Source organism: Bacillus cereus group sp. N24, assembly GCF_016483345.1.
GTDB classification, from domain to species: Bacteria; Bacillota; Bacilli; order Bacillales; family Bacillaceae_G; genus Bacillus_A; species Bacillus_A toyonensis.
Window position 1 is genome coordinate 1 of sequence record NZ_JAEHCA010000012.1, and the last position, 57,671, is coordinate 57,671.

The following is a 57,671-nucleotide window of genomic DNA, read 5'->3' on the forward strand; positions in this document are numbered from 1 at the left end:
GAAACAAAAGTAGAAGGAACGAAAACATGGAAAGACGATAACGCGAAAGATCGTCCGGAAATGATTAAAGTAGACCTTCTACAAAATGGTACAGTGATTGCCACGCAAGAAGTAAGCAAAGCAACAGGCTGGAAATACGAATTCAAAGATTTAGCAGCATACGATGCAAATGGAGTAGCGTACAAGTATGAAGTGAAAGAACAACCAGTAGCCGGATACCAATCTGACGTACATGGTTATGACATCACAAATACAAAAATCAAGGAAGAACCAAATGTAGATCCAAAAGATCCAAGCACAAATCCGAAAGATCCAAGCGCAAATCCAAAAGATCCAAGCACAGATCCGAAAGATCCAAACACAAATGCAGACGAAAATAGCGATTCAAAAGTTCCACCTACTACAGAAAATGATAAGCCAACATTACTTCCCAACACAGGAGGAACATCAGCAGAAATGAGTTCAATTCTTGGAGGTATGGTATTGTTCCTTTTAGGTGGAATCCTACTCGCTCGTCAGCGAATAAAATAATAAAAAAGCTTTAGATTATTGATTACACTGTAATCTGAGTAGCTGACAAATTAAAAAATTACTATTGATATTGCTCCCTTTGGGGTAAGTATTCAAAAACACTTCACGATAAAGTGAAGGGAAGAATGCAGCCTGAAGGGTTTTTTTTATAGAAAAAAGAGAGCAATTTCAAGGTGGACTCAATCAGCGGCCCTAAAGTAATAACAAAACCGTCTTTAAAAAGCCTATTATCCACTGGGCCATAAGCTTAGAGTGTGGTATCGCATGTAATGTAAGGTCAATGCTATACAATAAACGTGTTTTTATTTATATATTACGATTTTAATTATACACGATAATACCATGTAATAAATATGCTTTTATGCATATTTGTTTTTTTTTCTTTTTCAATAAATAGCCACCGATTAATCGGTGGCTTGAAATAGTATTAAGCGGCTTTTTGTTCTGTTTTCAGGGTAGATTGAAGGCTATTATAGACGCCTGTACCAATGACCTCTAATGCCATTTTCATACGTTCTAGCGAAATATTTTCTAATACGTTATCTTGGGGTGTGTGATATACCTTTTCAATATGATAGATTAATGGATTCCAACTATCGACGCCCATCCAAATAAATAGTGCAGAAGGAATACCGACTTCAGCAAACGGTACATGATCACTAGAGCCAAATTTCCCTTGTTGTACGAGATCATTATTTAACTGTTTACCTGCTTGCAAGGCTGCGTCTGTTACAAGGTTTGGAGAACCGTTAGGCGTCATAGCATATAAATTTTTTGCCTTATCGTAATTTGTTGCAACCATGTCTGCGTTAAAGACACCTAAAATTCGATCACGTTCTTTTTGGGATAGACTATTAACGTAATAATCGGAGCCGAGTAAGCCAGTCTCTTCAGAACCAAAAGCAATAAAACGAATTTCTTTATCAGTTTCTACATTTTGAAAAGCACGAGCTAACTCTAATACTAATCCTGTACCAGAAGCATTATCGTTTGCTCCAGGTGCTCCAATGACACTATCATAGTGCGAACTTACAACGACAGCTTTTTCATTACCTGTACTGTTTTTTGGTTTCTTTTTAGCGATGACGTTTAAGGATTTTAAATTAGATTCATGTCTCGCTTTTAGGGAAAGAATTGTTGACCCTTTTTTAGCGATTTCTTCTTTAAATGCATTTCCTTGCGCATAAGCAAGACCGAAGACAGGGACAGACTGCTTTTTCGTTAGGCGAGGATTGAAAGTTTGTCCGTAGTTTCCACGACCGCCAATTAAACTGTATAAAAGAACACCTTTTGCTCCTTTACTAACAGCGTTTTCAACTTGTTTATTGTAGTCTGCAACTGTTGTTCCTCTTTCAAATAGAACAATCTTTCCATTTACTTCATTTGGAATATCCTCTAATTTTGTCCCACCTTGAACAAAGATAAGAGGAGCTGTAACAGTTTCTGTAGAAATTAGTGCGTTAGGAGCAGCGCCAGCTTGCCAATTACGCTTTGTGGATAATGGGGATTCAATAAAGCCAACGTATTGATCCGGCACTTGAAATGGCTGATATTCTACTTCATAACCCATTGATTTAAGTTGCATACCAACGTAGCGAGAACCCCATTCTTCTGATTTTGTTCCACCAGGGCGAGGACCAATTGTTTCGGATAAGAAACGGATGTGTTCGATGGCGCGACTTGCATCAACTTGTTTTGTGATAGGTGAAGTCTGTGTGATTTCTGACGTGGAATCAGCTTTGACTTGTCCAATTGGAGCCAAGCTAACAGCGAGTGATACAGCAAGCAAAGAGCTTACTATTTTTTGTTTTAAAGATTTTTTCATTTTTTCCTCTCCTATTCTTCTATTCTCTCTGACTGACAAAAGAAGACGGATAACGACTTTATTTTACCTTTATATTTTTTATTTTTCAATATTCTGACATTGATAAATAAAAAATACTATATGCATATTTGCATATTTTTGATGGAGATATGTATGCTATCATTTTAAATGAAGGTTCGCTTTCTGCTTGGAAAGCTCCTACATTGCATGAATCTAGTGTACCCAAACTTTAGATTATGTAGAGAAAAGAATCCACTGTAGGGTTTCTTTTCTCATGTTTGAATCATGTGATGATAAATATGTTTCCGCATTTCATAATTATCATCAGTGATATATGTAAGGCATCCATATGAAAATACGAGGCTGTTCAAAGGTTTTCCGTACTTTTGGGCAGCCTCACCCCGTTAAAAAGGTGATGCTTTGATGCATCACCTTTTATTTATATAAATTTTTGCATACCTAAAAGTAATAAAAAATAGCCGTTTGGTAGGTTTCTGCTACCAAACGGCTATTTTTTATATTTCTGTTAAAATTATCGGCTCACCACGTGTTACGACAACTGTATGTTCACATTGTGCAACAAGGCTTTTGTCAGGAGTAACGAATGTCCAACCGTCATCACCGCGTTCGATAATATGATCAGCTTTCATAGAGATAAATGGCTCTACAGCGATAACAAGACCGTCTTTTAGAAGCGCACTATCCATTGGATCATAATAGCTTAAAATGTGGTTTGGTGCTTCATGTAAACTAAGACCGATACCATGACCAGTTAAGTTTTGAATAACATTGTATCCACTTTTATGTGCGAAGTTTGAAACCGCACGACCAATTTGATTTTGTTTTGAACCAGCTTTAACTTTTTTCATTGCTGCCCAAAATGCGTCAACAGCTGCTTGGCAAAGTTTTTCTTTTTCTTCGTCTTTCCCAAGTACAAATGAGATACCCGTATCTGCATAATAACCATCAAGTGCGGCAGATACGTCGACGTTTACTAAGTCGCCTTCTTTTAATACACGATCTCCTGGAATGCCGTGAGCAACTTCTTCATTTACACTAATGCAAGTTACACCAGGGAAATCATATTCTTTTTCAGGTGCAGAAATAGCACCATGCTCATCTAATACTTTTTTACCGATCAAATCAAGCTCTCTCGTTGTCATACCTGGCTTCGCTTCTTTTTTCATTTCTTCACGTGCAAGCGCAACGATGCGGCCGATTTTTCGTAAGCTTTCTAAATCCTGTTCATTACGAATAATCATGAAAACCACTGTCCTTCCTCGAATATATATCTTACCCGATTGTATCATGTTTATTTTCGTCCTGCTACTCGCTTGCGGTATGCGGGTTGATTCCTCACACAAAGAATACATGACAATTGTCATATCGATGTCATGACGCATCATACTGTTTCCTAACTTTTCCAAGGAATACAATGTAAATATAAGAAACAGCGGGGGTGGAGAGATGGAAAAGGTTATTGAGATAAATGGTGTTTCTAAAACATTTAAACATAAAAACGCAGTAAGTAACGTTTCATTTCACGTGGATAAAGGGGAAATAGTAGCATTACTTGGACCAAATGGTGCGGGGAAGACGACGATGATTTCGATGATGCTTGGATTAAAAGATCCTACAGAAGGGACAGTTTCTATATTTGGAAAGAGTCCAAAGCATAGAGGCGTTCGTAATAGCCTTGGGGCAATGTTACAAGAAGTAAGTGTGATTGATAGCATTACAGTGGAAGAGGCAATTGAGCTATTCCGCAGTTATTATACAAACCCGGTAGCGAAAGAAACATTACTACAGTTATCAAATTTGGAATCAGAGCGAAAGCAAAGATGTGAAAAGTTATCAGGTGGGCAAAAAAGAAGATTAAATTTTGCACTCGCACTTGCGGGAAATCCAGATTTGTTATTTTTAGATGAGCCGACAGTTGGAATGGATATTACGTCTCGAAGAACGTTTTGGGAAACGATTAAAAAGTTAGCAAGTGAAGGGAAAACGATTATTTTAACAACACATTATTTAGAGGAAGCAGATGCGTTGGCGAATCGTATTTTATTGTTTGCGAACGGAAAGATTATCGCAGATGGCACACCGGATGAGATGAAAGCGACGATTTCTCGAAAAACGATCTCGTTTTATTCTAAAGAAAAAATCCCTAAGAGTTTACTAAAGGAATTACCGTATGTAACAGAAGTACAGTCAAATGAAGGGCGCTTCACTTTAACGACGGAAGATACAGATGCCACTCTACAAGCAATTTATCAGAAGAATCTACCTGTAACAAATGTTTCAGTTGAACGTGGAAGTCTCGATGAAGCATTTGAACAGTTTGTCGCAAATCAAAAGGGGGAAATTGCATGAAAGCTTTATGGATGCAATGCAAAATAGAAATTTTACGTACGTTCCGTAATAAATTATTTATCTTTTTCTCATTATTAATGCCAGTTATGTTTTACTACATTTTCACAAATGTTGTGCAAGTGCCACAAAACGGAGATGCGTGGAAAGCACATTATTTAATTTCTATGGCGACTTTTAGTATTGTAGGGACTGCACTTTTTAGTTTTGGTGTGAGACTTTCTCAGGAAAGAGGGCAAGGTTGGACACATCTTCTAAAAATTACACCGCTTCCTGAAGGGGCGTATTTAACAGCAAAAATTATCGCTCAAACAGTAGTAAATGCTTTTTCAATCTTAGTTATTTTTATGGCAGGGATATTAATTAATCATGTTGAGTTAACGGTAGGACAATGGATTGGTGCTGGATTATGGTTATTGTTAGGTGTGACACCATTTTTAGCACTCGGAACAGTAATAGGTTCCATTAAGAAGGCAGATGCAGCTGCTGGCCTAGCAAATATTTTAAATATGAGTTTAGCTGTAATTGGCGGGTTATGGATGCCGATTGAAGTATTCCCGAAAATATTAAGAACGATTGGTGAATGGACACCGACATACCATTTCGGAAGTGGTGCGTGGGATATTGTAGCTGGAAAATCAATTGGATGGGAAAATATCGCGGTATTAGGAGGTTATTTCCTTATGTTTGTTGTAGTATCAATATATATAAGAAAAAGACAGGAAGCGGTATAAATGATAGAGAAGAAGAGGATGGAGATTTTTCCGAAACATATGGGTTTTTTTCCGTATATGTGGCTCGTATATTTGTTATTTCCAATTTATAATTTAACACAAGTATCAGGATGGAAGCTTGTAATGGGGATCGGTATGTTGATAGTCTTCATTATCACATACCGTCAACTTTATTTTGTTCAGAAGACGTTCGTTTTGTGGGCGTTTATTCAAATGATATTAACCTTTTTATTTGCCATATTTTATAATCCTTTCATGATATTCTTTGGCTTTTTCACGGCAAGTGCGATGGGATTTGCGCCAAGTAAGAAAGTATTTCGAGTGCTACTATGTCTGTTAGTTGTAATGCTCGGAGCATTTGTATTTGTAAATATGAATCAACTAACACCGGCAAATTTAGTAAATATCGTTCCGATGTTTATTTTAATGCTTCTTACGCCATTTGGTATGCGTAATTTTAATCAGAAAAAGATGTTAAAGAACCAATTAAACGAAGCGAATGAGCAAATTAAAGATTTAGTAAAACGTGAAGAACGGCAGCGAATTGCACGGGATCTTCATGACACGTTAGGTCATACGCTATCTCTTATTACGTTAAAAAGCCAGCTTGTTGAGAAGTTAATCGTAAAAAATCCAGAGCGTGCAAGTGTGGAAGCAAAGGAAATTACACAAACATCTCGTACCGCTTTAAAACAGCTGAGGGAATTAATTTCTGATATGCGCATGATTACAGTAGAAGAAGAGCTTGAGCAAATAAAAGCGATCTTACAAGCTGCTAATATTGAATTAGAAATAGAACAAGAAGCGAGTGCAAGTTCGTTATCACCGATTGAACAAAATATTTTAGGAATGTGTTTACGTGAGGCTGTGACGAATGTTGTAAAACATAGTAAGGCGACGCAGTGTACAGTTTCTGTATTAGAATCACAAGGTGAACTGATTTTGAAAGTAGAAGATAACGGAATTGGTTTAGAGGATAAAAACAATGATGGAAATGGTATTCGCGGTATGAAAGAACGAATTGCTCTTATTGATGGATTTGTTGAACTAAATACGATACATCCAGGGACGCTATTAACAGTAAAAGTACCAGTTGTCATTAGAACAGGAAAAGATGAGGTGAGGGTATGATTCGAATTATTATTGCGGAAGATCAACGGATGCTTCGTGGTGCATTAGGGGCCCTACTTGATTTAGAAGATGATATGGAAGTGATTGGGCAAGCCGCGAACGGGGAAGAGGCATTAAAATTAATTGAATCGTTAAAGCCAGATGTAAGTATTATGGATATTGAAATGCCGATTCAAAGTGGATTGGATGTCGCTGAGACTTTAAAGAAAGAAAAATCATCATGCAAAGTAATGATTTTAACAACATTTGCAAGACCTGGTTATTTTGAACGAGCAATGAAAGCTGGTGTGCACGGATATTTGTTAAAAGATAGCCCAAGTGAAGATTTAGCCGCAGCGATTCGTAATGTAATGAAGGGAAAACGAGAGGTTTCTCAAGATTTAATGTTTGGTTTATGGCAGGAGCAAAATCCGTTGTCAGATCGTGAAAAAGAAGTATTGTTACTTGCTAAAGAAGGAAAGACTGCAAATGAAATTGCGAAAACACTTTATCTTTCACCGGGCACAGTACGTAATTATATTTCTGAAGTGTTAACGAAGCTTGACGCAAAAAATAGAATTGAGGCAATTACAATTGCGGAAGAAAAGGGATGGATATAAAAAGAAGTTTACCTACGAACGGTAAACTTCTTTTTTATTATTATACTTCTATTACTCTATTTATTTTTTGTAATGGTTTATAACCATGTGCTTCAAATGCTTTTGCAAATTCATTTGATACGGCATTTCCGTATAAATCTTTTGCAGCTTGTACGATGTGGGATTGGAGTGATTCAAAATCTTCAGCTGAAGTTGCGTAATTTTGCAATGTGCGCATAACAACTTTACTTACTTTTTCGTTGCCTTGTTTTTGAACAGCAACATTGTTATATGTTTTACCTTCAGCTAATTGATATAATACGTGGCTGATGATACCAGAATTTACGTGAGACTCTTGATTATTTCCATCGTTATAAAAATCTTGTAAGTTTGTATATAATTTATGACCACCGTCACCAATTTCTCCCGGGATGTCACGGATTGTTAGGCCACCTAGTGTATCGCCCATAATCCAGTTTCCCTTATCTTTCTTTACATAATATTCGATTTGCGTGCCCCAAAAATCTGCTAATCCCTCGTTTAACGCAGATGTTTCAGCGCTTGGATATCTCACAATTTTATTCTTTGTCGTACCGCTGAATACAGCATGTCCAAATTCATGGGCTGTTACATCAAGGGCTGAAGTGAGCTTTCCGTTTAAACCATCACCAAATACCATTTGATTCCAAGCAGGGTGCCAAAATGCATTTACATAATCTTCTTTTACACCATCACTAACTTCAGTAGAATCAAAACCGTGTACACTAGCAACAACTTTTGAATCTTTATTATCGTAACTTTTTAGATTATGTTCTTTTTTGAAGTAGTCATAAATATCACTCATATTCTTCATAGCACCCGCTGCTTCTTTATCTGCAAAGTTAGGAGTGCTACTTGAAACTATTGTCCCTGGATAACCAGCTTGACTATATCCGCCGAGAGAGTCCGCATAGTTTGCATTATAAATATATATGCCAGTTCCGCGTGATAGATCAGCTAAATAAAATTTTCCGTCAGTCCCTTTGGCGATATTGAAAGAGATGTTTTCTTGAAGTGCATTTTTCCCAGTTCCTTGCTCATTTGCGAGGGATAGTCTAGGTGATGTTACTTGATTTATAGTTTTATTCTCTTTATTTTTAATGAATTTTTCTTGGAAAAGTACCTCGCCAGTTTTTAAATCAAGGATTGCATTACCGTTTATAATTTGTTCATTGTTTTCGTAAGTAAAGGTAATAACAGTTGCAAATGTGTAATATCCATCTTTTTTCTTATAAACAACGGTTTCGTTGGTGAATTCTGTCTCAGTCGCATCGCTTGGAATTTGAAGTATATCGCGTAATTTAGATTTTACTTCATTTTTCGACAAAAAATTTGTTATAGTAAGATTAGGTTGTTGGTCTAAATTTTGGACAACTTTACCACTAACAGTTGTAATTACTCCATTTTTATCTACGTTTACAATAAGATCTTGACCATATACTTTATAGTTTTTGTAAGTTTGTGCAAGGCGAACTTCGGTTTGATTTTCTTTTGTTTCTTTATTTGTAGGTTGAAAATCAACATTTTTTTCAGTTGTAACTTGCTCTTGTTGAGCTTTAGCCCCGTTTACCTCACCTTTTAAATATTTTTTAGCAATATTCTCTTTCGTATCATTTTGAGGTTCTGTTAATTTTCCGATTGTTAAACCAGGCTGAGCAATTTCAACTTTCACTTCATTTTTGTTTAATTCTTGGGCATGAATAGCTTCTGTGGATAAAGGACAAAGGAGACCGAATGTAACGAATGCACTAGCAAGTTTTCTATAATTCATCTATAACACTCCTAATCTATTGTATGTGAGATGAATTGTATGAAACATTTGCCAGATTTTATATATATTATGCATTATTTCATATCAAAAATTGTCGAATTCACATTATTGTAGTGGTATGACAACTCAAAAAATTAGATTGTTATAATGGGATGGTGAGTAAGTATGCACGCAGAAAAATTAGGAATTGAAATTAAGAAAATTAGGGTGATGAGAGGATTAACACAAAAACAGTTATCCGAGAACATATGTCATCAATCAGAAGTGAGTAGAATTGAATCGGGTGCGGTATACCCAAGTATGGATATATTGCAAGGTATAGCAGCAAAATTACAAGTTCCCATTATTCATTTTTATGAGGTACTCATTTATTCTGATATTGAGAGGAATAAGCAGTTAAAAGATCGAATTATTATGCTTTGTAAGCAAAAAAAATATAAAGAAATTTATAATAGGGTATGGAATGAACTGAAAAAGGAAGAATATCATCCCGAGCTTCAGCAATTTCTTCAATGGCAATACCATGTAGCAGCTTACGTATTGAAAAAAATTGATTACGAATATTGTATTTTAGAATTAAAGAAATTGCTCAATCAACAATTGGCAGGAATAGATGTATATCAGAATCTTTATATTGAAAACGCAATTGCAAACATTTATGCTGAAAATGGCTATTTGAAGAAGGCTATTGAGTTATTTGAAAATATATTAAAACAGTTAGAGACATTGCATGATAATAAAGAATTTGATGTAAAGGTGAGACATAATCATGCAAAAGCATTATACTCAGATAATCAATACGAAGAAGCGCTTTGCCACGCAAATAAAGCTATTGAACTATCGTGTCAAATTAATAGTATGACATTGATTGGACAGCTATACTTTCGAAAAGGTGAATGCCTAGCAAAGCTAGGGTCTGATAGAGCAGAAATTGAAGATGCTTACGAAAAAGCATGCTTCTTTTTTGATATGTTAGGAAACCACGCATTAAAAGAATCACTTATGAAAAAAATGAAAAAATAAAAAAGACCTAAAAAACAAATATGCATAATTGCATAAAATGTGGATAAATTTTCATGGTATATTTAAAGAAAAAATGCAGGTGATGGAATATGAAGAAACTGCTTATTGGTAGTCTATTAACGTTAGCGATGGCATGGGGTATTTCATTAGGAGATATAGCATTAGAGAAAAGCCAAATAATTTCTCATAATGATCAAGAGGTACAATTAGCTCAAGAGGTACCTTATGAGTACTAAAAAACAACCGTCTTACTTAGGCGGTTGTTTTTTTATGGAGTAACATCCAAACGTCTTTACTAGAAACAGGTTTGCTAATAAAGAATCCTTGAATGTGGTCACAGTTTTGTTCATAAAGAAATTTCCATTGTTCTTCTGTTTCTACACCTTCTGCAATAACTTCTAAATTTAATTCTTTTGATAGTGTAATAATGGAAGAGATAATTGCTTCCTCTAAAGGACTTGTTGTAATTCCACAAATAAATTCTCGAGCAATTTTTAATGTGTTGATTGGGTATTTTGTTAAATAAGCTAAAGAACTATAACCAGTTCCAAAGTCATCTATTGAAATTTGAATACCGAGATTTTGAAGCTGCTCTAGCTTTGCAACTACAGATTGATTTTGGTTAATAGCGATACTTTCTGTAATTTCAATATCTAGTGCTTCCGGTTTTAGTTCTGTTTCTTTCAACACCTTTGAAATAGTTGGGATTAAATCTGTATGGTTAAATTGAACAACAGATAAATTCACACCAACTTTTAAGTGAGAAAAACCTTGATTATGCCATCTTTTTGCTTCTGAGCAGGCAGTACGTAAAATCCAATTTCCAAGTTCAATAATAAATCCTGTTTCCTCTGCTAGAGGAATAAATTGGGCAGGAGATACGATACCGAGTTTTGGATGTTTCCAACGAATTAACGCTTCAAAACCGATAATTTGTTTTGTTTTTGTGCTTACTTGTGGTTGGTATTCAAGGAAAAATTCATTTTGTTGTAATGCTTTTGAAAGTTCGCCTTCTAAGAATTGAATCTCATTTTGCGCAATACTTATTTCTTTTGAGAAGAAAACAAATCGATTTTTCCCATTTGCTTTCGCGCGATACATAGCCATATCAGCATTTTTCATTAATTCGGTTACATCATTTCCATAATCAGGATACATTGCGATGCCGATGCTCGGTGTAACAGATAGTTCTTCATCTTTAATGAAGAATGGTTTGTTTAAAATAGTTAAAATCTGTTCAGCTATAAAAGCCGCACTTTTTTCTGAGTACATATCTGGTAATAGAATTGTAAACTCATCTCCGCCTTGGCGGGCAACGATATCTTTTGAACGCAAACATCCGCGTAACCTTTTTGCTACTTCAATTAGTAATAAGTCTCCGACATCATGACCGAGTCGATCGTTAATTTTTTTAAATCGATCTAAATCAAGAAACATGACGGCAACATCATTTGCGCTAGTTTGAGCTGTATTTAAAATAGTCTTTAAATCTTTTTCGAATTTGCGGCGATTTGGTAATCCAGTAAGTGCATCATGAAATGCCAAATGTTCTACTTGTTTTTGTTTTTCATATAAAGTTGTAATATCACGCGCTATCCCAAACATCCCAACAACTTCTTTATTTATAAAAGTAGGTATGAGTGTAATGTGAAGGTAATAGTAATAGCCTTCTTGTTCTTTCGTACGAACCTCTAAAGTTTGTGGTCTACCTTCTTTTGTTATTTGTAATGCTCTTTTTAGTAAGTCATGATCTTTTGGATCAATAAAGTGCAGAAGGGAATGGCTTGCTACTTCACAATAGTAAGCTGTAAATAAGCTTTCACAAGCTGTGTTAGATTGCTGAAAAATACCATGCATATTTAAAGAGAAAACGGCATCAGGATGATCTTCAAATAAAGATTTATAACGTTGTTCACTTTTTGATAACGCAGAAGCACCTTCTTCAACTTCATCTTCTAGTTGTGTAGTCAGCTGTTCATATGTATCAATTAAGACTTTATTATCTTTCCACATGTAAAGTTGTCGCAAGAATAATAAAATAAGTGATAATACAAGACCAATTAACATGAATTTATCATCCCAAGGCTGAATGATAATAAAGGAAAAAGTCATGATTATACTAAAATAAGGCAATATAAAGCGTACATAATCAAATCGATAATATTTCGTTTTTGTTTCGTGTTGCATTGGCTTATCTAAAATGTATAGTATGGACGATAAACCAATTAATAAAATCGAAGCAGTATGTATTAAATAAGAGAATTCAGCAGAAGTTTTTATTCCTGTGTTTAACTGGAATAGCTGTATATATCCGTATACAAGAATGATAGTAAAGCCAATAATTAATGAAATTCTACTAGAAGAATATTGTTCTCTTCTATATAGGCTAATAACGGCGTAAATGACTAATGATTGTGCAATAAAATATCCAATTAAAACCCACGTATCCTTTGTTAACGTATGAAAGCTTGAAAGATCTAAAATAAAGGTTAAGGTAAAATAAATATTCATAATAACGATAAAGATACTATCGAATGAAAATTGAGCAAGGCCTCTAATAGAGTAATGTTTTATGAACTTTATAGAAAATCCAGAAAAGAGTAAAATATATTGTATGATGAAAAAAGGTAGTGCCTCATAAGAGAATAGGACTTGATCGCATATAGAAAGTGAATGAAGGAATAAAGTTATCTCCATAGCCAATCCACATAGGCAAGTACATAATAATAACACCCAAAATAATTTATCACCACGCTTCATTTTTTTAATTGCTTTATAGGAACAATAACAAGAAACGATTGCGGCAAAACAAAATAAGAAAAGGATTCCAATTTCTTTTATGTTCCACTCATTTGGAATAAGGAATATCCAAAGAGAAAATACAATTATATACATCATGACAAATTGTACATATTTTTTTTGATTAATCATATGATGACTCCGTTTCAATAAAGTTGAATCGCAGGATGAAAATGCTAATTTAAATAATATCATATAAAATAGGAACTTTTTTACTATAAGAATTACTTTTTGAAAAAAACAACGCAACATGACAATTTACCATTGTAATGTTGCGCCATTTATTCTTTTGATTCCTTTTATAGAAGAAAGCTCACTTATTAATTGTAACATTGCTAAATCTTTCTGTTTACTTTCAATCATAATATCAAAATTATAATTAATTTTTTTTGCAATGTGTAAAAAGGGCTTAATAAATTCTAAATTAATATAATCTGCATGAGCCCTAAATTCTTTTTCTGATTTAGGAGAGGAAATATGAACTTTAGGTGGGATATTTGTATGTGACCAAGTTTCAAAAATTGCAGGAAGTAACTCTTCTAGTGATTCTTCGCAAAGGTTAGCCATGTAATGATGATAATCAAATACGAAAGGGATCTTTTCTTTTTGGCAAATTGATAAAGTTTCAGCAGTTGTATATGTTTTATCATCATTTTCTAGAGTCATTTGTTTTTTTATATGTGCAGGAAGTTTTTTTATGTTTTCATGGAAGCGTCCAACTGCTGCTTCTTTATTTCCGTAGGCACCACCTACATGAATGTTAATGTAAGAAGAATCTGCAATTCCTATCGCATGTAATACTTTATAATGATAGGTCATATCCGTAACTGCATTAGTTGTAATATGCGGCTTGTCGCTTGTGAATAATGTAAATTGATTTGGGTGGAAACTTACTCGTAAATTGTGCTCTTGAATTAACGACCCTATTTTACGCCAAAGCGGCATGAATGCTCCAATATAATCAAATTCAACTTCAGGGTGTGTTGCAAGTGGAACGATGGAAGAAGAAAGACGATATAATGGGATTTCATGTGCGATATTGTAATGAAGGATACGTATTGTATGTTCTAAATTTTTCCTTGTAACATCGTACAGTTTATCCTCTCGCTCTTGTTTATTGAGTTTTTTAAAAGTTGTAAATGTCATCGTTTTAGCAGGAGAACAGTCCCACAATGCCATTGCATGTGAGACGTATCCAAACCGCATAATCATATGGGATACACCTCGTTTATTCCTCAACTTTCTTATAAGAAGAAAGCAAGTATCGTTCCTATCCATTCCTTTCCTCTATCTATAAGGGAAAGCGGGCTAACATCTTCATAGGAAAGTAATGACGCATTTTTTAAATCTTCATGGAATTTATTTTTTACCACCTGTATGAAGTGCCTATCATATAAGAGGCAGTTGATTTCATGGTTAATATATAAACTTCTCATATCAAAGTTTGCAGTTCCAACATCGCAAATATCATCGTCCACTATAATAACTTTAGCGTGAAAAAAACCTTGTTGAAATGCGTAAATATTGCAACCAGCCCGTATTAACTTTCGGCAGTACGGGAATTTCGCTTCTCGAACGAGGGCATGATCAGCCCTTTCTGGAACGAGAATTGTTATTTGGACCCCTCTTTCTCGTGCTTTTAATAAAGCGTTCATAATTTTTTTGCCAGGAATGAAATATGGTGTACCGATAAAAAGTTCCTTTTTCGCACTTTTAATTAAATGTAAAAAGGTATGTTGTAAATAGGCACCATCGGTCGGAATGAATTGATGTAGGATGGTACCAGGTTCCTGTTTCGGAAAATAAAGAGGAGCATCCAATAAATTTTGGTTCGTATCATCCAACCAGTCATGTAAAAATTGCTTTTGTAAATCTTGAACACCTTCTCCTGTAAGACGTAAATGATAGTCTCGCCATAATCCTAATCGCTCATTATGTCCCAAATATTCCTCGCCGATATTAAATCCCCCGATATAACTAATTTTCCCGTCAATCACTGTAATTTTTCTATGGTTGCGTTGATTGGCAGAAAAGAAAGGGAAAGGGAATCTGACTTTATGACAAAAAGAAAAAGAGACACCATGTTTTTGTAGGGAACGAATTGCTTCATTTGATAAATAATGGCTACCAAATCGATCAAGTAACAGTCTTACTTCAATGCCTTCTTTTGCCTTATCAATAAGTAACTTTAAAAATTCACGACTGATCTTATCATTTTTTACAATGAAGAATAAAACGTGAATGTGGTGCTGGGCTTGTTTTATATCAGTAAATAAAGCATCGTATAAATCTTTCCCATATGTATAAAGGTGAAAATCACTTTGACGTAAAGGGAAAGTACGGGAACGCACACGTTTTAAATGAAGAAGTCTCCCATATGAAAGGTCAATTGTGATCCAAAGAGTAACGCATATGAATAAGAGAGAGAAGTAGAACATGAGTGAAGTCCCTCCTTTGCATTCTTTTCACCTTCAGTGTGTTACAAATGATACGGGGAGTAAGAATGCTACCAAAAATTTAACTAGAAGATAGCCCGGTTTGTTCATTAAAGTTTCACTTTATCCCGCTTTAACGGGCAGTAAGACAATCGCCTTAAAATCCGCTGAATACGAGGAAGCTAGGTTGAAATCAACTGCCCGTAAAAGCCCGATTGGTTTAACTAATAATTAGTGGGGGATGGACAGTCCCCACTGATTAAAGTTTCACTTTATAGTTTCACCCAAATAAACAGGTTTATTAAAAAATATGTTGTTGTATAACAAAAAACTGTTGACTGAATGCTCACTCATTATATAATGAAGGTAGGGGATAAAATTCAGAAAATTATATGTTTTTGAAGATTCTAAAAAAGAAAGAAGGCTTACAAAGAGAGGGGTAGCATAAAAATGAATAGCTTACTTATCATGAATTGGCTGGCTGCCATTGCTGTTATTGCTTATGCGGGATATTTGTTTGTATATCTTATACGAACGAGAATGGCCTACATACAATTAGGAAAAAAGATTGAATTTGACCGTCGCTTCAAAGAACGTTGGGATCTTCTTAAGGTCAATGTTTTCGGTCAGAAAAAGCTGCTGAAAGATAAAAAGAGCGGCATTATTCACGTTATGTTTTTTTACGGATTTATTCTTGTCCAATTTGGAGCAATTGACTTCGTTTGGAAAGGACTCGCACCAGGATCGCATCTTCCACTTGGACCACTATACCCTGCATTTACATTCTTCCAGGAAATTGTCACACTCGTTATATTAATCGCAGTCTTTTGGGCTTTTCATAGACGTTATGTTGAGAAGCTAGTTCGTTTGAAACGTAATTTTAAATCAGGTCTTGTTCTTATCTTTATCGGTGGTTTAATGATTTCTGTACTACTTGGTAATGGGATGGGAATTATATGGCACGGCGAGGAACTTTCATGGAGTGAACCGATCGCTTCTGCAATCGCTTACGTTTTCTCGGGAATAAATGAAACCGTAGCCATTTCAGTGTTCTATTTTTCTTGGTGGGTGCATCTACTAATTTTGTTAACATTTTTAGTCTATGTTCCACAATCAAAACATGCACATTTAATTGCTGGACCAGCTAACGTTTTCTTCGGTCGTCTCTCAAATCCAGGGAAGCTTGAAAAGATTGATTTTGAAGATGAAACGCAAGAAACATTTGGTGTTGGTAAAATTGAAGACTTTAGACAAAATCAGCTTATTGATTTATACGCTTGCGTAGAGTGTGGGCGCTGTACAAATATGTGTCCGGCAACAGGAACAGGAAAAATGTTATCACCGATGGATTTAATTTTAAAACTTCGGGATCATTTAACTGATAAAGGAGCGGCGGTAACATCAAAAGCACCTTGGGTTCCAGTAGTTGCTTTTAATAATACACAAGGAAATCAATTAGCGATGATGGCAGCTGGAAAAGGGCAGCAAGAATCAGCAGCTACAGCGCTAGCTTACGATCCGAGTTTAATCGGAGATGTTATTACAGAAGAAGAAATTTGGGCTTGTACAACGTGCCGTAACTGTGAAGATCAGTGTCCGGTTATGAATGAGCATGTTGACAAAATTATTGATTTACGCCGCTATCTTGTTTTAACAGAAGGAAAGATGGATGCGGAAGCGCAGCGTGCGATGACGAATATCGAGCGTCAAGGGAATCCATGGGGTCTGAACCGTAAAGAGCGTGAAACATGGCGCCAAGGTGATGATGAAGTAACAGTTTCGACTGTAAAAGAAAAATCAAAAGCTGGCGAGGAGTTCGAATATTTATTCTGGGTAGGTTCGATGGGATCATACGACAATCGTAGTCAGAAGATTGCGATATCGTTTGCGAAGTTAATGAACGAAGCAGGCGTCTCATTCGCGATTCTTGGTAATAAAGAAAAGAACTCTGGAGATACACCGCGCCGCCTTGGAAATGAGTTCGTATTCCAAGAGATGGCAACAAAGAATATCGAAGAATTTGAAAAAGCAGGAGTGAAGAAAATCGTTACGATTGATCCTCATGCTTATAACACATTCAAAAATGAGTATCCAGACTTTGGCTTACAAGCAGAAGTCTATCATCATACAGAATTGTTAGCTCAGTGGGTGAAAGAAGGACTCTTAAAACCTGTTCACGCTATTGAGGAGACAGTTACGTACCATGATTCCTGTTATTTAGGACGATACAACGAAGTGTACGAAGCACCGCGCGATATTTTGAAAGCAATTCCTGGTGTGAATCTTGTAGAAATGGCACGTAACCGTGAAACAGGAATGTGCTGTGGCGCAGGTGGTGGCTTAATGTGGATGGAGGAGACAACGGGTTCTCGTATTAACGTTGCTCGTACAGAACAAGCACTAGTTGTGCAACCATCCATTATCGGTACAGGTTGTCCGTATTGCTTAACGATGATTAGTGATGGGACGAAAGCGAAGGAAGTAGAAGAGAAAGTTCAAACACTTGATGTAACAGAGATTTTAGAACGATCTGTTATCGGGCAGAAGAAAGAAGCAATGTAGTTTGTAAGCATGTATACAACTTTAGAAAGAGGTGCAATAATTGCACCTCTTCTCAACGCAAGGATACCGAGCGAGCGCTCGGTACTAAAAAAGAAACGGGGGAAAGAAATATGAATAAGACAGTTATTTTAAGTGCTGCAAGAACACCGGTTGGAAAATTTGGAGGATCTTTAAAAGATGTGAAAGCAACAGAACTTGGAGGAATTGCAATTAAAGCAGCGCTTGAAAGAGCAAATGTTTCTGCTAGTGATGTTGAAGAAGTTATATTTGGAACGGTTATTCAAGGTGGACAGGGGCAAATTCCATCTCGTCAAGCTGCGAGAGCTGCTGGAATCCCTTGGGAAGTGCAGACGGAAACAGTAAATAAAGTTTGTGCATCGGGACTTCGTGCGGTTACGTTAGCAGATCAAATTATTCGTACTGGTGATCAATCACTTATTGTAGCTGGTGGAATGGAATCAATGAGTAACAGTCCTTACATTTTACGAGGTGCAAGATGGGGATACAGAATGGGTAACAACGAAGTTATCGATTTAAACGTGGCAGATGGTTTAACATGCGCATTTTCAGGCATACACATGGGCGTTTATGGCGGCGAAGTTGCGAAGGAAGACGGAATCTCTCGCGAAGCCCAAGATGAATGGGCATATCGTAGTCATCAGCGTGCGGTTTCAGCGCATAAAGAAGGGCGTTTTGAAGAGGAAATTGTACCAGTAACAATTCCGCAAAGAAAAGGCGATCCTATCGTTGTTGCTAAAGATGAAGCACCGCGTGAAGATACAACAGTTGAAAAGTTAGCAAAATTAAAACCTGTATTTGATAAAACAGCGGCGGTGACAGCTGGTAATGCACCAGGCTTAAACGATGGCGGTGCTGCACTTGTATTAATGAGCGAGGACAGAGCGAAGCAAGAAGGAAGAAAGCCTTTGGCGACGATTTTAGCACATACGGCAATCGCGGTAGAATCAAAAGATTTCCCAAGAACGCCAGGTTATGCAATTAACGAATTATTGAAAAAAACAGGCAAGACAATTGAAGACATCGATTTATTCGAGATTAATGAAGCGTTTGCGGCAGTAGCAATTGCGAGTACAGAGATTGCAGGTATTGACCCAGAAAAATTGAATGTAAATGGCGGCGCGGTAGCAATGGGACACCCAATTGGAGCAAGTGGAGCGCGTATTATCGTTACACTTATCCATGCACTGAAGCAGCGCGGTGGCGGAATTGGAATTGCTTCGATTTGTAGCGGTGGCGGTCAAGGTGATGCAGTGATGATTGAGGTTCATTAATTTACGGTGAGAAAACGATTCATTTATTACAGACTTATATTAAGGGGGAAGAAAGAATGGGTGTACAAAAAATAGTTGTAATTGGTGCGGGACAAATGGGATCGGGAATTGCGCAAGTATGTGCAATGGCAGGATATGATGTGAAGATTCAAGATTTAAAACAAGAGCAATTAGATAGAGGGCTAGCTATCATTACGAAAAACTTAGTGCGTCAAGTAGAAAAAGGACGCATGAAGGAAGAAGAGAAAGAGGAAACGTTAAATCGTCTTACAGTAACTCTTGATTTAGATTGTGTGAAAGAAGCTGATCTTGTTATTGAAGCAGCTGTTGAGAAAATGGATATTAAAAAGAAAATATTTGCGAATTTAGATGAAGTTGCTCCAGATCATACAATTTTAGCAACGAATACGTCATCTCTTCCAATTACTGAAATTGCAGCGGTAACGAAGCGCCCAGAAAAAGTAATCGGTATGCACTTTATGAATCCAGTTCCCGTTATGAAGCTCGTTGAAATTATTCGTGGTTTAGCTACAGATGATGCAGTTTATGAAACGATTGAAGATATTACGAAAAAAATCGGAAAAGTGCCAGTTGAAGTAAATGATTTCCCGGGATTTGTATCGAATCGTATTTTATTACCGATGATTAACGAAGCAATTTATACGTTATATGAAGGTGTAGCGACGAAAGAAGCGATTGATGAAGTAATGAAACTTGGTATGAATCATCCAATGGGGCCTCTGACACTAGCTGATTTTATCGGTTTAGATACGTGTTTATACATTATGGAAGTGTTGCATGAAGGATTAGGAGATAGTAAATATCGCCCATGTCCATTACTACGTAAGTACGTAAATGCAGGATGGTTAGGGCGTAAAACGGGCCGTGGTTTCTATGTTTATGAGTAAATCCCTCCTTGTATAGAGTAGTGGTCTTACCAAATTGTTAAAAGATATATAGCAAATGGAGGCGGAGTATATGAACTTTCGTTTTAATGAAGAGCAACAGATGATGAGGAAAATGGTTCGGGATTTTGCACAGAAGGAAATAGCACCCTTTGTTCCTAGCATGGAACAAGGGGTGTTCCCGACAGAGATTTTGCAAAAGATGGGTGAGCTTGGATTAATGGGTATTCCAGCGCCTGCAAAATACGGCGGCGCAGAAATGGATTTTATTTCTTACATTTTAGCAATTGAGGAAATCTCAAAAGTAAGCGCAACGGTTGGTGTAATTTTAGCTGTACATACGTCAGTTGGAATGAACCCGATTTTATATTTTGGAACAGAAGAGCAGAAGCAGAAATATGTTTCTAAGCTTGCGGCTGGTGAATATTTAGGTGCATTCGCCTTAACTGAGCCAAATGCTGGATCAGATGCAGGGAGTTTGAAATCACGAGCTGTCAAGAAAGGTGATAATTACATCATTAATGGATCGAAAGTATTTATTACAAATGGCGGCGAAGCAAGTACATACATCGTTTTCGCTTCTACAAATCCAGATGCAGGAAAAAGTGGTATTTCTGCATTTATTGTAGAGAAAGATACGCCAGGCTTAATTATCGGAAAAGATGAACATAAGATGGGACTTCTCGGTTCTCGTACAGTTCAACTTACGTTCGAAGATATGATAGTGCCGGCTGAGAATTTACTCGGTGAAGAGGGACAAGGATTCAAGGTAGCGATGGCGAATTTAGATGTTGGACGAATTGGAATCGGGGCGCAGGCGTTAGGGATCGCGGAAGCGGCGCTCGCATGTGCGATAGATTATGCAAAGGAACGAGAGCAATTCGGAAAGCCGATTGCGGCGCAGCAAGGGATTGGCTTCAAACTTGCAGATATGGCGACAAGTGTGGAGGCGGCGCGATTACTTGTATATAGGGCTGCATCGCTTAGAGCACAAGGATTACCATGCGGTAAAGAAGCGTCTATTGCGAAGTTATTTGCTTCTAAGACAGCAGTTGAAGTTGCAATTGAAGCGGTACAAGTATTTGGCGGTTACGGTTATACGAAAGATTATCCGGTAGAGAGATTTTTCCGTGATGCGAAGATTACGCAAATTTATGAAGGAACGAGTGAGATACAAAAACTTGTTATTAGCCGTGCTTTATAAAGGGAAGAGGGGGAGACGGAAATGCATTTTAAATTATCAGAAGAACATGAAATGATAAGAAAAATGGTTCGGGATTTTGCTAAGAACGAAGTAGCACCAACGGCAGCTGAGCGTGATGAGGAAGAGAGATTTGACCGCGAGCTATTTGATCATATGGCGGAGCTTGGTTTGACAGGTATTCCATGGCCTGAAGAGTATGGTGGAATTGGAAGCGATTACTTAGCGTACGTAATTGCGATCGAAGAATTATCACGCGTTTGTGCTTCTACAGGTGTAACGCTGTCCGCTCATACTTCACTTGCTGGGTGGCCGATTTTTAAATTCGGAACGGAGGAGCAAAAGCAAAAGTTTTTGCGACCGATGGCTGAAGGGAAGAAAATTGGTGCATACGGTTTAACGGAACCGAGTTCTGGATCAGATGCTGGTGGAATGAAGACAATCGCCAAAAGAGATGGAGACCATTACATATTAAATGGATCGAAAATTTTCATTACAAATGGCGGTATTGCTGACATTTATGTTGTTTTTGCGTTAACAAATCCTGAATCGAAGCAGCGCGGCACGAGCGCATTTATTGTGGAAAGCGATACACTAGGATTTTCGGTTGGGAAGAAGGAAAGTAAACTAGGGATTCGCTCTTCGCCAACGACTGAAATTATGTTTGAAGATTGCCGTATTCCTGTAGAAAACCTACTAGGAGAAGAAGGGCAAGGATTTAAGATTGCAATGCAAACGTTAGATGGCGGTCGTAACGGTATTGCTGCACAAGCAGTTGGTATTGCACAAGGGGCTTTAGATGCTTCTGTAGAATATGCAAGAGAGCGCCATCAATTTGGAAAGCCGATTGCGGCGCAGCAAGGGATTGGCTTTAAACTTGCGGATATGGCAACGGATGTAGAGGCTGCGCGCCTTTTAACATATCAAGCTGCGTGGCTTGAATCGGAAGGGCTTCCGTATGGGAAGGAATCAGCGATGTCAAAAGTATTTGCAGGTGATACAGCGATGAAGGTGACGACTGAAGCTGTGCAAGTATTTGGTGGTTACGGTTATACGAAAGATTATCCAGTAGAGCGTTATATGCGAGATGCAAAGATTACACAGATTTATGAAGGAACACAAGAAATTCAAAGGCTCGTAATTTCTCGTATGTTAACGAAGTAGGGGCAAAGGCGTAGGTATTTTCCTACGCTTTTTCCTTCCAAAAAATAATAGAGAGAGGTGAAGGGGATGGTTAAACATAATGTGCATGCGTCAGTAAAAGATGAAAAACTAGTTGCGTTAAGGCGTGAACAAATGATTAAAGGTGCGGTGCAACTGTTTAAGCAAAAAGGATTCCCGCGTACAACAACGAGAGAGATTGCAAAAGCGGCCGGATTTAGTATCGGAACACTATATGAATACATTCGTACGAAAGATGACGTATTATATTTAGTTTGTGATAGTATTTATGAACATGTAAAAGAACGATTAGAGGAAGTAGTATGCACGGAGAAGGGAAGTATAGACAGTTTAAAGATAGCGATAACAAATTACTTTAAAGTGATGGACGAATTGCAAGAAGAAGTATTAATCATGTATCAAGAAGTACGGTTTTTACCGAAAGAATCACTCCCATACGTACTAGAGAAAGAGTTTCAAATGGTAGGAATGTTTGAGAATATTTTAGAACAATGTACAGAAAATGGAACATTTATATTAAATAAAAAAGAAATACAGCTTCTTGCACATAACATTTTCATACAAGGACAGATGTGGGGATTTAGACGTTGGGCGCTGCAAAAACTGTATACGCTCGAAGAATATACAGAAATGCAAATTAGGTATGTGTTGCAAGGGGCGCATATGCTTCCGAAGTAAGGAATGGACAAATTATAATTTTATTACCATATAAAGTGAGGGTATTCATCCAAAGCCGATTAGTAGCCTTCACAAATCAGGCGTTTACAGGTAGCGGGGCTTCCGCCTAACTTCTTTGCTCCAGCCGAATGTTGAGACGGGAGTTTTACTGCTCGCAAATAGCGGGATAAAAGTTTCCCGTTTTTTTTGTAGCATATTTGTGCGACTTTTGTTTATAATGAATAGTATGGATTTTTTTAAGCAGACCGTTATATATAAGGTTATATTTGATGAAAGGAAGTGCCGCATAAGTGAATTTTAAGCAATATTCACCAGAAGAGCTAAAAGAATGTTCAATGATTGAAGTTGTACATAGCGTTTTAGGGGATAAAAGACAAGCAACGACATTCAACGAGTTGGTTAAAGAAATCGCTCAAGTGCTGGGACTATCTCAAGAGCAAGTTAATGCGAAACTCGCACAATTTTATACAGATTTAAACATCGATGGACGCTTCATTAATTTAGGAGAAAATCGTTGGGGACTACGTAGCTGGTACCCATATGAGCAAATCGATGAAGAAATTCTGCCTCAGCCAAAACCGAAGAAGAAACGTAAAGTTGAAGAGGACGGTTTTGACGACTACATGGAAGACGAAGATGACTTCGACGATGCAGACGGAAATGTAGAGGAAGAAGAAGTAGAAGATTTGGACAAGGTTCTTGAAGAAGAAGACGGAGATGACGATGATCTTGATGATTTAGATGAAGATGATGAAGATGACTTCGCTGAAGAAGAACTTGAGTATGATGAAACTGAAGAAGAAGAGGAAGAACTGTAGTTCTTGACTTTTCATTATCGTCCATGTAGAATCATTTTTGGGCTCTTTAAAAAAGGACGATAATACTTTTAAAGTGTAAATATAAAAGAAAATTGCTCCCTACTTGTTACTTTTTGTGATGAGGGGAGCAATTTTCTTTTTTGTTTTTTGTTTAGAATACAAAAAGAGTCTAACAATAAGATAGATACAGTGTTATCTACATACGTTGCGCTTTGCAACGGTGATTATATAACAACAAGGTAGAAGGGAGCTTTTTCATGACTAAGTATATTTTTGTAACAGGCGGTGTAGTATCGTCTTTAGGTAAAGGTATTACAGCAGCATCTCTTGGAAGACTTTTAAAAAATCGTGGTTTAAACGTAACGATTCAAAAGTTTGATCCGTACATTAACGTAGACCCAGGGACTATGAGCCCATACCAACACGGTGAGGTATTCGTAACAGATGATGGTGCAGAAACGGACTTAGACCTTGGTCACTATGAACGTTTTATCGACATCAACTTAAACAAATACAGCAACGTAACAACAGGTAAAATTTACTCTTCAGTTCTTCAAAAAGAGCGTCGTGGTGAATATCTAGGAGGAACAGTTCAAGTTATTCCTCACATTACTAACGAAATTAAAGAACGTGTATATCGTTCTGGTCGCGAAACAAATGCGGACGTTGTTATTACAGAAATCGGTGGAACTGTTGGTGATATCGAGTCTCTACCATTCTTAGAAGCAATCCGTCAAATTAAGAGCGACATCGGTCGTGACAATGTAATGTACATTCACTGTACGTTAATCCCGTACTTAAAAGCAGCGGGTGAAATGAAAACAAAACCAACGCAACATAGCGTTAAAGAGCTTCGTAGCTTAGGTATTCAACCAAATATTATCGTTGTTCGTACAGAACTGCCTGTTTCTCAAGATATGAAAGACAAGCTTGCATTATTCTGTGACATTGATACAAAAGCAGTTATCGAAGCACGCGATGCAGATACTTTATACGCGGTTCCATTATCTCTTCAAGAGCAAAACATGGACCAAATTGTTTGCGATCACTTAAAATTAGACAATCCAGCTGCAGATATGACAGAGTGGACTGCGCTAGTTGATAAAGTACGTAACCTTTCTAAGAAAACAAAAATCGCTCTTGTTGGTAAATACGTAGAGCTTCAAGATGCATATATTTCTGTTGTAGAAGCACTTCGTCATGCAGGTTATTCATTCGACACAGATGTAGAAGTGAAATGGGTAAACGCTGAGCACGTAACAGCAGAGAACGTAAAAGAATTAGTTGGTGACACAGATGGTATTCTTGTGCCAGGTGGTTTTGGAGATCGTGGTGTAGAAGGTAAAATCGTTGCAATTCAATATGCTCGTGAAAACAAAGTTCCATTCTTAGGAATTTGCTTAGGTATGCAACTTGCATCAATCGAATTTGCACGTAACGTATTAGGATTAGAAGGAGCTAACTCTTCTGAAATTAATCCTGACACACCTTATGCAATCATCGACTTATTACCAGAGCAAAAAGATGTAGAAGACTTAGGTGGTACACTTCGTCTTGGTCTATACCCATGTAAGCTTTCTGAAGAAACGAATGCTTATAGAGCTTACAGTGAGCCAGTTGTATATGAGCGTCATCGTCATCGTTATGAGTTCAACAATCAATTCCGTCCGGATATGGAAAAAGCAGGATTTGTATTCTCTGGTACAAGCCCAGACGGTCGCCTAGTTGAAATCATTGAATTAAAAGATCATCCTTGGTTCGTGGCAGCACAGTTCCACCCAGAACTTGTATCTCGTCCAAACCGTCCACAACCATTGTTCCATGATTTCGTAAGTGCTTCTATTACGAATAAAGAGAGCAAGTAATAAAAAAGCGCCTGAAATAGGGCGCTTTTTTTAATATTCGTTTAACATTTCATCAATTGTAAATTTCAATCCGTGATAAGCAAATAAGGCTATCATTAAACTTGGGAATCCGTAGCGATTACCTTCATCGTCTGGAATAAGACCTTTTAACAGTTTTGTATCAATATGTACATCTGTATATTGTTCCAGTGATTCAATACCTTCTTGAATAGCAGAGATTCCAACGATAGAGTGGCCTTCTTCTTGAAGTTTTTTTGCAATACTTACCGCTTCTTCATCTGTTGAAAAACGGCTAATAAGAAGTACACGGTCTGCAGAAGTTACTTCTGCTTCTTTATCATTTTCAAATAAACGTTTTGCTTGCTGCATTGGTTCAGCACCGAATAGTGCTTCAGCAACAACACCATCCATTTCATTTGTACCATGTAAATAAATGAAGCCATCGCCAACTAATGCTTGAGCAAGTAGACGAGCGCTATCTTCTATATTCATTTCCTCTTTTTGAGAAACTCTGGAGAAATAACCACTTAATTGAGTTGAAAAAATTTTTAACATAATGTTACTCCCTTCGTACGTGTTCGCCGGCTTTCATTATAGTGTATTTTTTTAGAAAGGTGAAATCGTAGGGTAGCATAACAAAAAAGGAAACGGTAAAATAAGAAAGAATAGGAAGGAATTTGCCAAAGAATAGCGAAAATAAATCGTTAAGATATAAGAAGCTTTAAATCTTGTATTTATACAGAAAGGTTGGGAGTTATGGAAGGGAAAATTTTAATCGTTGATGATCAATATGGCATTCGTGTGTTATTACATGAAGTGTTCCAAAAAGAAGGTTATCAGACGTTCCAAGCAGCGAATGGATTTCAAGCTTTAGATATCGTGAAAAAAGATAATCCAGATTTAGTTGTGTTAGATATGAAAATTCCAGGTATGGATGGTATAGAGATTTTAAAGCATGTAAAAGAAATTGATGAGAGTATTAAAGTAATTTTAATGACTGCTTATGGAGAGCTTGATATGATCCAAGAGGCAAAAGATTTAGGAGCTTTAATGCACTTTGCTAAACCATTTGATATTGATGAAATTCGTCAAGCGGTGAGAAATGAGCTTGCTGTAGAGGCGTAAAAAATGAATTTTTTATAAAAAATATGGAAAAAAGCGTTTACATGGACTATTGAGCAGGTGAATACAGTTGAGTTTTTGAGTACAAGTTGTTATCCTATTGAGTGTAGAAAAAAGTCCGGTATGTAAATATACATATTTTACCTTATTCTGGTCATACTACCAGCGATAAGAATTTATCGGATACAAAAAACGTTTTTTAGGAGGATTCACCATGCCTTTAGTTTCTATGAAAGAAATGCTAAACAAAGCACTAGAAGGAAAATACGCAGTTGGTCAATTCAACATGAACAACTTAGAGTGGACTCAAGCTATCTTAGCTGCTGCGGAAGAAGAAAAATCTCCTGTAATCCTAGGTGTATCTGAGGGTGCAGCTCGTCATATGACTGGTTTCAAAACAGTTGTAGCTATGGTTAAAGCTTTAATCGAAGAAATGAACATTACTGTTCCTGTAGCGATTCACCTTGACCATGGTTCAAGCTTCGAAAAATGTAAAGAAGCAATCGATGCAGGTTTCACATCTGTAATGATTGACGCTTCTCACCACCCATTCGAAGAAAACGTTGAAACTACTAAAAAAGTGGTAGAATACGCACACGCTCGTAACGTATCTGTTGAAGCTGAGCTTGGAACAGTTGGCGGACAAGAAGATGATATCATCGCTGAAGGCGTAATTTACGCTGATCCTGCAGAGTGTAAGCACCTTGTTGAAGCAACTGGCATCGACTGCCTAGCTCCAGCTTTAGGTTCTGTACACGGTCCTTACAAAGGTGAGCCTAACTTAGGATTCGCAGAAATGGAGCAAGTTCGCGACTTCACTGGCGTACCTTTAGTATTACACGGTGGTACTGGTATCCCAACTGCTGATATCGTAAAAGCTATTTCTTTAGGTACTTCAAAAATTAACGTAAACACTGAGAACCAAATTGAGTTTACAAAAGCTGTTCGTGAAGCATTAAACAAAGATCAAGAAGTTTACGATCCTCGTAAATATATTGGACCTGGCCGCGAAGCTATCAAAGCAACTGTTGCTGGTAAAATTCGCGAATTCGGTTCTAACGGTAAAGCGTAAGAATAAAATTCCGTTTTGGAAACCGTCTAGTCTTTTAGACGGTTTCCTTTCGTTGTATAATGAAAGCGTGAACAAGTCTAAAGATTTTTATCATTTCGTTTTTGAAATAGAAAATAATGTGCATAGTCCTATTAATAAATGTGATAACGTATCTAAATTGATAAATTTTGCTCGATGAATAGTTAATCTTTATCTATTCGGAATACAGGAGAAATGGAGATAATGGTTTCCTATTTATTGAGTTTTGGGATGGAAAGAGTGATTGAGATTCTTAAGGGGAATCTTCTAATTCTTTTTATAAAGAATTTAGAAGGTAAATACATTCACAAGAAGGGAGCTCAATATGGAAAAATTGCTAATTGAAGGCGGAAGAGCTTTAAATGGAACAATTCGAGTGAGTGGTGCGAAAAACAGCGCTGTTGCACTAATTCCAGCGACAATTTTAGCAGATACTCCAGTAACCATTGGTGGAGTTCCTAATATTTCGGACGTGAAAATGTTAGGAGACTTACTAGAGGAAATTGGAGGGAAAGTAACATATGGGCAGGAGGAAGAGATGGTAGTCGATCCTTCTAACATGGTTGCGATGCCTTTACCAAATGGAAAAGTGAAAAAGTTGCGTGCTTCTTATTATTTAATGGGTGCGATGCTTGGTCGTTTTAAAAAAGCTGTTATTGGGCTTCCAGGTGGATGTCATTTAGGACCGAGGCCAATTGATCAGCATATTAAAGGGTTTGAAGCGTTAGGTGCACATGTTACGAATGAACAAGGTGCTATCTATTTAAGAGCAGATGAATTGCGCGGGGCGCGTATTTATTTAGACGTTGTTAGTGTAGGGGCTACGATTAATATTATGCTAGCAGCTGTCCGAGCAAAAGGTAGAACTGTTATTGAAAATGCAGCGAAAGAACCTGAGATTATTGATGTAGCTACATTGTTAACAAGCATGGGAGCACGCATTAAAGGTGCTGGTACAGATGTAATCCGAATTGATGGTGTGGACTCACTGCATGGTTGTCACCATACTATCATTCCAGATCGTATTGAGGCTGGTACGTATATGATTTTAGGAGCGGCATCAGGAGGAGAAGTAACAGTTGATAATGTTATTCCTCAGCATTTAGAGTCAGTTACTGCAAAGCTAAGAGAAGCTGGTGTTCAAGTTGAAACGAACGATGATCAAATTAAAGTGAACGGTAATAGAAGGTTAAAAGTAGTTGATATAAAAACGCTTGTATATCCAGGTTTCGCAACAGATTTACAACAGCCGTTTACGACGCTTTTAACAAAGGCGCACGGGACGGGAGTTGTAACGGATACAATTTACGGCGCTCGTTTCAAACATATTGATGAATTACGTCGTATGAATGCACAAATTAAAGTAGAAGGTCGTTCGGCAATTGTAACTGGTCCTGTTTTATTACAAGGTGCAAAAGTGAAGGCGAGTGACTTACGAGCTGGGGCTTCGCTTGTTATTGCAGGATTAATGGCGGATGGAATTACCGAAGTAACCGGACTTGAGCATATTGATCGAGGTTATGAAAATATAGTAGACAAGCTTAAAGGGCTTGGTGCAAACATTTGGCGAGAACAAATGACAGAGCAAGAAATTGAAGAGCTGAAGAACGCATAAGTGATACTTCCGCAAGTGGGGAGCGAAGTATCACTATTTGCGGAAGTACACTTTATAGAAAAATAAAGTTCACAAAATACGGCAGAAATATAAAGGCTTAAAGGAGAGGGATTATCGTGGAAAGAAGTTTATCTATGGAGTTAGTACGTGTAACAGAGGCTGCAGCATTATCATCAGCGCGTTGGATGGGACGCGGGAAAAAGGATGAAGCAGACGGTGCAGCAACGTCAGCTATGCGTGATGTATTTGATACAATTCCGATGAAAGGTACAGTTGTAATTGGTGAAGGTGAGATGGATGAAGCGCCAATGCTGTATATCGGAGAGAAATTAGGTACAGGGTATGGGCCGCGCGTAGACGTTGCAGTTGATCCTTTAGAAGGGACAAACATTGTAGCAGCTGGCGGATGGAATGCACTTGCCGTTATTGCAATTGCAGATCATGGTAATTTGTTACATGCTCCTGACATGTACATGGATAAAATCGCGGTTGGTCCAGAAGCAGTTGGAGCCGTTGATATTGATGCACCTATTATTGATAACTTACGTGCAGTTGCGAAAGCAAAAAACAAGGATATTGAAGATGTTGTAGCAACAGTTTTAAACCGTCCACGTCATCAAGCAATTATCGAAGAAATTCGTAAAGCTGGTGCTCGTATTAAATTGATTAACGATGGAGATGTAGCTGGAGCAATCAATACAGCATTTGACCGTACAGGTGTAGATATTTTATTCGGTTCTGGTGGGGCTCCTGAAGGAGTATTAGCAGCTGTCGCATTAAAATGTTTAGGTGGAGAAATCCACGGAAAGCTTCTTCCTCAAAATGAAGCTGAATTAGCTCGTTGTAAAAAAATGGGTATTGAAGATATAAATCGTATTCTTCGTATGGAAGACTTAGTAAAGGGTGACGATGCAATCTTTGCAGCAACAGGTGTAACAGATGGAGAATTGTTACGAGGTGTTCAATTTAAAGGTAGCGTTGGAACAACACAATCTCTTGTTATGCGTGCAAAATCAGGTACAGTACGTTTCGTAGACGGACGCCATAGTTTAAATAAAAAACCGAACTTGGTTATTAAATAAAAAGCGTAAGCAGCTCGTTCAGAATGGAAGAAGCAAAGCTACCGACCATTCTAGTTGTTAAAACTAGATTAAATAATAAGCGAAGACAAATTTTCTTGTCTTCGCTTATTGTATTTGTGTCCCAACGTATTGATTAAAACTAGATAAAAGGGTTACAATAGTGAATATTACCCTACTTGAACTTATTGCCTTTCATTATTAATTATTTGCCTTCCGTATTTTTTCCCTTTACCCATGTGAAAAGAGAATAACGTTAAAGTGTGGTGTCTGAATGAATTTGTCAATTGCAGCATTAGAAAACATGAAATTAAAAGAGTTATACGAGCTTGCGAAAGAATTTAAGATTTCGTATTATAGCAAATTAACGAAAAAAGAATTAATCTTCGCCATTTTAAAAGCTCGAGCAGAAAAAGAAGGTTTCTTTTTCATGGAAGGCGTATTAGAAATTATTCAATCAGAAGGATTTGGATTCCTACGTCCTATCAACTATTCTCCAAGCTCAGAAGATATTTATATCTCAGCTTCGCAAATTCGTCGTTTCGATTTACGTAATGGAGATAAGGTTTCTGGTAAAGTACGACCTCCGAAAGAAAATGAACGCTATTTTGGATTATTACAAGTTGAAGCTGTAAACGGAGATGATCCAGAGTCAGCAAAAGAGCGTGTGCATTTCCCTGCATTAACACCATTATACCCAGATCGCCAAATGAAATTGGAAACGGAACCGAAAAAGTTACCGACACGCATCATGGATTTAATTGCACCAGTTGGATTTGGACAACGTGGTTTAATTGTTGCGCCTCCAAAGGCGGGTAAAACAAGTCTATTAAAAGAAATTGCACACAGTGTTACAACAAATCATCCAGAAGCAGAATTAATTGTGCTTCTAATTGATGAGCGTCCAGAGGAAGTAACAGACATTGAACGTTCTGTTAAGGGTGATGTTGTAAGTTCTACTTTTGATGAAGTACCAGAAAATCATATTAAAGTAGCTGAACTTGTGTTAGAACGTGCAATGCGTCTTGTAGAGCACAAAAAGGACGTTATCATTTTAATGGATAGTATTACCCGTTTAGCGCGAGCTTACAACCTCGTTATTCCGCCAAGTGGTAGAACATTATCGGGTGGTATCGACCCAGCGGCTTTCCATAGACCGAAGCGTTTCTTTGGGGCTGCGCGTAATATTGAAGAGGGCGGTAGCTTAACGATTTTAGCAACAGCGCTTGTTGATACAGGGTCTCGTATGGACGATGTAATTTACGAGGAATTTAAAGGAACTGGAAATATGGAACTTCACTTAGATCGCTCATTAGCTGAGCGTCGTATCTTCCCAGCGATTGATATTCGTCGCTCTGGTACGCGTAAAGAAGACCTATTAATTCCGAAAGAGCATTTAGACAAGTTGTGGGGTATTCGTAAAACAATGCGTGATACACCAGACTTCGTTGAAGGTTTCTTACGTAAACTTCGTCAAACAAAGACAAATGAAGAATTTTTACAAAACATTGTTGCAGACTCGAAAAGGTATGTAACAACTAAGTAAAGGGAAAAGATTGGGACTCGCTTATTTCGTAGTAAGCGAGTTTTTTTATGTTTTTTAGGTGATGTTAAAGGGAGAAGTAAGTGGGAGAACTTTAGCCGGTCAGAGCTAAACGAGCTGCCTCCACTTTAAGGTAGTATCCAGCTCCAGCGGCTAGCTCTTCGCATCTAAGAACCTTCCGCCCGAAGGGTAAAAAGCACCTTTAGGGCGAAAGAACCTTAGCTGGTCAGAGCTAAGCAAGCCACCTCCACTTTAAGGTAATATTCAGCTCCAGCGGCTAGAAACTCCGGTCATTTCACTCTCTCACTCGAAGCAAAAAGCGCTTCAAGGTCGAGAGTTTGAAGTGTCCTCGATTCTAAACGAGCCGCTTCTGCTTTTAAATTGTATCTAGTTCTGACGGCTAGCTCTTCGTGTCTAAGAACCTCCCGCACTAAAGGTAAAGAGCACCTTTTGTGCGAGAGAACCTTAGCCAGTCAGAGCTGAACGAGCCGTCTCCACTTTTAATTTAAAAAGACAAAAACAGGTAGTTGCAAAATGAAGTTAGCCTTGTTATAATTTCATCATATGTGTTTCATCAATATAGTTGTGTATGCAGCTGAAGATGAAAAACTCTGTTTCGAAAATGATTCAGGGCGGAAGGAGATGAAAAGAATGAAAGCAGGAATTCACCCAGATTACAAGAAAGTTGTATTCATGGACACAAACACAGGCTTCAAATTCTTAAGCGGGTCTACTAAAGGCTCTAGCGAAACTGTTGAGTGGGAAGATGGTAACACTTATCCATTACTAAAAGTTGAGATCAGTTCTGATTCTCACCCATTCTACACTGGACGTCAGAAGTTTGCTACTGCAGACGGACGCGTTGATCGCTTCAATAAGAAATACGGTATCAAGTAATAAAAACATAAAACAGGCAAGTGTATGTATTCGCTTGTCTGTTTTTTTTGCGAAAATATTATACCTTTACCCTGCTTTTAACTAAAAAGTAGATGAAAGGAGAGCTTCATGTACTTAATAAATCAAAATGGCTGGATTGAAGTGATTTGCGGTAGTATGTTTTCTGGTAAATCAGAAGAGCTAATCCGCCGTGTGCGCCGCACGCAATTTGCGAAACAACATGCAATTGTATTTAAACCATATATTGATAATCGTTATAGTGAAGAAGATGTTGTATCACATAACGGATTAAAGGTAAAAGCAGTTCCTGTTTCAGCTTCAAAGGATATATTTGAACATATTACAGAAGAGTTGGATGTTATTGCAATCGATGAGGTGCAATTTTTTGATGGGGACATTGTGGAAGTGGTGCAAGTATTGGCAAATCGTGGCTATCGTGTCATTGTAGCTGGTTTAGACCAAGATTTCCGTGGTCTACCATTTGGACAAGTTCCTCAGCTGATGGCGATTGCTGAACACGTAACAAAACTGCAAGCAGTATGCTCTGCATGTGGATCTCCGGCAAGTCGTACACAACGATTAATTGATGGAGAGCCGGCGGCATTTAATGATCCGATTATTTTAGTTGGAGCTTCAGAATCGTACGAACCACGTTGTCGTCATTGTCATGCAGTTCCTGAAAACAAAAATAAGTAAAACTCGCTTTGTAGGGCGGGTTTTTTTCAAAATAGAGAGAATGAGTGGTGCAAGCCGCTTGCGCTTTTAAATATAATTTGCGTTTTTTTGAGTAAGTACCATATACTATTTGTATTAGATACTAGGATGTAGAGGTGAATGATGTGTTAGATCGTTTGCAAGCTGTAGAAGATCGTTATGAGAAGTTAAATGAATTGTTAAGTGACCCAGAGGTTATTAGCGATACAAATAAGCTTCGTGAGTATTCAAAAGAACAATCTGATATGCAAGAAACGGTAGAGGTGTACCGTGAGTATAAAGATGTTCGTGAGCAATTACGAGATGCAAAAGCAATGTTAGAAGATAAGTTAGACGCTGATATGCGTGAAATGGTTAAGGAAGAAGTCTCTGAATTAGAAGGACAAGAGAAAACATTATCAGAACGTCTGAAAATTTTACTTGTTCCAAAAGACCCTAATGATGATAAAAACGTTATCGTGGAGGTTCGTGGTGCTGCTGGTGGTGATGAGGCAGCTTTATTTGCTGGTGATTTATATCGTATGTATAGCCGTTATGCTGAGGTGCAAGGTTGGAAAACTGAAATTATCGAAGCGAGCTATACAGAGTTAGGTGGATATAAAGAGATTATCTTTATGATTAACGGTAAAGGTGCTTTCGCGAAGCTGAAATTCGAGAATGGTGCTCACCGTGTACAACGTGTTCCTGAAACGGAATCTGGTGGACGTATTCATACATCTACAGCAACTGTAGCTGTATTACCAGAGGCAGAAGAAGTAGAAATTACTATTCATGAAAAAGATGTTCGTGTTGATACATTTGCTTCTAGTGGTCCTGGTGGACAGAGCGTTAATACAACGATGTCAGCGGTACGTTTAACGCATTTACCGACTGGTGTAGTTGTATCTTGTCAGGATGAGAAATCACAGATTAAGAATAAAGAAAAAGCAATGAAAGTATTACGTGCACGTGTTTATGATAAATTCAGACAAGAAGCGCAAGCTGAGTACGATCAAAACCGTAAACAAGCTGTTGGTACGGGAGACCGTTCAGAGCGTATTCGTACGTATAACTTCCCGCAAAACCGTGTTACTGACCATCGAATCGGCTTAACGATTCAAAAGCTAGATCAAATCCTACAAGGTAAGTTAGATGATTTCATCAATGCCTTAGTGATGGAAGATCAGGCGCAAAAGATGGAGGCAGCTGAGTAATGCGTGTCTATGAAGCCCTGAAATGGGCTTCTTCTTTTTTACAGGAAAATGGACGAGATGAAAATGCGGGAGAACTTGTCCTTTGTCATGTATTAAAGACGAACAGAACAGGAATGCTCATGAATATGCGTGAAGAGATAACCGCGGAGCAAGAGAAAAGTTTTGCAGAATTTATCCACAAGCACGTGGAAGGTATTCCAATCCAATATATGCTCGGTTATGAAATGTTTTATGGACGCTCGTTTTTTGTGAATGAAGAGGTATTAATACCAAGGCCTGAAACGGAAGAGCTTATAGTAGGAGTGCTAGAGAGAATTGAGCGTCATTTTGGTAATGAGAAACTTCATGTAGCGGATATTGGTACAGGTAGTGGAGCAATTTCTATTACGCTCGCTTTAGAAAATAAAAATCTTCATGTGTATACGGTAGATATTGCACGAGAATCGATTGAAGTTGCAAAAGAAAATGCAAAATCTTTGGGTGCAGAAGTAACGTTCTATCACGGTGATTTATTGTCACCATTTTATAAAATAGATCAAAAGTTAGATGTTGTCGTTTCAAACCCTCCATATATACCAGAAGAGGATTGGCGTGGTCTTTCTCCTGTTGTGAAAGAGTATGAGCCAAAGAGAGCGCTTGTTGGCGGTGAAGATGGATTAGATTTCTATCGCCGTTTTATGGAAGAATTGCCGAACGTGTTGCAGAAGAAAGCAATTGTGGCATTTGAAATTGGAGTAGGGCAAGGTGAGGATGTAAAGGAATTGTTACAACAAGCCTTTCCGCATGCTCATGTTGAAGTTGTTTTTGATATTAACGGAAAAGATCGTATGGTATTTGCAGAGATGGAGTAAGGTCCACACCTTACTCCATTTTTTTTGTGGGGAAAATTCATATAGATTTTGAATTTAATAGTTTAGAAAGATGAAAGTCTGTCCACACTGTTTGTAGAGGGGACGGTGGAGGAAATGAAAAAACAAGTTATTGCTTATCTTCTTCTATTATTAATTGGTGCACAGTTACTTGTGCAGTTTGGATATATGAAAGCTGATGCGAAAGGGCCTTCTGTTATTCCGAAAGAGGCCGTTCGATTACGAATTTTAGCAAATAGTGATTCAGATAAAGATCAGGCGTTAAAGCGTAAAGTACGCGATGAAGTAAAAGCGCAAATTGATGGATGGGTAGCAGATTTAACGTCATTTGAAGAGGCGCGAAAGGTAATTCAAAGTCATATTCCAGAAATCGAAAAAACAGTGGAAAACACGCTAAAAAAGGAAGGTAGTACAGAGTCATTCCAAGTGAAATTTGGTAAGAATGTAAAATTTCCTACAAAGGTATATGGGAACTTTATTTATCCAGCAGGAGAATATGAAGCAGTACTCATTACAATTGGGAAAGGTGAAGGGGCAAATTGGTGGTGTGTGTTATTTCCTCCAATGTGTTTCTTAGATTTTTCAAGTGGTACAGCTGTAAGAAAAGAAGAGCATGTTGTGAAGGCTGAATCTCCTGAAGAAGATCAAGTGGAACCAGCTGAAGAGGATATAGTCGATTCACCAAAGATAGAAGAGGATAAGGTGAAGGAAAAGAAAGTTGTAAAACAGGAAGTAGCAAAAAAGGTAACAGCTTCTGAAAAGAAAGTAGTAAAAAGTGAAATAAAAGTAGAAGAACAGCATGTAAGTAAGGAAGAAACAAAAACAGTGGAAAAAGTGGAGAAACCTGTGGAGAAAAAGCAAGAAAAACAAAATGAGTATGTACAAGTAGAAGAGGAAGAGAAAAAGCCGGAAGTTAAATTATTTATTGTAGAAGCTTTTACATCTTTATTTTCTAAATAGTACTATTAACAAGTCCCTTCTCATATATAAAGATGAGGAGGGATTTATTATGAAGAAAGTGTATTTTGCTAAGAAAGAGGATGTAGAAAGATTACATTCTTTTTTCGGACAAGCTAATAAAAAAGATGATAAAATAAATGAGTTATACGCACAATTTATGATTTTGGAAGAGGCGGAAGAAATACGAGCTGTAATTGGATATGAACAAAGTGAAGAAAATGCACTTATTCGTTCTTGTTTATTCACACCTCATGTGGATAAACAGACTTTCTTATATTTTTTTGAAATGTTTTTGCAGTATATGAAAGAAAAAAATATTCGACAATTGTACTTACTAACAAATCATCCACAATCTATAACAATCTTTCAGTTTTTTGACTTTGTCACTATAGAGAGAGAGAAAGTGCCAGAGGGAATTCGACAGCTAGAACACTTTTGTAAAAATATAAAAGAGCCGAATGCAATAATACTAAATTGTCAGCTATTCACAAAGTTATCCACGGATTAATTAGGTTTATCCACATTTTGTGGATAAACCTTGTTTGTCTTTTGGATAAATATCATAGTAAACTAAAAATAGACAAGTATTTCAGGGTAGAAAAGGACGTGGAAAAAAATGCACACAAATATGTGGGTTGTGGATAATGTTGTGGAAAGAAAAAAATATTATCCACAGTTACAAGAAGCAGCAAGACTATTAAGAGAAAACGAAGCGGTTGCCTTCCCTACGGAAACGGTATATGGGCTAGGTGCAAACGCGATGAATGATGAAGCAATTGCGAAAATTTTTGAAGCAAAAGGGAGACCAAGTGATAATCCACTTATTGTTCACATAGGTACAAAATCTCAGTTAGATGGGATTGTAAATGAAATTCCGCCGGTTGCGGAGAAGTTAATGGAACACTTTTGGCCAGGACCATTAACGATTATTTTGCCAAGAAAAGAAGGTATTTCTGAGAAGGTGACGGCAGGTCTTAATACGGTTGGAGTAAGAATGCCGGATCATCCAGTAGCGCTCGCTCTTATTGAGGAGGCGAATGTACCGGTTGCAGCACCGAGTGCGAATCGTTCAGGGCGTCCAAGCCCAACATTAGCTTCTCACGTATATGAAGATTTGAATGGAAAGATTGCAGGTATTGTTGATGGTGGGGCAACGGGAGTAGGCGTTGAATCAACTGTAATCGATTGTACAAGTGAGATTCCAACAATTTTACGTCCAGGCGGGATTACGAAAGAACAATTGGAAGCAGTAATAGGTACTGTTTCTTTAGATCCAGCTTTAAAGGATGAGAAGGAAAAACCGAAATCACCTGGAATGAAATATACACATTATGCACCGAAAGCGCCACTTAGTATTGTTGAAGGATCACGTAAGTTTATTCAGCGTCTTGTGGATAAGAAGAAGGAAGAAGGATTTAAAGTAGGTGTATTAACGACAGAAGAGTATCAGCATGTATATAGTGCAGATGTCGTATTATCTTGTGGTATGCGAAGTGATTTAGCTAGCGTTGCGACTAAATTATATGATGTACTTAGAACGTTTGATGCAAGTGAAGTGGATGTTATTTTTAGTGAGTCGTTCCCGAATGACGGAATAGGGAATGCAATTATGAATCGCTTAACAAAAGCGGCAGGACATCATATTATTACTGAATGATAAGGTACGATTAGCAAACAGAATATTTCTCCTCGGATAAGCATATTTTGAAGTAGCACGTCCGAGGAGGGACATGAATGACGTTTGAACAGCTAATACCTTTAATAATTATGGCATTCGCCTTAGGGATGGATGCGTTCTCGGTGAGTCTTGGTATGGGGATGATGACCTTAAAGTTAAGACAAATCCTGTATATCGGTATGACGATAGGGATTTTTCATATTATCATGCCATTTATAGGAATGGTATTAGGTCGTTTTTTATCAGAGAAGTATGGGGACATTGCACATTTTGCAGGTGCTATTTTATTAATTGGTCTAGGGTTTTATATCGTATATTCGTCTATTTTGGAAAACGAAGAGACTAGAACAGCTCCTATTGGAATTAGTTTATTTGTATTTGCATTTGGCGTCAGTATAGATAGCTTTTCGGTAGGCCTTAGTCTTGGTATTTACGGAGCACAAACGATTATTACAATATTACTTTTTGGATTTATTAGCATGTTATTAGCGTGGTTTGGTTTATTAATTGGTAGACATGCGAAAGGTATACTCGGTACATATGGTGAGATAGTAGGTGGTATCATTCTGGTTGGATTTGGATTATATATCCTTTTTCCTATATAATTTTATGTAGGAGGGAATTATGAACCCGCTATTGAAATGGTATGTTAAGTTTTTAACCTTCTTTCCTCGATGGCTAAGAAGACTTATAATTTGGGGTATTATTTTGCAAATTTCGATGTTAGGTTGGATTAAGTTAATTCGTGAATGGTGAGATGGTTCCTTTCTGTGCATATTTTGTTTGTACTATATTTATTGCACTAAAAATTACAGATATAGAAAGGATGAGATGAATGACGAGATTGAAGCAAGTTTTTGGTATTATTATTAGTTTTTTTGTTTTTTGGTTTAGTATGCTCGGTGTACAAATGTTTGCTGAGTTTTTAGATATTGAGTCATTGAAGTTTGTTGCGGGGAAGACTGAGGCAGCGCGTACTTTTTATTCTCCATACCCGTTTTTAATTGTTTTTCTTATTACATTGCTTTCCCTATATTTCTTAGTAATTAAGCTTGGGAAACCGAAAAAAGAGAAATTGCCTACTTTAGAGGAAAAGAAGGAAGAATTATAAAAATAAAATCCCCCGCTTCTTAGCGGGGGATTTTATCATTGAGTGATGGAAGTAATTAAGTTACCTTCGCTTTTAGATATATCCAGCTCCAGCGGCTAGAATCTCCGGTCATTTCGCTCTCTCGCATGAAGCAAAAAGCGCTTCAAGGTCGAGAGCTCCAATGCTCTGCGATTCTGAACGAGCCACTTCCGCTTTAAAATATTATCCAGTTCCAGCGGCTAGAATGGTCGGTGGCTTCGCGTCTTCCTACGAGGCAAAAAGCGCCTCTACGTCAGAAGCTCCATCCCCCTCCCATTCTGAGCGAGCCGCTTCTGCTTTTAAACTGGCCTCACTAATTCAAATTGTTCTCCTAGTTTTGCGTAGTTGTGTCCTGCTAGACGGCTTACTGGTTTTAGTCCTTCTGCGTGAATGCGGCCTTTTTCGTATAGGTGTTCTGCGACGTGGAAACGAACGATGCGTCCGATTAGTAGATCGCAAGCTGGTGAGTCTTCCGTTCCGCCAAGAGGAATTGCGCGTTCTAATACGCATTCCATTCGAATGTTCGCTTCTTTCACACCTGGAACAGAGATGACGTCACTTTTAATTGGTGTTAGTTTTGCTAGTTCGATTTCACTCTTGTTTGGCGGAAGGTTAGCTGCTGTTTCATTAATCGCTTCTATGTAAGATTCGTCAGAAATATGTACAACAAACTCTCCTTGTTCCATTGCGTTTCGGGAAGTATCTTTCGGTGTTCCTGCTTTTCGTTGTACAGAAACTGAAATAAGTGGTGGATTAGCAGCAACAATATTGAAATAACTATAAGGCGCTCCATTTAATACACCGTCTTTTGTTATAGAAGTAACGAATGCGACGGGACGTGGAATAATGCTGCCCGTTAATAATTTGTAATTCTCTTTTTCCGTTTGTTCATTTGGATTAATTGATAACATGTTTAAAATCTCCCTTCTGAATATGACGACTTATTGTTTGTTTACAAGATGTTAGTGGGAAACTCCTGCTGGAAATAATATTTTTTTAATGATGTAAAAAAGAGATTACCTCAATTATACTGAAGTAATCTCTTTTTAAGTAAACATCTTGAAATTGAGATAAATATTAAAGTAAAACGTATGCGCCAGGCCCGATTAAAGCGACACCAACAGCGACAGCGATTAACATTAAATTATATTCAAATCCGTCTTGTGTTACCCAGTAACCATTTTTTCCGTGAACAGTGAAGATTGCCATTAACATTGTTCCAACGATAAATAATGAACCAATTACAGTGAAAATACCTGATGCGAATAAGAAACCACCTAGTAATTCAGTTGCACCAGCCATAAATGCCATAAATACACCAGGGCGTAAACCGATTGATTCCATCCAACCGCCTGTTCCTTTTAAGCCATAACCACCGAACCAACCGAATAATTTTTGAGCACCATGACCCATGAATGTAATTCCTATAATAAGACGAATAATAAGAAGACCGAAATCCATCATTTTTGAAAACCTCCTGAAAGTTTATTAACTTATCTTACGTAAGTAATGATAAAATAGTTACTTACTTTAGTCAAGTGAATTTCGAAAAAAGTTTGAATTAAATTTTACAAATTAACGACAAAAAATAAAATGTAGTAAAGACCTCTAGACAAGTTTGGCGAAAAAAGAGAAAATATAAGTAGAAGTTAACTTCTTATTGTTATTCAGACAATCAGAATTGACTGGAATTTTGTGAAGCGCTACAATAAGAGTCTATTAGTAATGACGTAATTTATTTCGAAAGCGTTTTTACAGTATAATATTCGAAGTATGAAGTCTTACATGTATCCCGAGCTTTACTAGGGATTGCCCTATAAACTTTTAGGTGAATTATAAGGAGGACTATCCTATGTTTAAAAAATTATTCGGTCTTGGTTCAAAAACAAATGAAGAAACAATTGTAGCTCCATTAACTGGAGCAGTGAAAAATATTGAAGAAGTACCAGATCCAGTATTCGCTGGTCGTATGATGGGTGACGGTGTTGCAATCGATCCTACTGAAGGTGTAGTTGTATCTCCAGTTGATGGTGAAATCGTACAATTATTCCACACGAAACATGCTATCGGAATTAAAGCGAAAAACGGTACAGAAATTTTAATCCACGTTGGATTAGAAACTGTAAAAATGGAAGGCGAAGGTTTCGAAGCTCACGTTTCTGAAGGACAAGCTGTAAAAGCTGGAGATAAATTAATCTCATTCGACTTAGAATTAATCCGTGAAAAAGCGAAAAGCACGATTACTCCAATCGTTATTACAAACACAGATGCAGCTGAGTCTATTAAGACAACTGTAGGTGTAACAGCTACAAAAGGTTCAACAGAAGTAATGAAAGTTACAATGAAATAATTGTTGTATAAAAGGAATCCGTTTCATATGAAATGGATTCCTTATTTTTTGTTGTATGTTTAGTAGGTATGTTAAAATACTCTAGGCACTTGGAAATAGGGTTTCACATATATGTGGATAGGCGCATTTTTCTTAGAAAAATGCGCCTTTTGTATATTCACATTTCTTTTGTTCCATCCTAATGTAAGCTATTATTAAAGGGAAAAGATACAATATAAGGGGTGGGTTTGGATGAAACGAGTGTTATTTGTTTGCACTGGCAATACATGTCGTAGTCCGATGGCTGAGGCGTTACTTCGTCATCATGGAGGAGATAAGTTTGAAGTGCAATCTGCTGGTGTTTTCGCCTATCCTGGAAGCGATGCATCGATATATGCGAAGGAAGCTTTAGCTGAAAAAGGAATTTCAATCGATCATGCCGCGCAGCAGGTAAATGAAGCTTTGCTTGATTGGGCTGATATTGTCGTAACGATGACAGAAAATCATAAGCAAATTGTACTTGGTCACTATCCGAGTGTTGAAAAGAAGTTGAATACATTATATGGACTAACTGAAGGTATAGGTAAAGACATTTCAGATCCTTTTGGAGGATCGCTTTCTATTTATAAAGAAACGTTAGATGAGATGGAAAAACTTGTACAAACTTTACTGAAAAAACATTCAGAGGGTTGATGTTTCGTGTATAATACGATATTGGAGATCACTTCGTCCTATTGAGGTAGCGAGTGTGAAATGAAGATAATTGGTTGAAACTTTGGAGGGGTAAAAATGAAAGTAGTAATAGCATCTGATCACGGCGGTATGAATATCCGTAAAGAACTTGTAAGTTTATTAGAAGAATTAAATATTGAATATATTGATTTAGGTTGTGAATGTGAAGCTGGTTCTGTTGATTACCCTGATTTTGCATTTCCAGCAGCGGAAATGGTAGCAAATGGTGAAGTGGATCGTGGTATTTTAGTTTGTGGGACAGGCATCGGTATGTCAATCGCGGCAAACAAAGTAAACGGTATTCGTTGTGCGTTAGTTCATGATACTTTCAGTGCGAAAGCAACGAGAGAGCATAATGACACTAACATGCTAGCAATGGGCGAGCGTGTAATTGGTGCTGGTCTAGCGCGTGATATCGCAAAAATTTGGTTAACAACTGACTATGAAGGTGGCCGTCACGAAAACCGCGTAGGAAAAATTAAAACATACGAAACAAAGTAATAGATTCTAACTATCAGTAGTGTGAAATATAATTTGGTGAACCAACCTGTGAAAGGAAGAGGCGTAATGACAGAAATCGTAAAGGTAAGAGAACAGCTACAAATATCGCTTTCTGATTTCCAAGAACAAGCTTCATTGCAAAGTGGTCAAATTTTTGTAGTGGGGTGTAGCACGAGCGAAGTGCTAGGAGAAAGAATTGGAACATCAGGAACGATGGAAGTAGCAGAGGCGATTTTTTCTGAGTTAAAACAATTTCAAGAGCAAACAGGTATTGAGTTAGCGTTCCAATGTTGTGAGCATTTAAACCGTGCTTTAGTAGTTGAGAGAGAAGTAGCGATAAAATATCAATTTGAAATTGTAACAGTTACGCCTGTTAGATCAGCAGGTGGTGCATTGGGGACATATGCGTATCACAATTTGAAAGATCCGGTAGTAGTTGAATTTATTAAAGCGGATGCTGGAATGGATATTGGTGATACATTTATTGGTATGCATTTAAAGCATGTAGCTGTTCCAGTTCGTACAAGTGTGAAGGAAATTGGAAATGCACATGTAACGATGGCGAAAACACGTGGAAAACTAATAGGTGGAGCACGTGCTGTTTATGCAGCGGAGGAAGAAACGATTACTTGCCGTTAAATGCGAAAAATGAGGAAGTCATATAGCAGCTTTTTATCATAGGATAAAAGGTATGTTGTCTGACTTTATAATAGAAGAAAGAAAAGACCGATTTTCGGTCTTTTTTTTCTTTTATGATATAGAAAGTCATGTTAGAATGTAGTTGAAAACATGAAGGTTCGAAAGAATTACAACCTGAATTTTCGTTTTTTCTGAATAAATAAGAAAAAACTGTTGGGAATTGATGTAATTCGTTCAGAAAAGGGGGATTTTGGTGGATCATTTAAAACGTCAAGATGAAAAGGTATTTGCTGCAATTGAGGCAGAACTAGGAAGACAGCGTTCAAAGATTGAGTTAATCGCTTCGGAGAACTTCGTAAGTGAAGCAGTAATGGAGGCGCAAGGTTCTGTTTTAACGAATAAGTATGCTGAAGGATATCCTGGAAAACGTTACTACGGTGGTTGTGAACACGTAGACGTAGTAGAAGATATCGCACGTGATCGCGTAAAAGAAATTTTCGGTGCAGAGCACGTAAATGTTCAACCACATTCTGGTGCACAAGCGAACATGGCAGTATATTTCACAATTCTAGAGCAAGGCGATACAGTACTTGGTATGAATTTATCTCATGGTGGTCACTTAACACACGGAAGCCCTGTTAACTTCAGTGGAGTACAATATAATTTCGTAGAATATGGCGTGGATGCTGACTCTCACCGTATTAATTACGATGATGTATTAGCAAAGGCGAAAGAACATAAACCAAAATTAATCGTAGCAGGTGCAAGTGCATACCCTCGTGTTATCGATTTCAAACGATTCCGTGAGATTGCGGATGAAGTGGGCGCATACTTAATGGTTGATATGGCACATATCGCTGGTTTAGTAGCTGCTGGTTTACATCCAAACCCAGTACCACATGCACATTTCGTTACAACAACAACACATAAAACATTACGTGGTCCACGAGGTGGTATGATTTTATGTGAAGAGCAATTTGCAAAACAAATTGATAAATCAATCTTCCCTGGTATTCAAGGTGGCCCACTTATGCATGTAATCGCTGCAAAAGCTGTTGCATTTGGTGAGGTGCTTCAAGATGACTTTAAAACATATGCACAAAATATCATTAATAATGCGAACCGCTTAGCTGAAGGCCTTCAAAAAGAAGGACTTACACTTGTTTCTGGTGGAACAGACAATCACTTAATCTTAATTGATGTTCGTAACTTAGAAATCACAGGTAAAGTAGCAGAGCACGTATTAGATGAAGTTGGTATTACAGTGAACAAAAATACAATCCCATTTGAAACAGCAAGCCCATTTGTAACAAGTGGCGTACGTATCGGTACGGCAGCTGTAACATCTCGTGGTTTCGGTTTAGAAGACATGGATGAAATTGCTGCACTTATTGCTTATACATTAAAAAATCATGAAAATGAAGCTGCATTAGAAGAAGCACGTAAGCGTGTAGAAGCGTTAACGAGCAAATTCCCAATGTATACAGATCTATAATAGATTGAAAAAGACTGCTGAAACGTACTTGTTTTAGCAGTCTTTTTTGAGGACATATATTGTTTTTAAAGTATGTATACAAATGATGAATAAATTTTGGCGATATAATGAAGGATACAGCTCCCATTATTGGTAAAGATACTAGATAGATTCATCGTAAAATCATGATTTTGCCAAATTTGCCCTTGAATATTAGTAGCGTTTTCTTTACAATCGTAAATAGTGTAAAAAAGCGTGCAAACGCATGAATATCATCTAAAGGAGAGATTCACATGGGAAAACTGTATGTATTTGATCACCCGTTAATTCAACATAAGATTACATATATTCGCGATAAGAATACAGGTACGAAAGATTTTCGTGAATTAGTGGACGAAGTAGCAAGCTTAATGGCTTTCGAAATTACTCGCGACCTTCCACTTAAAGACATTGAAATTGAAACGCCTGTAAGTAAAGCGACAACAAAAGTGATCGCTGGTAAAAAACTTGGTTTAATTCCGATTTTACGTGCAGGTTTAGGAATGGTTGATGGAATTCTGAAATTAATTCCAGCAGCAAAAGTAGGACACGTTGGTTTATACCGTGACCCTGAAACATTGCAACCGGTAGAATACTATGTGAAACTTCCAACGGATGTAGAAGAGCGTGACTTTATCGTACTAGATCCGATGCTAGCAACAGGTGGTTCTGCAGCTGAAGCAATTAACTCTCTGAAAAAACGCGGTGCGAAACAAATTAAATTAATGTGTATCGTAGCTGCTCCAGAAGGAGTAAAAGTAGTACAAGAAGAGCATCCTGATGTTGATATTTATGTAGCAGCATTAGATGAAAAGTTAAATGACCACGGTTATGTAGTGCCAGGTCTTGGTGATGCTGGTGACCGTTTATTCGGAACGAAGTAAGACAACTGACGAGAGGGGATTCCCTACTCGTCTTTTTTTGTCCCGAGTATGCAGGCAGGGGAGGGGGATAAATATGCAACGTGTATACAACATAAGTTGCATACACAACACATATAATATAGAAGTCTTACGTCTAAGGAGCACTATATTATGGAAGGAAAGCGTTATATCTTAAAAATATAATAGTGACAAACTTGTGAACATTTCCTTCTATTATAAAGAGAAAACTGTTAGAAATTGCATATCTCTAACCAGTATTTAGAAGGGGAACGTTTTCATTTTTGGGAGGAAATGCCTAATACTCAAATTTTTTGATTTTTTACGATTTCTCGTTGACACTGTTAATACCCTATTGTATGCTAACAACGGGGATAGATGGTAGGGCTTTCAGTGACAAAAATACATCTATTCCGTGACGAAAATGTAAACTTTTTATTTTGTATAGGATTTATGCAAAAAAATGAGTTATTATTAACACATCGTGAATGAGGGTTACATATTGGAGGGATGAATCCTTGCAAAAAAACGACCGCAGCCATATAAAAGCTTATGCTTTAATGTCAGGAATTCTTGCTCAATTAGTCGGTTCTATTCTTATTGGAATCTTTGGTGGGCAGTGGATTGATAATAAGGTTGGAACGTTTCCATTGTTTCTTATTATAGGTTTATTACTAGGATTAGGAACAGGGGTATACGCAATGATTCGACTCATTCGACATTACTATTCGGGAGAGCAATGATGATAGACGTACATGGACTTGTCCAAAGACAAAAGAAATATATGTACTACTTGCTTGCGCTTCTAGTGCTAGGATGGGGATTCACCTCTTACAAGGATGTATTTCTTGGGCTGATTATCGGAACGATTTTCAGTTTTCTTAGTTTGCGCATCATTGCACGTAGAACAGACAAGCTGTTAGATCGCGTAACGAATGGAGAAAACGTGAAGTTTAAGGCAACAGCGGTAAGTACATATTCGAGATTCGCGACAATTGGGTTATTAATTTTATTTGCAGCCAAATATCAAGAGTTAATTGCGATGTGGGGCTTAGGTGTAGGATTGCTGACAGGATATCTTGTCATGATCATAGATTTTCTTTATTTAGAGTATAAGAGCAGGGAAGAGAGGTGAATTACTAGTGGAACACGGTAAATTAGTTGAATTTCTAGGTTTAACGTTCGATTTGTCATCAGTTATGATGGTTACTGTAGCAGCAGTTATTGTTTTCTTAATCGCAGTTATAGGAACTCGCAGCTTAGCTCTTCGCCCAACAGGAATGCAAAATTTCATGGAATGGGTGTTTGACTTCGTGAAAGGGATTATCAATAGTACGATGGACTGGAAAACAGGTGGACGTTTCTTAACGCTTGGCGTTACGCTTATCATGTTTATCATCGTATCGAACTTCCTTGGTTTACCATTCATGTATTCAACAGTTGAGGCTGGCGAACATATTGCATGGTGGAGATCACCAACGTCTGATCCAGCAGTTACATTAACATTAGCCGTGATGGTAGTTACCCTCACCCATTATTATGGAATTAAGATGAAGGGTACGAAAGAATACGTTAAAGGTTATTTCCAACCTATGAAATTCTTATTCCCATTAAAGGTTATTGAGGAGTTTGCTAACACATTAACGTTAGGTCTTCGTTTGTTCGGTAACATTTATGCAGGTGAAATCCTGTTAGGATTACTTGCTAAGTTAGGCGGAGCATCAGTTCTTGGAGCATTAGGTGCACTTGTACCGATGTTAGCATGGATGGGATTCAGTGTATTCGTTGGATCAATCCAGTCATTTATTTTCGTTATGTTAACGATGGTTTATATGGCTCATAAAGTAAGCCATGACCATTAATATAATTTAAGTAAGAAAAAATTTATTTTTTTATAATACAAAGGAGGACAAATTAAATGAGTTTAGGTGTAATCGCAGCTGCAATTGCAATTGGTTTATCAGCATTAGGTGCAGGTATTGGTAACGGTCTTATCGTATCACGTACAATCGAAGGTGTTGCTCGTCAACCAGAATTAAAAGGCGCACTTCAAACAATTATGTTCATCGGGGTTGCTTTAGTTGAGGCACTTCCAATCATCGGTGTAGTTATTGCTTTCATCGTAATGAACAAATAAGGGAGACTCCCCTTACATAGATGGCGAAGAGTGTTTTTTGAACTTTCTTCGCCATTGCTTTATGAACGAAACGTATGTCTTTTTTTTTCATATGATCAATTTAGATATTTTGAAGGGAGTGAATCCTTGTGCCAACTTTATTATTAGGGGCTGCCATTCCATTTGGAACGATTGCTTATACATTGTTCATTTTCTTACTTCTATTAGTAATGCTACGCAAATTTGCGTGGGGTCCTTTAATGGGAATTATGAAAGAACGTGAAGAGCATGTTACTAGTGAAATCGACGCTGCAGAAAGAAGTAACGCTGAAGCGAAGAAATTAGTAGAAGAACAACGTGAAATGTTAAAACAATCGCGTGTTGAAGCACAAGAGTTAATCGAAAGAGCGAAAAAACAAGCTGTAGATCAAAAAGATGTGATTGTTGCTGCTGCGAAAGAAGAAGCAGAATCAATTAAAGCATCTGCTGTACAAGAAATTCAACGCGAAAAAGAGCAAGCGATTGCTGCTTTACAAGAACAAGTCGCTTCTTTATCTGTTCAAATTGCTTCTAAAGTAATTGAAAAAGAGTTAAAAGAAGAAGATCAAGTGAAGTTAATTCGCGATTATATTAAAGAAGTAGGAGAAGTGCGATGAGCAATGGGATTGTAGCAAAACGTTATGCTGTCGCTCTTTTTAAAATTGCAAAAGAAAAACACGTATTAGAAATGTTTGAAGAGGAATTACGCCTTGTACAAAACGTTTATGTAAAGAACGGAGAACTACATAGCTTTTTAACGCAACCGAACATTTCAAAAGAGCAGAAGAAAACGTTTCTTGCAAACGTATTCGGATCTGTTTCTGAATCTATTTTAAATACGTTATATATTTTAATTGATAACAAGCGCATTGAAATCTTACCTGAAATTGCAGATGAATATGTTGTTCTTGCTAATGAAGAACGTAACGTAGCGGATGCAACTGTGTATTCTACTCGTCTTCTATCTGAAGAAGAGAAGCTTAACGTTGCAGAAGCATTTGCAAAGAGAACGGGAAAAGATGCAATTCGCGTGAAAAATGTTGTAGATGAAGATTTACTAGGCGGCATTAAAGTACGTATTGGAAATCGCATTTATGATGGAAGTTTACAAGGAAAATTAGCACGTATTCAACGTGAATTAATGAAGAATAGATAGGGGTGAAGCACATGAGCATCAGAGCTGAAGAAATTAGCGCACTGATAAAGCAACAAATCGAGAACTATCAGTCTGAAATCGAAGTTAGTGATGTTGGTACAGTTATCCAAGTTGGTGACGGTATCGCGCGTGCTCATGGTCTTGATAACGTTATGGCTGGTGAACTTGTAGAGTTCTCTAACGGCGTTATGGGGCTAGCACAAAACTTAGAAGAAAACAACGTAGGTATCATTATTTTAGGACCTTACACAGAAATCCGTGAAGGTGACGAAGTTCGTCGTACTGGTCGCATCATGCAAGTACCAGTAGGGAAAGAACTAATCGGTCGTGTTGTAAACCCATTAGGTCAACCAGTTGATGGTTTAGGCCCAATCAATACAACAAACACTCGTCCAATCGAAAGTCCAGCACCAGGTGTAATGGATCGTAAATCTGTTCATGAGCCACTTCAAACAGGTATTAAAGCGATCGATGCTCTTGTACCAATTGGCCGTGGTCAACGTGAGTTAATCATCGGTGACCGTCAAACAGGTAAAACAGCAGTTGCACTTGATACAATCATTAATCAAAAAGATGAAGATATGATTTGTATCTATGTAGCTATCGGACAAAAAGAATCAACTGTACGTAACGTAGTAGAAACACTACGTAAGCACGGTGCATTAGATTACACAATCGTTGTAACTGCATCAGCTTCTCAACCAGCTCCATTATTATACTTAGCTCCTTACGCTGGTGTAACAATGGGTGAAGAGTTCATGTACAATGGTAAACACGTATTAGTAGTATATGATGACTTATCAAAACAAGCAGCGGCTTACCGTGAGCTTTCATTACTATTACGTCGTCCTCCAGGTCGTGAAGCATATCCAGGTGATGTATTCTACTTACATTCTCGCTTATTAGAGCGTGCAGCAAAATTAAGTGATGCAAGAGGCGGCGGTTCTTTAACTGCACTACCTTTCATCGAAACACAAGCAGGGGACGTATCAGCTTACATCCCAACAAACGTAATCTCGATTACGGATGGACAAATCTTCTTACAATCTGACCTATTCTTCTCTGGCGTACGTCCAGCGATCGATGCGGGTACTTCTGTATCACGTGTAGGTGGATCTGCTCAGATTAAAGCAATGAGTAAAGTATCAGGTACACTTCGTCTTGACCTTGCATCTTACCGTGAGTTAGAAGCGTTCGCTCAGTTCGGTTCTGACCTTGATAAAGCAACACAAGCGAAACTAAACCGTGGTGCTCGTACAGTTGAGGTATTAAAACAAGGATTACACAAACCGTTACGTGTAGAGAAACAAGTTATCATTCTTTACGCTTTAACACGTGGATTCCTAGATGATATCCCAGTAGTCGATATCACTCGTTTCGAAGAAGAATTCCATGCTTGGTTAGATTCAAATGCAGCTGACTTATTAAGCGAAATCCGCACAACTAAGAAACTTGCGGATGACGACAAATTTGCAGCAGCAATTAACGGATTTAAAAAAGTATTCGTAGCTTCTGAGTAATTAATAAAAGCGGAAGCGGCTCGATTTGAATGTGAAGTGAAGCCACCGAGCATTCAAGCCGCTGGAGCTAGATAGTATATATAAAAGGCATCTCAGGTTCTGAGATTGCTGACGGTTATGTAGAGGAAAAGAGTAGGTGCACCTATTCTTTTCCTTCAATCATGAGCAAGAATATCTTGCAACGTAGATTAGGAAGAGGATTCTTACTAATCGTGCCAACTTCCGGAAAAAAGGTGGTGAAAACCTGTGGCATCTTTACGCGATATAAAAGCGAAGATTACCTCGACAAAGAAAACGAGTCAAATTACGAAAGCGATGGAGATGGTATCTGCATCTAAGTTAAACCGTGCAGAGCAAAATGCTAAATCTTTCGTTCCGTATATGGAAAAGATTCAAGAAGTAGTAGCGAGCATTGCGCAAGGAAGTAAAGGAATTAATCATCCAATGCTAAATGCGCGTCCTGTAAAGCGTACAGGATACATCGTTATTACATCTGATCGCGGACTAGCAGGTGGTTATAACAGTAACGTATTACGTACAGTTAGTAACGTGATTCGTGAACGTCATAATATGGATTCAAACCAATATTCAATTATTGTGCTTGGCCGACTAGGACGTGATTATTTAAAACGTCGCGGATTTAACATCATTGATGAAGTAGTTGGATTATCTGACCACCCATCATTTACTGATATTAAAGATCTTGCTTCTCGAGCAATTGCGATGTTCGCAGATGGTGCTTATGATGAGCTGTATATTTACTACAACCATTACGTAAGTAAAATTTCACAAGAAGTAACGGAAAATAAAATTTTACCGCTTACTGATGTGGCGTCTGACAAACCGACGACAGCTTATGAATTCGAACCTTCTGAAGAAGAAATTTTAAAAGTATTATTGCCACAATACGCAGAAAGCTTAGTGTACGGTGCATTACTAGACGGTAAAGCAAGTGAGCACGCGGCGCGTATGACAGCAATGAAGAGTGCTACAGACAACGCAATGGAAGTTATCGATTCACTTACACTTTCATTCAACCGTGCACGTCAAGCAGCGATTACGCAAGAAATTACGGAAATCGTTGGTGGAGCAGCAGCGTTAGAATAGTATTAAAAAGCGTAGGCGGTTCGTTCAGAATGAGAGGAGGATGGAGCTTTTGACGTAGAGGCGATTTGTGCCTCGCAGGAAAAAGCGAAGCCACCGAACATTCTAACCGCCGGAGCTAGATTCAATAAAAGTGGAAGCGGCTCTGTCAAAAGAGTCGCATAAGCTATAAACTAATAAAAAATTAAAAGCCGACTTCTTTTAGAAAGCTGGCTAATTAAAAGAAAGCTAGGAGGGAACCCGATGAATAAAGGGCGCGTTACGCAAATCATGGGTCCGGTTGTAGACGTTAAGTTTGATGGCGGAAAGCTACCAGAAATCTACAACGCCCTTACGGTAAAACAAAGCAACGAAAACGGAGCAAACATTAACTTAACATTTGAAGTTGCACTTCATTTAGGTGATGACACAGTTCGTACAGTTGCAATGTCTTCCACAGATGGACTTGTTCGTGGCACAGAAGTAGAAGATACTGGTAAAGCAATCTCTGTACCAGTTGGTGATGCAACACTTGGTCGTGTATTTAACGTATTAGGTGATGCAATTGACTTAGATGGTGATGTTCCTGCGGATGTACGTCGTGATCCAATTCACCGTCAAGCACCTGCATTCGAAGAGTTATCTACTAAAGTAGAAATTCTTGAAACTGGTATTAAAGTAGTAGACTTACTTGCTCCTTACATTAAGGGTGGTAAAATCGGTCTATTCGGTGGTGCCGGCGTAGGTAAAACAGTATTAATTCAGGAATTAATTAACAACATCGCACAAGAGCACGGTGGTATCTCTGTATTCGCTGGTGTAGGTGAGCGTACTCGTGAGGGTAATGACTTATACCACGAAATGAGCGATTCTGGCGTAATCAAGAAAACTGCGATGGTATTCGGACAAATGAACGAGCCACCTGGAGCACGTCAACGTGTTGCATTAACAGGTTTAACAATGGCTGAGCATTTCCGTGATGAGCAAGGACAAGACGTACTATTGTTCATCGATAACATCTTCCGTTTCACGCAAGCGGGTTCTGAAGTATCTGCCCTTCTTGGTCGTATGCCATCTGCGGTAGGTTACCAACCAACACTTGCAACAGAAATGGGTCAATTACAAGAGCGTATTACATCTACAAATAAAGGGTCTATCACGTCTATCCAAGCGGTATATGTACCAGCCGATGACTATACTGACCCAGCACCAGCTACAACGTTCGCTCACTTAGATGCAACAACAAACTTAGAGCGTCGTTTAACGCAAATGGGTATTTACCCAGCCGTAGATCCATTAGCATCTACATCTCGTGCACTTTCTCCAGAAATCGTAGGAGAAGAGCATTATGAAGTAGCTCGTCAAGTACAGCAAACTTTACAACGTTATAAAGAGCTTCAAGATATCATCGCTATCTTAGGTATGGATGAGTTATCTGAAGAAGATAAGTTAGTTGTACATCGTGCTCGTCGTATTCAATTCTTCTTATCTCAAAACTTCCACGTAGCCGAGCAGTTTACAGGTCAAAAAGGTTCTTATGTACCTGTAAAAAATACAGTTAGTGGTTTCAAAGAAATTCTAGAAGGAAAATATGATGACCTTCCAGAAGATGCATTCCGCCTTGTTGGTGGCATTGAAGAAGTTATTGAAAACGCGAAGAAAATGATGGCGTAAGGCCTTAGGAGGGACGAAGTATGAAGACATTTCCAGTCAGTATTGTAACTCCTGATGGACCGGTTTACGAAAAAGAAGTAGAGATGGTAAGTGTAAAAGCAGAGAGTGGGGAAATGGGGATCTTACCGGGTCACATTCCAACTGTTGCACCATTAAAAATTAGTGCAGTTCGTCTGAAAAATGGTGGACACACTGATTATGTAGCAGTTAGCGGTGGCTTTATCGAAGTTCGTCCAGATAAAGTAACTGTATTATCATCATCTGCTGAAGAAGCAAACCATATCGATATCCATCGTGCAAATGAAGCGAAGCGTCGCGCTGAGCAACGTATGCAAGACAAACAAGCACATGTTGACTTTAAACGTGCAGAAATGGCATTACAACGTGCTGTGAACCGTTTAAACGTTTCCGATATGAAATAAAAAAATCCGTAAAGGTAAAACCTTTACGGATTTTTTTATTGTATTTTATGGATAATTTTACAAAAATGGTATAATTGCATTGATGGTTGTATAAGTAGAGAATGTACAACAATTTATATTTCATAAAGGGGATGAATCAATGATCGGTGAAATGAAACGAGAAGCGTTGCACTCTTTAAAGGGGAATTGGGGACTAGGTGTTGGATCAACGATTTTATATTTTATTTTAAGTTATGTTGTTTCAATGGCTGCAATGCTTATACTTTTAATTCCAGGACTTATTCTATTTTTTTTAATTGTTAGCTTCGCTGGTTCAATTGAAGGGGAAACAATATCAATTGGAGCAGCTATTACATTTGGGGTATTTTATTGTATCATGATACTTTTGAGTAACGCATCGTATGGTATTACATCATACGGTTATACGAATGTATGTCTACAGATTAGTAAACGAGAAGGTGCTAAAGTAGATTACTTATTCGAAGGATTTCGTGGTTTTAAAAGAATGATGAAAACAATGTGGGCAATGCTTGCGATTTTGTTATATACAGGTACATGGATTCCGATGTTGTTATTAGGCCTATTCGTATTTTTAGGTGAAGAAGGGAATACATCGTTTGCAATTGCTTTCTTCGTACTATTAGCTATTGCCATCGTTGGTATGACTGTGATGTATTTTTCTTATGCAATGACGTACTATGTAATGATTGAAAATCCAGAATATAGTGTGTCACAAGCAATGAAAGAAAGTAAGAGCCTTATGAAGGGACATAAGTTAGATTTGTTTCTTTTATGGCTTAGTTTTATAGGATGGGCTATTTTAGCGATTTTGACATTTGGAATAGGTTTTCTTTGGCTTAGTCCGTATATGGGTACAACGACATCTCATTTTTATCGCTATATTTTAAAAGATGAATTGCGGTAAGAACATGCTATACTAATAGAATTGTTACGTATAGGAGGCTAATTATGATTAGTGATTTAAAAGGAGAAGCGTTAGACTCTCTAGAAGGAAAATGGGGCTTAGCTGTTGGGGCAACATTATTAATTTCAATTCTTATCACGATGTTTAGTTTTAGTGTTAAGTGGGGATTTTCTTCAACTTTCGGTTGGCAAGATACAACTGGTTCATTTTCGATAGATATTCTTACACTTTTTGTTACCGGACCGTTAACTTTAGGGGGGTATTATCTGGCTTTAAATATCATTCGTGAAAAACAAGCTAGTATCGGCAATGTATTTGTTTGGTTTACAGAGGGGAAAAGATTTTTAAAATCATTTTTAGTATATTTATTAGTGAATCTTTATCTTCTTTTATGGACTTTACTTTTCATTATTCCAGGCATTATTAAATCATTTTCTTATGCGATGACGTATTTTATTATAAACGATCATCCCGAGTATTCATTGAATCAAGCCATTACAGAAAGCCGTCGTATGATGGATGGGCATAAAATGGAGTATTTCATTTTATGTTTAAGTTTTATTGGTTGGTTTATATTAAGTTGTATTACATTAGGGATTGGATTCCTCTGGTTAATTCCATATTTTTATACGACAGCTTCAGCTTTTTACGAAGAGATTGCAGAAGAATATTACGAGAAAAAAATCCCAACAATATAAAGTGAAACTGTGATCATTAGGGGCTTTAATCATCCCAAAATGATAACGAACCTTCACTCTCGCAAATAGCGGGATAAAAACACCCAGTGTGAACTAATTGTTCATACTGGGTGTTTTTTGTAGAAATTTTATAAACTGTTTACTTGTTAGAGGTTTACTGAAATAGTAACCTTGCATATATTTACAGTTGTTTTTTTGTAGAAACTTAAGTTGTTTTTCTGTTTCAATTCCTTCAGCAATGACAGAGAGATTTAAAGTATTTGCAAGAGAAAGGATAGTGGAAAAGATGGCTCTTTCTTCAGGGCGATGATCGGCTAGTTGTGTAAATTCTCTCGGTACCTTTAATGTATCGATAGGGAAAATTGATAAATAAGCGAGAGAAGAATAGCCAGTACCGAAGTCATCAATTGCCGTTTGAATGCCGTATTCTTTTAATTGCTTCAGTCTCGATAGTGTTTCTTTTTCATTAATCATCGCAATTCGTTCTGTTAACTCAAGTGTGACATGTTTTGGATCGACCTGCACGTCGTTTAATATTTGTGAAATGTTTTCGATTAATTGATTTTGTTGGAACTCTTTTGCTGATAAATTAACGCTTATTTTTAAATTTTGATAGCCAAAGGTATGCCATATTTTTAATTGGAGACAGGCTTCTTTTAATACCCAATGTCCAAGTGGAACGACTTGTGGCGTTTCTTCTACAATTGGAATGAACTCACATGGTGAAATGTCACCTAATAGTGGATGTTTCCAACGTATTAATGCTTCAGCGCCGATAATTTTATTTGTTGTCGTATCAATTTGTGGCTGATAGACGAGATAAAATTCCTTGTTTACTAAAGCGAGTGGCAAATCCTTTTCGATTCGAGCTTTTCGTTCTATTTTCTTATATAGTTCTTTCGTATAAAGAGAGCTACGATTTTTTCCTTTATTTTTTGCTTCGTACATGGCCATATCGGCATGTTGTAAAATAGAAAGTGGGTCTTCGCCTGCTTCAGGGTATATTGCAATCCCGATACTCGGTGAGATTCGTAAATGCTGATTTTCGATTTCGAATGGTTTGTTCATGGCCACTACAATCATATCAGCTATTTTTTTTACATCTGTCCTTTTTTTATAATTTTCGATGAGGATTGTGAACTCATCCCCAGCTAGTCGAGCAAGTTTCATATGCTGTGTTGATAATCGTTCGAGCCTTTTGGCTACTGCAATTAATAGGAGGTCTCCCACCCGATGCCCGAGAGTATCATTAATAACCTTAAAGCGGTCTAAATCGAGAAACATAACAGCAAAGGAGCTTTTCGATATTTTTGCTCGTGCAATCGCCTTTTCTAAATATTGATGAAATGCACGGCGATTTGCAAGTTCAGTTAAAGTATCATGATATGCTAGGAAATTAATTTGTTCTTGTTGTTGTTTGCTTTCCGTAATATCTTTAATCATTAAGTAGACCCCTGAAATATGATCCTTTAAAAAGATGGGAACAGCTGTAACATGCAAGTAGTAAATATCTCTGTTTTTGTGATACGCTCGTATTTCTAAAGAGATAGAATTCCCCTTTTTTACGCGATGAAAGGCGTTAATAATTTCTTCTAAATCTTCTTCGTATATGAGTGAGTAGTAAGGTTGATTTAATAATTCATTCGTTTGATACCCTAGTAAAGTAGTACCAGCGTTATTAACTTTAAGAAAATTGCCGTACAAATCTAATGTGAAGATTGGATCTGGATGGTGCTCGTATAAAGATTTAAACATTTGTTGGTTATGATAGAGCTCATTTTTTTGTTCTACTAAATCTTCTGTACGTAGTTCAATTTG

General features: G+C 37.6%; 57 protein-coding genes and 1 pseudogene (1 of these 58 running past the window's edge). 48 read left to right on the top strand and 10 right to left on the bottom strand.

All coding sequences use genetic code 11. The features are described 5' to 3' along the window. On the top strand, positions 1 to 531 hold a 531-nt coding region (locus JDS95_RS17545), incomplete at its 5' end, for a Cna B-type domain-containing protein (protein ID WP_199690701.1). A gap of 427 nt (positions 532 to 958) precedes the next feature. On the opposite strand, the gene JDS95_RS17550 is transcribed toward JDS95_RS17545, so the two are convergent. Beyond that, positions 959 to 2,356 carry a M28 family metallopeptidase gene (locus JDS95_RS17550; protein WP_000749150.1) on the bottom strand — a complete coding sequence of 466 codons (1,398 nt, stop codon included), beginning with the start codon at positions 2,354 to 2,356 and terminating at the stop codon, positions 959 to 961. A gap of 515 nt (positions 2,357 to 2,871) precedes the next feature. Then, positions 2,872 to 3,666, bottom strand: a complete 795-nt coding sequence (map, locus tag JDS95_RS17555) for a type I methionyl aminopeptidase (protein WP_139138356.1) — start codon at positions 3,664 to 3,666, stop codon at positions 2,872 to 2,874. Between the two features lie 157 nt (positions 3,667 to 3,823). On the opposite strand from map, the gene JDS95_RS17560 reads away from it, so the two are divergent. From JDS95_RS17560 to JDS95_RS17575, 4 genes are read left to right on the top strand one after another with little or no spacing between them, the layout of a single operon-like run. Next, positions 3,824 to 4,726, top strand: coding sequence for an ABC transporter ATP-binding protein (locus tag JDS95_RS17560; RefSeq protein WP_070173993.1), 903 nt, complete (start codon positions 3,824 to 3,826; stop codon positions 4,724 to 4,726). Beyond that, the gene (locus tag JDS95_RS17565) at positions 4,723 to 5,457 is read left to right on the top strand and encodes an ABC transporter permease (protein WP_000646292.1); all 735 of its coding nucleotides are present in this window, start codon (positions 4,723 to 4,725) and stop codon (positions 5,455 to 5,457) included. Before JDS95_RS17560 ends, JDS95_RS17565 begins: the two co-directional genes overlap by 4 nt. Then, positions 5,458 to 6,588, top strand: coding sequence for a sensor histidine kinase (locus JDS95_RS17570; protein ID WP_000570636.1), 1,131 nt, complete (start codon positions 5,458 to 5,460; stop codon positions 6,586 to 6,588). It begins immediately after the preceding gene. After that, positions 6,585 to 7,187 carry a response regulator transcription factor gene (locus tag JDS95_RS17575; protein WP_000619274.1) on the top strand — a complete coding sequence of 201 codons (603 nt, stop codon included), beginning with the start codon at positions 6,585 to 6,587 and terminating at the stop codon, positions 7,185 to 7,187. Before JDS95_RS17570 ends, JDS95_RS17575 begins: the two co-directional genes overlap by 4 nt. A 40-nt stretch (positions 7,188 to 7,227) precedes the next feature. Here the strand turns inward: JDS95_RS17575 and JDS95_RS17580 are convergent, their stop codons facing one another. Further along, positions 7,228 to 8,976 (bottom strand): M4 family metallopeptidase, encoded by a 1,749-nt coding sequence (locus JDS95_RS17580; protein ID WP_001109518.1) that lies wholly within the window; start codon positions 8,974 to 8,976, stop codon positions 7,228 to 7,230. 165 nt (positions 8,977 to 9,141) lie between these two features. On the opposite strand from JDS95_RS17580, the gene JDS95_RS17585 reads away from it, so the two are divergent. Beyond that, positions 9,142 to 9,999 (top strand): helix-turn-helix domain-containing protein, encoded by an 858-nt coding sequence (locus JDS95_RS17585; RefSeq protein WP_000542898.1) that lies wholly within the window; start codon positions 9,142 to 9,144, stop codon positions 9,997 to 9,999. Positions 10,000 to 10,088: 89 nt separating this feature from the next. Next, the gene (gene papR / locus JDS95_RS17590) at positions 10,089 to 10,235 is read left to right on the top strand and encodes a quorum-sensing peptide PapR (protein WP_000734723.1); all 147 of its coding nucleotides are present in this window, start codon (positions 10,089 to 10,091) and stop codon (positions 10,233 to 10,235) included. Positions 10,236 to 10,251: 16 nt separating this feature from the next. Here the strand turns inward: papR and JDS95_RS17595 are convergent, their stop codons facing one another. The 3 genes from JDS95_RS17595 to cls all read right to left on the bottom strand — a co-directional run bounded on the left by JDS95_RS17595 (position 10,252) and on the right by cls (position 15,236). Continuing rightward, positions 10,252 to 12,930 carry a DUF4084 domain-containing protein gene (locus JDS95_RS17595; RefSeq protein ID WP_000609946.1) on the bottom strand — a complete coding sequence of 893 codons (2,679 nt, stop codon included), beginning with the start codon at positions 12,928 to 12,930 and terminating at the stop codon, positions 10,252 to 10,254. A gap of 126 nt (positions 12,931 to 13,056) precedes the next feature. Next, positions 13,057 to 14,010, bottom strand: a complete 954-nt coding sequence (gene uvsE / locus JDS95_RS17600) for a UV DNA damage repair endonuclease UvsE (protein ID WP_000605893.1) — start codon at positions 14,008 to 14,010, stop codon at positions 13,057 to 13,059. Between the two features lie 32 nt (positions 14,011 to 14,042). Then, positions 14,043 to 15,236 (bottom strand): cardiolipin synthase, encoded by a 1,194-nt coding sequence (gene cls / locus JDS95_RS17605; RefSeq protein WP_000499187.1) that lies wholly within the window; start codon positions 15,234 to 15,236, stop codon positions 14,043 to 14,045. A 447-nt stretch (positions 15,237 to 15,683) separates the two neighbouring features. Here cls and JDS95_RS17610 point away from each other — a divergent pair, with 447 nt between their 5' ends. The 8 genes and pseudogenes from JDS95_RS17610 (at position 15,684) to pyrG (ending at position 25,736) form a co-directional block, all read left to right on the top strand. Then, complete coding sequence (locus JDS95_RS17610; protein WP_001086791.1) at positions 15,684 to 17,795, top strand: (Fe-S)-binding protein; 2,112 nt, start codon at positions 15,684 to 15,686, stop codon at positions 17,793 to 17,795. Positions 17,796 to 17,804: 9 nt separating this feature from the next. After that, a pseudogene (locus tag JDS95_RS17615) lies at positions 17,805 to 19,087 on the top strand (acetyl-CoA C-acetyltransferase). Positions 19,088 to 19,143: 56 nt separating this feature from the next. Further along, positions 19,144 to 19,995, top strand: coding sequence for a 3-hydroxybutyryl-CoA dehydrogenase (locus JDS95_RS17620; protein WP_000538856.1), 852 nt, complete (start codon positions 19,144 to 19,146; stop codon positions 19,993 to 19,995). A 70-nt stretch (positions 19,996 to 20,065) separates the two neighbouring features. Further along, positions 20,066 to 21,196 (top strand): acyl-CoA dehydrogenase, encoded by a 1,131-nt coding sequence (locus JDS95_RS17625; RefSeq protein ID WP_001011192.1) that lies wholly within the window; start codon positions 20,066 to 20,068, stop codon positions 21,194 to 21,196. 21 nt (positions 21,197 to 21,217) lie between these two features. Beyond that, on the top strand, positions 21,218 to 22,357 hold the full coding sequence (gene acdA / locus JDS95_RS17630; protein WP_000545537.1) for an acyl-CoA dehydrogenase AcdA: 1,140 nt from the start codon (positions 21,218 to 21,220) through the stop codon (positions 22,355 to 22,357). Between the two features lie 66 nt (positions 22,358 to 22,423). Continuing rightward, positions 22,424 to 23,053 (top strand): TetR/AcrR family transcriptional regulator, encoded by a 630-nt coding sequence (locus tag JDS95_RS17635; protein WP_000238592.1) that lies wholly within the window; start codon positions 22,424 to 22,426, stop codon positions 23,051 to 23,053. Between the two features lie 290 nt (positions 23,054 to 23,343). Then, the gene (gene rpoE / locus JDS95_RS17640; protein WP_061529768.1) at positions 23,344 to 23,871 is read left to right on the top strand and encodes a DNA-directed RNA polymerase subunit delta; all 528 of its coding nucleotides are present in this window, start codon (positions 23,344 to 23,346) and stop codon (positions 23,869 to 23,871) included. A 257-nt stretch (positions 23,872 to 24,128) separates the two neighbouring features. Then, the gene (gene pyrG / locus JDS95_RS17645; RefSeq protein WP_000170441.1) at positions 24,129 to 25,736 is read left to right on the top strand and encodes a CTP synthase; all 1,608 of its coding nucleotides are present in this window, start codon (positions 24,129 to 24,131) and stop codon (positions 25,734 to 25,736) included. Positions 25,737 to 25,766: 30 nt separating this feature from the next. Here the strand turns inward: pyrG and JDS95_RS17650 are convergent, their stop codons facing one another. Next, complete coding sequence (locus JDS95_RS17650) at positions 25,767 to 26,291, bottom strand: DUF2529 domain-containing protein (protein WP_000912396.1); 525 nt, start codon at positions 26,289 to 26,291, stop codon at positions 25,767 to 25,769. Positions 26,292 to 26,492: 201 nt separating this feature from the next. Here JDS95_RS17650 and spo0F point away from each other — a divergent pair, with 201 nt between their 5' ends. The 14 genes from spo0F to JDS95_RS17720 all read left to right on the top strand — a co-directional run bounded on the left by spo0F (position 26,493) and on the right by JDS95_RS17720 (position 39,607). Beyond that, complete coding sequence (gene spo0F, locus JDS95_RS17655; RefSeq protein ID WP_000398594.1) at positions 26,493 to 26,861, top strand: sporulation initiation phosphotransferase Spo0F; 369 nt, start codon at positions 26,493 to 26,495, stop codon at positions 26,859 to 26,861. Positions 26,862 to 27,072: 211 nt separating this feature from the next. Continuing rightward, a complete protein-coding gene (locus tag JDS95_RS17660) occupies positions 27,073 to 27,930 on the top strand; it encodes a class II fructose-bisphosphate aldolase (protein WP_001131849.1) in 858 nt (285 codons plus the stop codon). Between the two features lie 343 nt (positions 27,931 to 28,273). Then, positions 28,274 to 29,563: a UDP-N-acetylglucosamine 1-carboxyvinyltransferase gene (gene murA / locus JDS95_RS17665; protein ID WP_000413250.1), complete on the top strand. Its 1,290-nt coding sequence runs from the start codon at positions 28,274 to 28,276 to the stop codon at positions 29,561 to 29,563. 116 nt (positions 29,564 to 29,679) lie between these two features. Then, positions 29,680 to 30,645: a class II fructose-bisphosphatase gene (gene glpX, locus JDS95_RS17670; protein WP_000442336.1), complete on the top strand. Its 966-nt coding sequence runs from the start codon at positions 29,680 to 29,682 to the stop codon at positions 30,643 to 30,645. A 271-nt stretch (positions 30,646 to 30,916) separates the two neighbouring features. Further along, positions 30,917 to 32,188: a transcription termination factor Rho gene (gene rho / locus JDS95_RS17675; RefSeq protein ID WP_001053898.1), complete on the top strand. Its 1,272-nt coding sequence runs from the start codon at positions 30,917 to 30,919 to the stop codon at positions 32,186 to 32,188. Between the two features lie 648 nt (positions 32,189 to 32,836). After that, positions 32,837 to 33,082 carry a type B 50S ribosomal protein L31 gene (locus tag JDS95_RS17680; RefSeq protein ID WP_000643435.1) on the top strand — a complete coding sequence of 82 codons (246 nt, stop codon included), beginning with the start codon at positions 32,837 to 32,839 and terminating at the stop codon, positions 33,080 to 33,082. Between the two features lie 108 nt (positions 33,083 to 33,190). Further along, positions 33,191 to 33,778: a thymidine kinase gene (locus JDS95_RS17685; protein ID WP_000280869.1), complete on the top strand. Its 588-nt coding sequence runs from the start codon at positions 33,191 to 33,193 to the stop codon at positions 33,776 to 33,778. A 143-nt stretch (positions 33,779 to 33,921) separates the two neighbouring features. Beyond that, the gene (gene prfA / locus JDS95_RS17690; RefSeq protein WP_000887062.1) at positions 33,922 to 34,989 is read left to right on the top strand and encodes a peptide chain release factor 1; all 1,068 of its coding nucleotides are present in this window, start codon (positions 33,922 to 33,924) and stop codon (positions 34,987 to 34,989) included. Further along, a complete protein-coding gene (gene prmC, locus JDS95_RS17695; RefSeq protein WP_199690702.1) occupies positions 34,989 to 35,840 on the top strand; it encodes a peptide chain release factor N(5)-glutamine methyltransferase in 852 nt (283 codons plus the stop codon). The genes prfA and prmC overlap by 1 nt, the downstream gene beginning before the upstream one ends. A 114-nt stretch (positions 35,841 to 35,954) precedes the next feature. Beyond that, positions 35,955 to 36,818 (top strand): stage II sporulation protein R, encoded by an 864-nt coding sequence (gene spoIIR / locus JDS95_RS17700; RefSeq protein WP_000745079.1) that lies wholly within the window; start codon positions 35,955 to 35,957, stop codon positions 36,816 to 36,818. 49 nt (positions 36,819 to 36,867) lie between these two features. Further along, positions 36,868 to 37,326 (top strand): GNAT family N-acetyltransferase, encoded by a 459-nt coding sequence (locus JDS95_RS17705; protein WP_000758428.1) that lies wholly within the window; start codon positions 36,868 to 36,870, stop codon positions 37,324 to 37,326. Between the two features lie 108 nt (positions 37,327 to 37,434). After that, positions 37,435 to 38,475 (top strand): L-threonylcarbamoyladenylate synthase, encoded by a 1,041-nt coding sequence (locus JDS95_RS17710; protein WP_000557366.1) that lies wholly within the window; start codon positions 37,435 to 37,437, stop codon positions 38,473 to 38,475. A gap of 77 nt (positions 38,476 to 38,552) precedes the next feature. After that, positions 38,553 to 39,101: a manganese efflux pump MntP gene (locus JDS95_RS17715; RefSeq protein ID WP_000142481.1), complete on the top strand. Its 549-nt coding sequence runs from the start codon at positions 38,553 to 38,555 to the stop codon at positions 39,099 to 39,101. Between the two features lie 230 nt (positions 39,102 to 39,331). Further along, positions 39,332 to 39,607, top strand: a complete 276-nt coding sequence (locus JDS95_RS17720; protein WP_000197483.1) for a DUF3935 domain-containing protein — start codon at positions 39,332 to 39,334, stop codon at positions 39,605 to 39,607. A 317-nt stretch (positions 39,608 to 39,924) separates the two neighbouring features. On the opposite strand, the gene JDS95_RS17725 is transcribed toward JDS95_RS17720, so the two are convergent. Then, a complete protein-coding gene (locus tag JDS95_RS17725) occupies positions 39,925 to 40,536 on the bottom strand; it encodes a flavin reductase family protein (RefSeq protein WP_000949061.1) in 612 nt (203 codons plus the stop codon). Positions 40,537 to 40,702: 166 nt separating this feature from the next. After that, positions 40,703 to 41,089 carry a DoxX family protein gene (locus JDS95_RS17730; RefSeq protein WP_000968621.1) on the bottom strand — a complete coding sequence of 129 codons (387 nt, stop codon included), beginning with the start codon at positions 41,087 to 41,089 and terminating at the stop codon, positions 40,703 to 40,705. 388 nt (positions 41,090 to 41,477) lie between these two features. Between JDS95_RS17730 and JDS95_RS17735 the strand changes: the two genes are divergently transcribed. The 19 genes from JDS95_RS17735 (at position 41,478) to JDS95_RS17825 (ending at position 55,853) form a co-directional block, all read left to right on the top strand. Further along, positions 41,478 to 41,975, top strand: a complete 498-nt coding sequence (locus tag JDS95_RS17735; protein WP_000473666.1) for a PTS sugar transporter subunit IIA — start codon at positions 41,478 to 41,480, stop codon at positions 41,973 to 41,975. Positions 41,976 to 42,206: 231 nt separating this feature from the next. Next, complete coding sequence (locus JDS95_RS17740; protein ID WP_000832365.1) at positions 42,207 to 42,647, top strand: low molecular weight protein arginine phosphatase; 441 nt, start codon at positions 42,207 to 42,209, stop codon at positions 42,645 to 42,647. Positions 42,648 to 42,743: 96 nt separating this feature from the next. After that, positions 42,744 to 43,187 carry a ribose 5-phosphate isomerase B gene (gene rpiB / locus JDS95_RS17745; protein ID WP_000869542.1) on the top strand — a complete coding sequence of 148 codons (444 nt, stop codon included), beginning with the start codon at positions 42,744 to 42,746 and terminating at the stop codon, positions 43,185 to 43,187. Between the two features lie 48 nt (positions 43,188 to 43,235). After that, positions 43,236 to 43,826 (top strand): TIGR01440 family protein, encoded by a 591-nt coding sequence (locus JDS95_RS17750; protein WP_002045951.1) that lies wholly within the window; start codon positions 43,236 to 43,238, stop codon positions 43,824 to 43,826. Positions 43,827 to 44,079: 253 nt separating this feature from the next. Continuing rightward, on the top strand, positions 44,080 to 45,321 hold the full coding sequence (gene glyA / locus JDS95_RS17755) for a serine hydroxymethyltransferase (protein ID WP_000349812.1): 1,242 nt from the start codon (positions 44,080 to 44,082) through the stop codon (positions 45,319 to 45,321). Positions 45,322 to 45,593: 272 nt separating this feature from the next. Beyond that, positions 45,594 to 46,223: a uracil phosphoribosyltransferase gene (gene upp, locus JDS95_RS17760; protein WP_000517536.1), complete on the top strand. Its 630-nt coding sequence runs from the start codon at positions 45,594 to 45,596 to the stop codon at positions 46,221 to 46,223. A gap of 375 nt (positions 46,224 to 46,598) precedes the next feature. Then, the gene (locus JDS95_RS17765; RefSeq protein ID WP_000232961.1) at positions 46,599 to 46,712 is read left to right on the top strand and encodes a DUF4024 domain-containing protein; all 114 of its coding nucleotides are present in this window, start codon (positions 46,599 to 46,601) and stop codon (positions 46,710 to 46,712) included. 26 nt (positions 46,713 to 46,738) lie between these two features. Continuing rightward, positions 46,739 to 46,963 (top strand): AtpZ/AtpI family protein, encoded by a 225-nt coding sequence (locus tag JDS95_RS17770; protein ID WP_001171219.1) that lies wholly within the window; start codon positions 46,739 to 46,741, stop codon positions 46,961 to 46,963. After that, positions 46,963 to 47,355 carry an ATP synthase subunit I gene (locus JDS95_RS17775; protein WP_000567600.1) on the top strand — a complete coding sequence of 131 codons (393 nt, stop codon included), beginning with the start codon at positions 46,963 to 46,965 and terminating at the stop codon, positions 47,353 to 47,355. The genes JDS95_RS17770 and JDS95_RS17775 overlap by 1 nt, the downstream gene beginning before the upstream one ends. A 7-nt stretch (positions 47,356 to 47,362) precedes the next feature. Continuing rightward, positions 47,363 to 48,082, top strand: a complete 720-nt coding sequence (gene atpB / locus JDS95_RS17780) for a F0F1 ATP synthase subunit A (protein WP_000399876.1) — start codon at positions 47,363 to 47,365, stop codon at positions 48,080 to 48,082. A 56-nt stretch (positions 48,083 to 48,138) separates the two neighbouring features. Beyond that, positions 48,139 to 48,357: a F0F1 ATP synthase subunit C gene (atpE, locus tag JDS95_RS17785; RefSeq protein ID WP_000052064.1), complete on the top strand. Its 219-nt coding sequence runs from the start codon at positions 48,139 to 48,141 to the stop codon at positions 48,355 to 48,357. A 128-nt stretch (positions 48,358 to 48,485) separates the two neighbouring features. Continuing rightward, positions 48,486 to 48,992 carry a F0F1 ATP synthase subunit B gene (gene atpF / locus JDS95_RS17790; protein WP_199690703.1) on the top strand — a complete coding sequence of 169 codons (507 nt, stop codon included), beginning with the start codon at positions 48,486 to 48,488 and terminating at the stop codon, positions 48,990 to 48,992. Then, positions 48,989 to 49,531, top strand: a complete 543-nt coding sequence (gene atpH, locus JDS95_RS17795) for a F0F1 ATP synthase subunit delta (RefSeq protein ID WP_000064687.1) — start codon at positions 48,989 to 48,991, stop codon at positions 49,529 to 49,531. Before atpF ends, atpH begins: the two co-directional genes overlap by 4 nt. Before the next feature lie 11 nt (positions 49,532 to 49,542). Next, positions 49,543 to 51,051 (top strand): F0F1 ATP synthase subunit alpha, encoded by a 1,509-nt coding sequence (gene atpA / locus JDS95_RS17800; RefSeq protein ID WP_000027515.1) that lies wholly within the window; start codon positions 49,543 to 49,545, stop codon positions 51,049 to 51,051. A gap of 246 nt (positions 51,052 to 51,297) precedes the next feature. Beyond that, positions 51,298 to 52,158: a F0F1 ATP synthase subunit gamma gene (gene atpG / locus JDS95_RS17805; protein ID WP_000157703.1), complete on the top strand. Its 861-nt coding sequence runs from the start codon at positions 51,298 to 51,300 to the stop codon at positions 52,156 to 52,158. Positions 52,159 to 52,398: 240 nt separating this feature from the next. Further along, positions 52,399 to 53,808 (top strand): F0F1 ATP synthase subunit beta, encoded by a 1,410-nt coding sequence (atpD, locus tag JDS95_RS17810; protein ID WP_001032587.1) that lies wholly within the window; start codon positions 52,399 to 52,401, stop codon positions 53,806 to 53,808. Between the two features lie 20 nt (positions 53,809 to 53,828). Further along, entirely contained in the window at positions 53,829 to 54,230 is a 402-nt protein-coding gene (atpC, locus tag JDS95_RS17815) for a F0F1 ATP synthase subunit epsilon (protein WP_000847214.1), read from the top strand. A 139-nt stretch (positions 54,231 to 54,369) separates the two neighbouring features. Beyond that, on the top strand, positions 54,370 to 55,155 hold the full coding sequence (locus JDS95_RS17820; protein WP_085450730.1) for a DUF975 family protein: 786 nt from the start codon (positions 54,370 to 54,372) through the stop codon (positions 55,153 to 55,155). A 44-nt stretch (positions 55,156 to 55,199) separates the two neighbouring features. Then, positions 55,200 to 55,853 (top strand): DUF975 family protein, encoded by a 654-nt coding sequence (locus tag JDS95_RS17825; RefSeq protein ID WP_000622473.1) that lies wholly within the window; start codon positions 55,200 to 55,202, stop codon positions 55,851 to 55,853. 93 nt (positions 55,854 to 55,946) lie between these two features. Here JDS95_RS17825 and JDS95_RS17830 read toward each other — a convergent pair whose 3' ends face one another. Beyond that, positions 55,947 to 57,671: the 3' portion of an EAL domain-containing protein gene (locus tag JDS95_RS17830; protein ID WP_085450729.1), read on the bottom strand. The gene runs 1,005 nt beyond the window's last position; only the last 1,725 of its 2,730 coding nucleotides appear in the window; the start codon falls outside the window, past its right edge; the stop codon is at positions 55,947 to 55,949.

What these genes read in the sequence shown, in the direction of transcription:
- JDS95_RS17550 (WP_000749150.1), bottom strand. Translation starts at nt 2,356, where the DNA reads ATGAAAAAATCTTTAAAACAAAAAATAGTAAGCTCTTTGCTTGCTGTA.
- map (WP_139138356.1), bottom strand. Translation starts at nt 3,666, where the DNA reads ATGATACAATCGGGTAAGATATATATTCGAGGAAGGACAGTGGTTTTC.
- JDS95_RS17560 (WP_070173993.1), top strand. Translation starts at nt 3,824, where the DNA reads ATGGAAAAGGTTATTGAGATAAATGGTGTTTCTAAAACATTTAAACAT.
- JDS95_RS17565 (WP_000646292.1), top strand. Translation starts at nt 4,723, where the DNA reads ATGAAAGCTTTATGGATGCAATGCAAAATAGAAATTTTACGTACGTTC.
- JDS95_RS17570 (WP_000570636.1), top strand. Translation starts at nt 5,458, where the DNA reads ATGATAGAGAAGAAGAGGATGGAGATTTTTCCGAAACATATGGGTTTT.
- JDS95_RS17575 (WP_000619274.1), top strand. Translation starts at nt 6,585, where the DNA reads ATGATTCGAATTATTATTGCGGAAGATCAACGGATGCTTCGTGGTGCA.
- JDS95_RS17580 (WP_001109518.1), bottom strand. Translation starts at nt 8,976, where the DNA reads ATGAATTATAGAAAACTTGCTAGTGCATTCGTTACATTCGGTCTCCTT.
- JDS95_RS17585 (WP_000542898.1), top strand. Translation starts at nt 9,142, where the DNA reads ATGCACGCAGAAAAATTAGGAATTGAAATTAAGAAAATTAGGGTGATG.
- papR (WP_000734723.1), top strand. Translation starts at nt 10,089, where the DNA reads ATGAAGAAACTGCTTATTGGTAGTCTATTAACGTTAGCGATGGCATGG.
- JDS95_RS17595 (WP_000609946.1), bottom strand. Translation starts at nt 12,930, where the DNA reads ATGATTAATCAAAAAAAATATGTACAATTTGTCATGATGTATATAATT.
- uvsE (WP_000605893.1), bottom strand. Translation starts at nt 14,010, where the DNA reads ATGATTATGCGGTTTGGATACGTCTCACATGCAATGGCATTGTGGGAC.
- cls (WP_000499187.1), bottom strand. Translation starts at nt 15,236, where the DNA reads ATGTTCTACTTCTCTCTCTTATTCATATGCGTTACTCTTTGGATCACA.
- JDS95_RS17610 (WP_001086791.1), top strand. Translation starts at nt 15,684, where the DNA reads ATGAATAGCTTACTTATCATGAATTGGCTGGCTGCCATTGCTGTTATT.
- JDS95_RS17620 (WP_000538856.1), top strand. Translation starts at nt 19,144, where the DNA reads ATGGGTGTACAAAAAATAGTTGTAATTGGTGCGGGACAAATGGGATCG.
- JDS95_RS17625 (WP_001011192.1), top strand. Translation starts at nt 20,066, where the DNA reads ATGAACTTTCGTTTTAATGAAGAGCAACAGATGATGAGGAAAATGGTT.
- acdA (WP_000545537.1), top strand. Translation starts at nt 21,218, where the DNA reads ATGCATTTTAAATTATCAGAAGAACATGAAATGATAAGAAAAATGGTT.
- JDS95_RS17635 (WP_000238592.1), top strand. Translation starts at nt 22,424, where the DNA reads ATGGTTAAACATAATGTGCATGCGTCAGTAAAAGATGAAAAACTAGTT.
- pyrG (WP_000170441.1), top strand. Translation starts at nt 24,129, where the DNA reads ATGACTAAGTATATTTTTGTAACAGGCGGTGTAGTATCGTCTTTAGGT.
- JDS95_RS17650 (WP_000912396.1), bottom strand. Translation starts at nt 26,291, where the DNA reads ATGTTAAAAATTTTTTCAACTCAATTAAGTGGTTATTTCTCCAGAGTT.
- spo0F (WP_000398594.1), top strand. Translation starts at nt 26,493, where the DNA reads ATGGAAGGGAAAATTTTAATCGTTGATGATCAATATGGCATTCGTGTG.
- JDS95_RS17660 (WP_001131849.1), top strand. Translation starts at nt 27,073, where the DNA reads ATGCCTTTAGTTTCTATGAAAGAAATGCTAAACAAAGCACTAGAAGGA.
- murA (WP_000413250.1), top strand. Translation starts at nt 28,274, where the DNA reads ATGGAAAAATTGCTAATTGAAGGCGGAAGAGCTTTAAATGGAACAATT.
- rho (WP_001053898.1), top strand. Translation starts at nt 30,917, where the DNA reads ATGAATTTGTCAATTGCAGCATTAGAAAACATGAAATTAAAAGAGTTA.
- JDS95_RS17680 (WP_000643435.1), top strand. Translation starts at nt 32,837, where the DNA reads ATGAAAGCAGGAATTCACCCAGATTACAAGAAAGTTGTATTCATGGAC.
- JDS95_RS17685 (WP_000280869.1), top strand. Translation starts at nt 33,191, where the DNA reads ATGTACTTAATAAATCAAAATGGCTGGATTGAAGTGATTTGCGGTAGT.
- prmC (WP_199690702.1), top strand. Translation starts at nt 34,989, where the DNA reads ATGCGTGTCTATGAAGCCCTGAAATGGGCTTCTTCTTTTTTACAGGAA.
- spoIIR (WP_000745079.1), top strand. Translation starts at nt 35,955, where the DNA reads ATGAAAAAACAAGTTATTGCTTATCTTCTTCTATTATTAATTGGTGCA.
- JDS95_RS17705 (WP_000758428.1), top strand. Translation starts at nt 36,868, where the DNA reads ATGAAGAAAGTGTATTTTGCTAAGAAAGAGGATGTAGAAAGATTACAT.
- JDS95_RS17710 (WP_000557366.1), top strand. Translation starts at nt 37,435, where the DNA reads ATGCACACAAATATGTGGGTTGTGGATAATGTTGTGGAAAGAAAAAAA.
- JDS95_RS17715 (WP_000142481.1), top strand. Translation starts at nt 38,553, where the DNA reads ATGACGTTTGAACAGCTAATACCTTTAATAATTATGGCATTCGCCTTA.
- JDS95_RS17720 (WP_000197483.1), top strand. Translation starts at nt 39,332, where the DNA reads ATGACGAGATTGAAGCAAGTTTTTGGTATTATTATTAGTTTTTTTGTT.
- JDS95_RS17725 (WP_000949061.1), bottom strand. Translation starts at nt 40,536, where the DNA reads ATGTTATCAATTAATCCAAATGAACAAACGGAAAAAGAGAATTACAAA.
- JDS95_RS17730 (WP_000968621.1), bottom strand. Translation starts at nt 41,089, where the DNA reads ATGATGGATTTCGGTCTTCTTATTATTCGTCTTATTATAGGAATTACA.
- JDS95_RS17735 (WP_000473666.1), top strand. Translation starts at nt 41,478, where the DNA reads ATGTTTAAAAAATTATTCGGTCTTGGTTCAAAAACAAATGAAGAAACA.
- JDS95_RS17740 (WP_000832365.1), top strand. Translation starts at nt 42,207, where the DNA reads ATGAAACGAGTGTTATTTGTTTGCACTGGCAATACATGTCGTAGTCCG.
- rpiB (WP_000869542.1), top strand. Translation starts at nt 42,744, where the DNA reads ATGAAAGTAGTAATAGCATCTGATCACGGCGGTATGAATATCCGTAAA.
- upp (WP_000517536.1), top strand. Translation starts at nt 45,594, where the DNA reads ATGGGAAAACTGTATGTATTTGATCACCCGTTAATTCAACATAAGATT.
- JDS95_RS17765 (WP_000232961.1), top strand. Translation starts at nt 46,599, where the DNA reads ATGGTAGGGCTTTCAGTGACAAAAATACATCTATTCCGTGACGAAAAT.
- JDS95_RS17775 (WP_000567600.1), top strand. Translation starts at nt 46,963, where the DNA reads ATGATAGACGTACATGGACTTGTCCAAAGACAAAAGAAATATATGTAC.
- atpE (WP_000052064.1), top strand. Translation starts at nt 48,139, where the DNA reads ATGAGTTTAGGTGTAATCGCAGCTGCAATTGCAATTGGTTTATCAGCA.
- atpH (WP_000064687.1), top strand. Translation starts at nt 48,989, where the DNA reads ATGAGCAATGGGATTGTAGCAAAACGTTATGCTGTCGCTCTTTTTAAA.
- atpA (WP_000027515.1), top strand. Translation starts at nt 49,543, where the DNA reads ATGAGCATCAGAGCTGAAGAAATTAGCGCACTGATAAAGCAACAAATC.
- atpD (WP_001032587.1), top strand. Translation starts at nt 52,399, where the DNA reads ATGAATAAAGGGCGCGTTACGCAAATCATGGGTCCGGTTGTAGACGTT.
- atpC (WP_000847214.1), top strand. Translation starts at nt 53,829, where the DNA reads ATGAAGACATTTCCAGTCAGTATTGTAACTCCTGATGGACCGGTTTAC.
- JDS95_RS17820 (WP_085450730.1), top strand. Translation starts at nt 54,370, where the DNA reads ATGATCGGTGAAATGAAACGAGAAGCGTTGCACTCTTTAAAGGGGAAT.
- JDS95_RS17825 (WP_000622473.1), top strand. Translation starts at nt 55,200, where the DNA reads ATGATTAGTGATTTAAAAGGAGAAGCGTTAGACTCTCTAGAAGGAAAA.